This window comes from Aeoliella mucimassa (assembly GCF_007748035.1).
Lineage (GTDB): Bacteria > Planctomycetota > Planctomycetia > Pirellulales > Lacipirellulaceae > Aeoliella > Aeoliella mucimassa.
This window is the reverse complement of sequence record NZ_CP036278.1, coordinates 3921660-3979330: the sequence shown is the minus strand read 5'-3', so window position 1 is coordinate 3979330 and position 57671 is coordinate 3921660. Positions and strand designations below refer to the sequence as shown.

Genomic DNA, 57671 nt, shown 5'->3' with positions numbered 1-57671 from the left:
CGGCACCCGGCAAGATCGCGAAGCAGGACTACGAGTACCGCCGCTGCGGAACCTGCAGCGTGTTCGTGGCGGTCGAGCCGAAGGCGGGCAAGCGATTCGTTCAGGCCAAGCGTCACCGCAAGCGAGCCGACTTCGCCCGGTTCGTCCGCGACCTCTTGAAGCGCTATCCCGACGCAGAGCGGGTTCATCTGGTGATGGACAACCTCAACACGCACAACGAGAAGTCGTTGATCGAAACCTTTGGCGAGGAGGCGGCTCGGCCAATGCTGGAGCGGATTGTGTGGCATTTTACCCCCAAGCATGCCAGTTGGCTCAACATGGCCGAGATCGAAATCTCGGCCATACAGCGACAATGCCTGGGACGTCGGTTGGCTTCGCTCGACAAGGTTCAAAGCGAACTCTCCCACTGTTCACGCGACCGCAATCGGAAGAAAATCAAAATCAATTGGACCTTCCATCGAAAAGACGCCAAACGCGTCTTCCCTGAACTCTATAGGAAATGACTTCCGGGACGACGTACTAGTGCTAATCCGCGCCCCCGTGTGGGGGCGATGTCGTCGCGATATGTGCTGAACACTATCCGCCTAGTTTCAATCCGCGCCCCCGTGTGGGGGCGATGTAACACCTGTCATTCAGCTACCTCATGCACCAGTTTCAATCCGCGCCCCCGTGTGGGGGCGATACTATGTCCAGCGGTTGCGCCGCTCGGGCCATGATGTTTCAATCCGCGCCCCCGTGTGGGGGCGATTCACTTCGTCATCACTTCGTCATCACTTACAGACGTTTCAATCCGCGCCCCCGTGTGGGGGCGATCGACTTCGAAATCCACGTGCGGAACAGCATCTAGGTTTCAATCCGCGCCCCCGTGTGGGGGCGATATCACTTCGTCATCACTTCGTCATCACTTACAGACGTTTCAATCCGCGCCCCCGTGTGGGGGCGATATCTATGGGGCTGCATCGACTCGGCGGGAAACAGTTTCAATCCGCGCCCCCGTGTGGGGGCGATAGTGCTCGTCGCGTTGAATCCGCATGCTTTAAAGTTTCAATCCGCGCCCCCGTGTGGGGGCGATGATTACTTGCGGGGAGCACCCCGTTTAAGTGGCGCGGTTTCAATCCGCGCCCCCGTGTGGGGGCGATGAGCAAGCTACGCGAAAAGAAGCTACTCACAGTTTCAATCCGCGCCCCCGTGTGGGGGCGATGCACAGGAGAGACTGAAAGTCTTTGGTGATCGTGTGTTTCAATCCGCGCCCCCGTGTGGGGGCGATGTTGCGAGCTGAGCCCGATGCCAGTCGTCATCGTTGTTTCAATCCGCGCCCCCGTGTGGGGGCGATGTCTAGCCACAGCTCAACGACTTCGATCGACTCGTTTCAATCCGCGCCCCCGTGTGGGGGCGATCTGGTAGGGCGGACTCTCCAGCACGCAATCGGGGTTTCAATCCGCGCCCCCGTGTGGGGGCGATCCCGCCAACATAACTCGTGTCGCCAGCGGTGTTAAGGTTGCGCGTTCCGCGAGGGGAGGCGACCCGGTGGCTCGGCTTTCGAACGATTTGGAAGGCCTTGGCATAACTGGAGACCATGACACGGTTTACAGCGATCGCGAACCTGCCGAGGGGCGTACGCGCGCTAGGGGTTCGCAGATGTTGCGTAGCACTTATACCGCTGGGATGCTAGACGATCAACGGCCCCTCGATGTCGTACGAACCTTTGGCCCCAAAGTGCTCGACGCGGCGTTGCCAGTTGGTTCCCAGGTAGTAAAACCTGAGCGAGTCGGTTGCTTCGTCCACGATGCTGATCAGCCGGTTCTTGCAGGTGGTCCATTGGGCCGGATCGACTTTCATTTCGAACACCGAGTTCTGTACCCGCTGGCCGTAGTCGAGGCAAGCCTTGGCGACGTGGGACAATCGCTTCTTACCCTCAGGCGTGCTGGTGCTTACATCGTAGGTTACCAGAACATACATCGCACGTCTCCTATTTCCAGATGAACGGGGGGTAGGCATCGAGGTCGCCCCGCAAGTGACGGGCCAGCAACCGGGCCTGAATGTGCGGCAGCAAACCGACGGTCATGCGGTCGCCGGTGTAGGGATGCTTGATTTCTTCCTGCTTGCGCTCTTGCCAGGCAACCAACACACGCTTGCGCGTTTGGTCGTCCATCACCACGCCGCCGGTTTCCTGCGTTTCGAACCCGCTGGCAGTTACCTGCTGACGATTTACCAAGCTAAATACCAGTCGATCCGCCAGGTAGGGGCGAAACTCCTCCATCAGGTCGAGCGCTAGGCTGGGCCGGCCGGGGCGGTCGCGATGCAAGTAGCCCACCACCGAGTCGAGCCCCGTGGCCTCGCAGGCCGAGCGGACATCGTGCAGCAGAAGCGAGTACACAAACGACAACAGGGCGTTGATGGGATCGAGCGGAGGGCGGCGACTGCGTTTGGTGAAGTTGAACGCCTTGGCGGGGCGGGTAAGCAAACTTGGAAAAGCCGCAAAGTACTGCGTGGCGGCCTCTCCTTCCAATCCTCGAAGGATGTCTGTCGTGGTGGCTTGGTTTACCTCGACCAAGCGGCCGGATAGGCGTTTTGCGGTGGCCGTAAGCGTCTCTTTTCGTTCCCCCTCATTGGCATCGCGAGCCGCTCGCAACAGCACCGTGCGGGCATTCATTAGCTTGCCCTGCACAAACGAGCGGGCCAAGGCAAGCGTTTTCTCGGAATCATCGGCACGACGGTACTGTTCGCGCCGCAACAGGACATTGCCCGAGGTGAAGCCGACGATGGCCGCCAGAAACCGCCCATACTCGGTAAGCAGCGAAATCGACACGCCAGCACTAGCCGCCGCGGCCATAAGAGCAGGACTACAACCGACGTGGCCGAACACAACGATGCCATCAAGATTATGCAGTGGCAAACGAAGCTGTGGTTTTTTGTCGACCCGCACGACCACGGCAGCCCCGTCCTTGGCCAGGTAGGCCCCCTGCTTGGTGACGTACAACGTGTTGAGATGTGTTTTCATGGGAGGTCGGACGCGATTGCTGACTTCAATACTCGTTCGATGTACATAGCGGCGCTTTGCTCGCTACTGGTGTTTGGCAGGCAGACCTCCAGCAGCGAACAAGTGTCGCACTTCTTTTCATACATGGCCGTAGGGGTGATGCCAGCAGCCATGAGGGCGTGGAACCGACGGGCGGCCTCCGCGGTGGTGTCGCGGAGCTGCGGGGTGAACTCGACGTCGAATCGTCGCCGTTTAGTGCCATAGAAGAGCTGACCAACCGGCACTTGCACGCCGAGCATCTCCTCCAGGCAGATCGCCTGGGCGCATAGTTGCACGCGATCGCAGTCGTTCTTCTTTGGTCGCCCCCGCTTGTACTCGACGGGCGTGATGGACCACTCGGTCAGCTCGTCGGCCGTGGCGGAGGTGATGGCCTGCCGCAGTGTTTGGCTGCGTGACTGTTGCTGTGGGGGAGGTCGCCACAAGACAATGTCGGCCATCCCAAACAGCCCCAGATGATAGGACCGCAAAGGCAAGCCACGAGTGATTCGCTCGCGGTCGCGAGTCTCGGGCTTGCCTTCGTGGGCCTTTTTGTGCAGGATCTGCCCCTCGGCGGTCCAGCGATTCTCTTCCCACAACCGCTCGACGTGAATCAGCGCGCACTGCCGCTCGCAAAACAGCAAATGCTGCAGCGCGGAAATGGGCAGCAGGTCGTCTTCGTCGTGGGGCATGGAGGGTTACAATCGCCGGGAGATGGTGATGCCAGTTGGCAGTTCAGCTTCGTCTATTCGGAGGTCGTAGTCAGCAAACGACCGGGCAGGGCCCTCCGTGCTTTGGTTGCGTGTTACCGTCACTCGCTGGAACAGCTTATTCGCTGGCGCGTTGCCCAAGGCATCAGCGTGCTCGAAGCAGATCAGGGCCTGCGGAGCCATTTCGCCACGGGCGGCCGAGCGATCGGTCTCGAACATCTGTTCGAGGGCCTTCCAAAACAGTTCGAGATCGTCGGGGCCGAAGCCGGTTTTTGCCGCCAGGTGTGGATTGATAAACCCATGCGCCCGGTACAGGCCGTAGGGAATGGTGAACTTGCGTCCCATGGTGCGGTTGTCGCCTGATTGAGCTTCAGCTTCCTTTTCGGTAGTCACTGCGCAGCGCGTGACGGCGTGCTCTTGCGAAACAATCGGATCCATGCTCGAAGCCAGGGTAAACTGCACCGGCCCGCGGACCTGCCCGCAGTTCACCTTAGTGGTCATCACGGCACCGAATGTCCGTACGTCGAAAAAGTTCTTGCACATCCACTCGGTGAGTTGCTTGTCTTCTTCGGCTTTCTTTTCACCTTTGGACTTCCGCTTCTTCTCATCGACGGGGATGCCCAACGCCTCATAGGCGCGAGCGTGCTGCGAGTTGAGCACCGCTTTTTCTTTCACATAGATTTCAAACGGAGGTTGCTCCTCGCGGACCAGGCCGACGTAGTTGCGGACCTTGCGTTTAAGGCAGACATCGGTTACCAGGCCATGGCCCGTCTCGGGGTCAACCCGCGGCAGGTTGCCGGCGTCGGGGTCACCATTCGGATTGCCATGCTTAACGTCAAACAGATAGATAAAATCGATACGAGGGATCATTGGGAGTGTCCGTAGAGATGTGAGTAGTTGGAGAAGTAGTATCGCGCTATTCGGAGACCTCGGCCGAGGCGTCTTGAGATTTCTTGGTGAACAGGCTTTGCCTTTGATGGTAATAGCCAATGGCAAACAGCCCCTGCTCCTGCAGAGAGAAGTGAGCAGGGAACGAATCGAGCATATCGGCAATTTGTTGAATGCGGCGTTCGTGGTAAACTCGTTTACCTTTTTCCAACTTGCCTAGATGATGCTGATTCATGCGGATGAGCCGTGGGAACACGGTAGCCGGTGTGGAGGATGCCGCTCCGAAGTACCGGTCCTTGATCGTGTCGTTAATCCCAGGCAAGGCATCTTCTTGCGTTTTTTCTAACTCTGCAAATAACCGTCCCAACTGGTAAGCAGGGTCGGAGCGTTCTTCGTCGAGCGACATAGGGATCTCCTGTTCATAGATTCGAATGAGACAAGCTTTCAGCGCCGCCGCTCGGACGTAGCGGACCTCGCGGTCGGCGCGAATTCGCCGCAACAGGGCGGTGTAAAACATTTGGGGATAGGGGCCGCCGGTGAGCAACGCCCGGGCAACGGCTCCTTCCATAACGTCGGGGATGTCTTTGGCATCGCGAACCGTCTCACGCAGTAATCGCCAAAGGGGTGGGTAAGGTAGGTCCTGAGGGCCGCGACAGATTTCCAAATCGGCAAAGTGCTTTCGCAGGTTCTCCACGAACTGGCCAACGGTGCTAACGTGCCAGAAACGGACCGAAATGCGGGCCGCATTAGGGGCGAGCCCCAGGATGTAGAACGGCGTATCGGGCGGGCCAAACTCCGTTGGGTACTTTCCCTTGCTAATAGCATCGAGCACCGATTTGACTTTGCCCAACTCGGTTTCGTCCTCCGCCCGCGGACTGGGATTGAACATTTCGACCACCCAGTCCTCGGCTGGCGACGGCTCAGCGGTCCAGCAGACAACCGAAGTGTCGCCAATAGAAAACCGGCGGCCCATCGCCGGGTCGAGCAAGCGATTGAGGGCCGTGGTGTATTGAAACGCCGCACGCTGGGAAACGGGGCTGTTATAATTACACCGCTTGCCGTACGACTCAGCTGATCGAAATTGCTTGTCAACGGCAACCAAGTACTTCTCTGAGGGCTTGCCGGGCTTGTCTTTTACACCTTTAATCTTTGGGAAATGGCTTTCAGCGATCGGTTCCAGTTTACCTGAGACAAGACAAGTTGACTGTGTTGAACTCTTGGATAACTCTTGTTCCAGCCAACGATCTTTCCACCACTTCTTGATTGTTGACTCTTCGTGGATGTATTGCTGCTCACCACGAAGTCGGAATACTCCGAAATAGGTTCCCAGCTTATTCGTGTCTACGCGCGAGTCGTTCGGCGTTAGATAATTCAGGAATGAACAGAACGCTTCATATGCCGGTGATCTAATCTCATTGAGCAATGAAACGTGAAAGTCACGGAATGCTTCGAATCGTTGCTTAGCCCAATTATCTGATTTGCCCTTCGGGGAAATACCGAAGACGTATGCGGGGTTATCCCAGAGAAAAGAGGGTGGTGCCTTGGATCCACTACGAGCACCTGTTCCAGGAACGAAAACTCTGGCCGGCAACTCATTCTTATCTTCTTGACGAAGTAAGGATTGGACCTCAAATGAGGTAGTGTCAGGGGCAATCACCACGCAAAAAGAAGCTTTCTGCACGCTGAATCCGTACTCCGCCACATCGGCGGTGGGATCGGCGGCCAGACGCTCGTACAGATGGTTGAGGGCTTGCAGGATCATGGCGTTACCTCGGCGGGGGCGTAAAGGTGGCTGGGCACTTCGATCACTCCATCGCGCATGATGGCCCGGAAGAATTGCGGTTCGACCTTCAACGGCCGACGGGTGTGGCTGCAGAAACTGTCGGCCTGCTTCACTTGCTTGTCGCCGAGTGGCGTGTAGGCCATGTCGCCGAGCATCCAGGAGAGGTCCCGCTCGCCGGTGAGAGGCGATTCGGGAATTGGCCCCTCGACCCAGGCGAAGTGGCAGGCAAACTCCCGCGTGCCGAGGTAAGGCCGGTGAAAGCACTGCCCCTTCTCGGCCCGGCGTTTGAACATGTTATAGTGCTTGGCCACCGGGTCGCGATCGTCGAGCAGGTCGAAACGGGCTTCGATAATGTACTCTACGTCGCGCAGAATCGTGGCCGCCCGCTGCTGACGATCTTCGTCGGCGTACAAGGCCAGGGGCTCGGCGAGTGTGCCTTTCATCGCCTTTTGAGCATTGGTGGCCGACGCTTTACTGGCCACTTCGTTGCGGCGCAGGTTGGTGAACTCCGGTTCGCGGTAGACGTGGATGCGCTCGACAATCCACTGTACCTGCGGCTTCCAGTAGATGGCTTCGAGGATGCCCCGCGCGGCCGACGGGGTGATGACGTCGTAGCTGAGCCGCTCGACTTTACATTCCGGCCGGGAAAAGCAGGCATAATCGCCCCACACACGCAGGGCAATTGGGGAACGAGTCATTTTTTGTCACCTTTTTTTCGACGAGTACGTGATCCAACAAGCCCGCGTTTTCGAGCGCTTAGGAGGCATTGCCATGCTTCCGCAGGTTCAATTGGTCCCACCAATCGATTCATTTGGCGATGTAGGTCGTCAAAAGAAGTTGTGTAGGGAAGCCGATCTAGTGGCAGTGGTGATGTACGGGCTAGCCTTGCGGCTACTACGATTTGGTTTGCAGTTGGTTTCCAATTAGCCATTGCAAGTCTCCTGTCGAAAGCTAAGATTTAAGGAGCAATGTTTTGTTCTTACTAACAGGAATCATAGCAGTGGTGCTGGTGGGTTCAATACAGTTGCTCGCAGATAAATTGTCTTTCTTGCGTCAGTATCGCCCCACTTGGGGGTGCGGATTGAAACCTGTTTGTAAGGACACTGTGCCTAATGAGTGTTTGCGGGCGGACCAGCAATGGTCCGTCCGCGATTTTATATTTTTTCTCACTCATGCAATCGTCGCCTCCGGGTCGCGGTAACCAGGGCGGTCGACTCTGAGACCGAGCCTGGACGAGTAAAGGGATTCGTTGGTCAGGATGCTATAGCCCGATTCCAATAGTTCAATGTCGCCTGCCTGCTCGAGCGCGGCGTAGACGTGCTCGCGGACTCCCACGGTGTAGCGTTGCAGTTGCCGCAGAAGGAACCGCGAGGGGGATTCCTGTCGCATTTGTTCGATAAGCCCTTTGCCTTCCGCATGAGGCACGAACAGGGTGGTGGTGTTGTCTTCGATCAACTGGAACCGCTGGTCCGCTTCGCGGAAGTCGTAGGCAAGCTGCCCCCGCTCTTCAGGGAAGCACTCCATAACCCGTTTATCATCCCACCGCGACTCAATTGGTTGTCCCTGCCCATGGTTCCAGTAGTGCAGCTCGAAATACCGCCGGACCGCCTCGGGGTCGAGCAGGTCGTCGTAGTCGATGGCGACTTCACTGGCCGTGGCGGCGGTGGCGGCGAGCAGGCCACGGGGCTGGGGACGCTCGGGATCGAACACGTAGACGCGGCCCAGCGAGGGAAGCTCGCCATGCCGATTGCAGCGGCCAGCCGCCTGGGCAATGGAGTCCAACCCCGCCATCGCGCGGTACACGACCGGAAAACTCAGATCGACTCCTGCCTCGATGAGCTGCGTGCTTACCACCCGACAAGGTTGCCCCATTTGCAATCGCGAGCGTATCTGTTGGATGCAATCGCTACGATGCTGTGCACACATGTTGGTGCTCAGGTGGAACAGCCCGTCGTCTTCACCTGCAGAAGTGTGCAGGCTATTGAACAAGTCTGCTGCATAGCCACGCGTGTTGACGATCGTCAGCCATGATGGCTCGCTGGCCAGTCGGGCGACGAGTTGCTCGTCGGACAGCGTGCCACACCGCTCGACTTCCACGCGTTTCATGGCGGCGGCCAGCTTTTGAGGCTCGGGCATGATCTCGCGGACGCCAGTCAACCCAATGTCAAAGCCCTCGCGGTGGTCGAGCGCGGGCTGCGTCGCCGTGCAGAGCACCACCGAGCAGCTATAGTCGGCTACCAGCTCACGCAACAACGCCAGACAGGGCTTCAGCAGCCCGACTGGAAGTGTTTGGGCTTCGTCTAAGATGATCACGCTGCCAGCCACACGGTGCAGCTTGCGGCAAGGCGAGGTCCGCGAAGCCATGAGAGACTCGAGCAATTGCACATTCGTCGTCACCACCAGCGGGGAGTCCCAATTTTCGACCGCCAGCCGGTTCTGTCGAGTCTCCTTGTGCGGGTCGACATTCGTGTGGTGCTCAACCAGGGCCGACTCGCCAAGCGACTGGAACACCTGGCGATACTGATCGGCGGTTTGTTCGATGATACTGGTATACGGAATCGCCACAATGACGCGACGCTTATCGAATTGTTTGGCGTGGTCCAGTGCAAAAGCCAACGAGGAGAGCGTTTTGCCTCCGCCAGTTGGTACTGAGAGCGAAAATAACCCCGGCGGCAGCGATGACGCGCAACGGCACGCCTGCAATACCTGCTGACGCTGGCTTTGCACAAATGAAGGCCCGGCCTTGTTGGAAAGCTTGTACAGAAACTCATCGAGCAACGGTTTAAGCGAGGCAATCGGCACCGTAGTCCGCAGGGCTGCACGCTGACCGTCGCAGAAGGATTCGGTCGCCAGTCGGTCGGCATCCACCAAGCAGGAGAAGAGCATCCGAGTGAACAACGCCAGTTGAAACGCCCCGCGTTTACCATCGCCATGGCTCAGGGTGAGAGGAGGAGACTCAAGTAATGGCGGCGTTAACAACTCTGATGCAGCGAACGCTTGCCATGGCTCTACATCCTTGATAAGTCGCTCAGTCAGCTTTACGGAATCAGCAAGCCCCGCGTGATGGCCTGCAACGACATAGGCCAATAGTCGTCCAAAACGCTGAACGCTTATGTGTGCATACTGAGCCCCCGCAGTGGAATGATCGACACGTCCTGATGCATGTTCAAGGTGAGCTTCTTCTCCTTGATCTGTGCGAAGGTAGCACTGAAATGCATCTGAATACTTGCCTAGGTCATGCCACTTCCCAACTAGAGCCCCCCATTCCCTAGCACCGATATATGATGCAAAGTTGGACGCCAGTTTAGAAACGTTGTTCAGATGAACTGAGAGTATCTCCCATTCTTCTTCAGGTCGACCTGGCAGTGAATGAGCATATCTGACGTCACTTCTTGGCATGGCCCCACCCCAAATCCGAGCATTGACCTACGTTATCACAATAAGACCACCAATATCAAGCCTAAGCCCTATAGCTTGTGCTAATAGGCTTACAAGGAATGTGGGCTATTTGAGTTAGTGTATCCAATTGATAATCTGTTCATTGAACCGTGGCGGAAAGTTTTGAACTAGATTGACCCTGTTGTTCTAGGGGGGGATTGCGATGCCTCTAATCATATCGTTGCTTTATCCCAACCATATCGGACATAGGCAAAGACTGTTATTGGCAATACTTCCGCTGCTCCCTTAGTTGCTCTTCTGTCGCCTCGATTGGTACAAGTTCCGTATATGCTTTCTTTAGTTTGGCCAGCCCAATACCTTACCACCCGCTGTAATAGTATCACTTGGACAACGCTTGGCTGCTGTAGTCGAGGCTGAGACGGAGCCCATGCTGTAAGGGAATCAATCAAGCGGGCCGCGTACTCGCTGATTACTGTCATCTTGGGATTTACTCCAGATTTCGGCGAAGTCGTACGTCTAGGGACGTCTGCATAGCAGAGATACTGACATAGGCTGCAGTCAAATACGACGGCACATGCAGGCGGACTGGAAGTGAGCTGGCTCTTTGGGGAGCAGCTAGAGTTCTTGCAGCCCGTGTGGCTCGCTAGATAGGTCATCTGCAAGGCTGACGAGCAGTATAGCGAAGCAAATTTATGGGTTTTGGGTGGGTAAACAAGAATGCAACAAACACTTCGCTGGCATTTCCTGGATTGCTTCTGTCTGCCACTACTGGCAGCTTATAGCGTGAAACTAAGGATGGAGCAAGCTTTAGCGTGTTGCGTCGAACAGTAGAGCTGCGGCAATGCTGAAAAGCTAATGGTAAGGCTGGAGGAGCGGAAGAAATCGCGGACTGAATGGGCAGACGTTCAAGGCGAAGTTCAGTAGAATAGCTGGGGAAGTGAAGCAGTCGCTTCAGGGGGGCCAATGAAGTAGTTCAACCCTGTTCAATCTGGACAGGCTGGAATCACTGCTAACTAGGCTGTACCAGAGGGAAGTTCAACTGGGTTGCAAACCAGTTGGACCATCGGCTTGGGGCGAAGCAGGCTTTTCTTTGCCTTTTAGCTTGCACAGCCCCAACCGGCCCTCGAATCAAAGGCAAAAACATAATGGAGCCAACCACGCCATTGTCGTGCGTGTTTTGTGGTCGTCCTCTCGACGATGACGATATAGAGCATGAGCATGGAGCATGCCTTTATTGTCGTTCACCGAAGGGGAAGGTCGCTGATCTGCAGATTGCCATTTGCGCTTCCGGAGACAATCCAGAACGGATTAAGGATTGGCAAGTGTTGCGGTACTTGCTGCGTAAGCGGTTCGGCGAAGATCGAACTGACTTTGATCTGTGGGAAAGATGCACAGGCTGGCTACAAGTAGAAGGTCAGTGGAGACCAAATCAATATCTTGCATGGCCACTAAACTACCTGCAAGTGATTCTCCGGTATGGTATTGCGCGAGGTAGTGGAACTTTAGTAGGAGCTCACAGACAGCAGCAAAGTGAAACCGGTATGAGCAACTTCATTCAGCAAGTTCTTGCTGACAAAAACACAGTCGAGTTGTCACCTCGCGAACTGGCGATGTTTGAAACCCATTTGCTGCAGTCGGATACCTTGGTAATACCTGAGGGGCACAAGCAAGCGATCGGCGAATCTGAACAGGACCCTAATCCGAGTAATCTATCGCTGATACGCAACTTCGACAACAAACTTGAACTGCCAAACTCAGCTGCGGATGAAACTGTGCCAATGAGCCCGCAACCACTTGACGCCCTGGCGGCAAAGGAGGAGTGGGACCGTAGCATCGATTTCCAGCCTGGCTTCCTTGGTGGCGTTGAACTTGCAGAATCACTGGGGATAGCCCCAGAGCGACGGCAAGCATTTCTGCAAAAGCTGATGCGATGGAGAGTCAGCCTGGGAGATGGATCCTGGCACGAAGTCAGGGATCCTCGACCGAATAGCCCTCGCTATCTTTACCGCGCGGACTCGCCCAAGATTCTTGAATTAGCGGCTGCCTACAGAAAGGCAAAGTAGCATTGATTTTTGTTGATCCGTTGTTAATTCGATACTTTTTCATGCTATTTACGGCCGAAAAATGCTGAATTCTGCGGTTCAACATATGATTGTCCATCGTTAATTGGCAACGCATGTTCTCTCCACTCCCTGATACTTCTCTGTGTGCGAGCCACCGGGAACCATCGCGTGATGGTCGGTCGCTAGCGACTTATGGAGTATATGGTAATGCCTCCAGAACCGATTGAATCCTTATCACTACGACCCCGCGAAGCGGCGAGGGCACTCGGGATATCTCCCAGAACGTTATGGGGACTCACCGCCCCTCGTGGACCGATTCCTTGCCTCCGCATTGGCGATGGCAAGCGAAAAACTGTACTGTACCCGGTAGCCGAGCTGCAGGCATGGTTAACTCAGGAAACCAGGATAGCTAAAGGGGGAAAGATGTCTCCCGTTGAGCTTCTGTTGAGTAAGCTTTTAGACTCTAAGAGATCAGGTAATGCGTGGTCTGCACGCTGCCCAGCGCACGAAGACCGGCGAGCGAGTCTTTCGGTGGGCGAAGGAGAAGACGGACGTGCTCTTGTAAGATGCCACGCCGGCTGCGACGTCGAGGCCATTTGTTCCGCGGTCGGCCTGCGTGTCGTGGACTTAATGCCCAAGATTTGTGAACCACACAATCCCAGCAAGGTAAAGAACAACGCCAAGCCACGCATCGTCGCGAAGTATAGCTATCGAGATGAAGCTGGCAAATTACTCTTTCAAGCCCTGAGATACGAGCCAAAGGACTTTCGGCAACGACGACCAGCTGGTAGGGGAAGATGGGAATGGAGTGTTAAAGGGGTACGTGTCGTTCCTTACAATCTACCCGATCTAATTGCCAAGTCTTCAAAGGCAGTTATGGTGGTAGAGGGAGAGAAGGATGTTGACAATCTTGCCCGATTGGGAGTGTTAGCTACCTGTAATTCAGGCGGAGCGGGAAAATGGACAGGGGAACATGCCAAGTTCCTCGCCGGAAGAAAAGTCGTCGTGCTTCCCGACAATGATGAACATGGCCAAAACCACGCACAGCAAGTTGCTCAATCTCTTCAGAGTATCGCGCAGTCGGTTCGAGTTGTTAATTTACCTGGTTTGCAACCAAAAGGTGACGTCAGTGACTGGATAGCGGCCGGGGGTACACGAGAGGAATTGAAGCGGTTGGCTGAAGCCACACCGTTGTGGACGCTTGAAGCACAACCTTGGCCGGAAATCCAACCTTTTGACGTACTTTATCTACCTGAATTCCCGACTGCTATGCTGCCCGAAGTCTTAAGAAACTGGGTAGAAGCTGAGTCTCACGCTACTCAAACACCTGCAGATCTGGCGGCTCTCTTGGCCCTTTCGGTTTGTGCTGTTGGAATCGCTCGGCGAGTGGTAGTGGAGCCGCGACCGGGCTGGCGTGAGCCTGTCAATCTATTTACGGCAGTATTGCTTGAACCTGGCAATCGCAAGTCTGCTGTTTTCTCCGATGCAATCAAACCTTTGCGTGACGTAGAAACAGAGCTAATAGAGGCTAGCATGCCAGAGGTAGCCCGTATGCAATCTGCGAGACGTCAGGATGAAGCCAGGCTCAGGAAGCTAGAGAAGGTATCTGCTGAAAAGGGGGATATTTTGGCTAGGGAAGAGGCAGGGGATTTATCCGTGGGCCTTGCTAATCTTCCCGAGCCGGTTCTACCCCGGTTACTTGTCGATGATGCGACAGCTGAAAAACTTGGAATAATGCTAGCTGAACAAGGCGGACGCATAGCCAGCATGTCCCCCGAAGGAGGAGTGTTCGACCTTATTGCTGGTCTCTATTCCAAAAGTGGTATGCCTCAGTTCGGTGTATACCTGATGGGGCACTCAGGTGATGACCTAATTACAGATCGTGTCAGCCGCAAGAGCGTTTCGGTAGAAAGGCCTGCGTTGACTTGTGCATATGCGATTCAGCCGGCGGTTATTGAGGGGCTGGCAGATAATACGGCATTTCGTGGAAGAGGCCTCTTGGCCCGTTTTCTGTATGCGGCTCCGCGAAGCTGGATCGGTCAGCGAGAAATCGCACCTGCACCGGTATCAGATGTTATACGAGAAGCGTACCGGCAAACTGTTCGTCGATTACTTTCAACCGAGGGAGAAATCACACTGGAACTTGATTCACACGCAGACGCACATTTCCAGGGGTGGGAAGCTGAGATCGAGGAAATGCTAGGCGATGGTGGTTTAATGGAAACCACCAGAGATTGGGGCGCAAAATTGGCCGGCGCAACACTGCGCATTGCAGTTGTACTTCATTGTGTCGAGCATGGTCTTGAAGGACAAATAGAGATGCCGACCATAGTTGCAGCTATAGAGATAGCCGATTACCTAGTTCCCCATGCTGAAGCCGTGCTGACCCTGATGTGTGCCGGAGTGAGTAATGATAACGATGGTTCGCAATATGTTCTACGATGGATAGAGCGACATGGTCTAAGTCACTTCACCAAGCGAGATGCACAACAACACGGTAAGCGGAAATTTCCCAGAGCCGAGGATATTGACCCTGCACTAAAGACACTTGTCTTGCGAGGCTACATCCGCGAACGGCCGATCGAAAAAAAGGGCCCCGGGCGACCGCCGTCGCCAGTATTTGATGTGAACCCACTCGCCTTCGTTGATGCGAAACCCAAAGGCTGCTCGTTTAATTCTCAAAACTCTTTCAACTCTTCAGAGACCAGCGATACTGAGGATAATGAGAACGCTCCTGAGCATATATTAAACAAAAATGGGATGGAGGTGACGATGTGATCAGTACGCGAGGGACTCTTGCTAGCCTACTTAACGATTGTAACACAAGTGATATGGCAGGTGATGATAGAAGTACTTAACTCTCCGAGGCAATGAATTCTTTCATATCTCACCCAGGGACAACCTCTAGAACACGGGGAATTACTACATGGCCAGTATCGAGTATCGTGCACGTTCAACGCGAGTGGTCGCCTACGTCAATAAAGAAAAGAAGACGTTTGCACTGGGGGAAGTTTCAAAGAAGGCTGCAGTGCGGTTCGCAAATAATATAGATACGCTTCTCCACGAGCGGCGCTGTAACCTCCCACTCAGTCGAGACGTCTCAAATTGGCTGGCTGACTGGGACGACGCATTGTTCGAGTTGCTAGCCGAGGAAGGACTTGTTGAGCCGAGAGTGAAAGCAGGGGCTCTGGCATCCTATATCGACAGTTACATCGTTGGGCGATCTGATGTAACCGAGCGCCGCTTAGGGAAGTTCAGGAACGCTAGAGCCAGGTTGATTGAGTTCTTCGGTGATGTGAAAGTTGAAGTTGTAACACCTGGCAGTGCCGATGATTACGCAAGATGGCTGTTAACTCGACTCGCTCCAGCTACGGCGCAAAAAGAGTGCCAAATAGCGGCCCAATTCTTTCGTCATGCGTTCCGCCAAGGCCTCATCGAAAGAAATCCCTTTGATGGTGTGACTGTTGGTAAAGCCACGAATAACGAACGCAGGGTTTTTCTCTCGCGTGACGTAATCGGGCGTGTTTTGGAAAAGTGCCCAAACTGGCAATGGCGACTTGTTCTCTCTCTGGCAAGGTATGGGGGGTTGAGATGTTCATCCGAAATCGCCTTACTAAAGTGGTGTGACATTCACTGGGATGCAGATCGGTTCACGATCACCAGTCCAAAGACGAGGCGGTATGGTAAAGAAACACGTGTCGTTCCGATCTTTCCGGAACTTCGGCCATTTCTTGATGACGCTTATTTCAGTGAGGATGCTGACAAGACTTGGGTCGTTCCAATGTTAGGAGGTAAGGCAGACAAAAATCTTGGAACGACCTTCAGAAAGATCATTCGTCGTGCTGGTACCGAACCGTGGCCCAAGCCCTTCCAGAACTGCCGCTCCAGCCGGCAGACTGAGCTGGAACAGATCTATCCGACATATGTGGTTTGTGCCTGGTTGGGAAACACGCCTACCATCGCTCACAAACACTATCTGATTGTAACCGATGGCCACTTCAAGATGGCAGTCGAAGCTGGGGATAAACTGGGGACGCGAACGCCCGTGTCAACCCGTCACGACTCGCAAAAGAGATTGCAGTCAGTTCATTCCGTTCGGGAAAACACGAGTTTCTCGGAAGTGGTGGGTATTATGGAAAATACCCAAGTAGCGGAGGAGGGATTCGAACCCCCGACACGCGGATTATGATTCCGCTGCTCTAACCGACTGAGCTACTCCGCCAGATGGCTGTTAAACCTCGCAAGATGACGCATCGAGGCATTTCTGTCAACCCGGTGCTAGCCATCCATTAGGACACCAGTTTGCGAGAAAAAGTTCACGCAATGAACCATACATCGGCTCCGCGGGTCCTTGAGATTAACCTGCAGCCGCATTACCAAAAGTGCCGAATAATACAGTCTCGAGCGGGCACTTTTCCTGCAGCTCATTATCTATATAATACTGGATTACCCAATCGGATACCCATGCTCCCTTAGCTCAATCGGCAGAGCAACTGACTCTTAATCAGTAGGTTGTAGGTTCGATTCCTACAGGGAGCACTTGTTTTAAGTGGTTTTTTGTTCTTCGGCAGTCTCTTTGTCTGCGTTGGTACCTAAAGTGGTACCTCGAACGTCCCATAGTTCCGCCGCTGCCACCTGTGCCGACTGTTGGACGTAATAGGTCATAGTGGTTTCGATGCTCGAATGTCGCATCAGGTCCTTTAGAGCCGCTGGCATGACAAGCTTGCTCCACCGCGAGCCGAACGCTCGCCGCAGGTCGTGAGCCGTTGCGGTCTTCTTCTTCGCGGGATCGGTTACCACGCCAGCAGCCTTGCCGATTTTCGATATGGTTTTACCTATCTTGAGTGCATGCCGAGCCATCGGGGTGCCGTTCCTCCGCTGTGGGTTGAACACAAAGCCTGCCTTGCGTTGCAAAGGCTCCAGCAGCTCTACCGCCTCCGGTGCCAGTGGCACATGCTGCACCCGTCCAGACTTCTGCGAGCCAGCATCGAACGCCAGCACGCTTTGCTTGCCATTCAGCACCACGCATAGTCCATCTGGGGTATAGTCCCACCGCAGGTTGACGCACTCGCTCAGCCGCAATCCGCTGGTCCAGAGTCCACGCAACAATAGCTTCCACGACTCTGCAGCATTTTCACCAACCACCCCCGCAGTGGCTTCAATCATCCGCTCGAACTCTTCAAGGGTAATCGGTCGTCCCTTCATTCTCTGAGCCCCGCTCGCCTTGCGTGGCATGTCGAACTTCGGCACCTTGGGAAGTAACTCCTGGTTGTGTGCCCAGCGTGCTACCGCTTTCAGGTGTCGCAGGTGGGAAGTAACGGTTGCTTCCGATACCTTGCGTTCTTCGGTGTCGCCGTCCTTCAACTCGACGGTCTTCGGCTTCCGCAACTCCGCCGCGAACGCCGATACCCTGCCGGTGTTCAGGTCGGCGATGGTAACAATCAAAAGCAGGTCTCTTCTAACTCAAGGCTTTCGCTTCGGGGTGCACTTGGCGAGGTGCAAACCACGGGTACACGGCCGGTATCACAACGCAAGTGAGCAACGAACTGGTGATCAGTCCACCGATAACCACGGTTGCCAGGGGGCGTTGAATTTCAGCGCCGTCGCTGTGCGAGAGAGCCATTGGCAGGAACCCCAAACTTGCTACCATCGCGGTCATCAGCACCGGGCGGAATCGGCTGTTGGCCGCAAGGCCAGAAGCTTCTTTGGCCGGCACTCCTTCCTTTCGCCGTCGCTCCGCGTCGCTGGTCCACACCAGTCCATTGAGCACAGCGACACCAAACAACGCGATGAATCCAACGCCGGCAGCGATACTGAACGGCATCTCACGCATGGCCAGCGCGAAGATGCCGCCGCTAGCAGCGAACGGAACACAGAGGAAGATCAACGAGGCCAGTTGGGCGGAACCAAAACTCGCATGCAGCAGCATGAAGATCAGCAGCAGCACGATCGGTGTGATCAACAGCAATCGCCGGCTCGCTGATTGCAGGTTCTCGAAGTCGCCGCCCCAGTCCAACTCATAGTTGGGGGGCAAGGTGATGTTTTTATCGATACGCTGCTGTGCCTCGTTGACAAAGCTTGCTACGTCGCGTCCCCGCACGTTGGCCGAGACGAACGTGCGACGCCGGCCATTGTCGTGCTCGACGGTAGGAGGTGTCTCTTCGAGACGAATCTCGGCCAACTCGCCTAGCGGCACGGGTTTACCACCCGCTTTGGCGACCGGGAGTTGAGCCAGCAACTCGGTTTCTTCACGCCAGGCTTCCGGCAAGCGAACGCGAATCGGATAACGCGCCCGTCCGTCGAGTAGTTGACCAACATCGCGTCCTCCGATGGCCGCGACCACGTCCATCACTTCGGCCGCGTCCACGCCATAGCGGGCCAGGGCTTCGCGGCGTGGTTCGATGGTAAGCGTAGCAAGAGTCGACTGGATGTCGGCCTTCACGTCGGCGGCGCCTTCGATGCCGCGCAATTCGGACTCGATTTCCTTGGACAGACTGGCCAGCTTTGCGAGATCGTCGCCGTAGAGCAGGATAGCGACATCTGCCTTGACCCCGGCGACGAGTTCGTCGACTCGCATTTCGATGGGCTGGGTGAAACCAAAAGCAACGCCCGGAACGGTTTCGTTAAGCACCAGTTCCATCTCTTCGATTAACTCATCACGGGACTTCTCCATGGGCCACTCTTCAGGACGTTTGAGCATCACCCACACATCGGTTTGATGAACACCCATCACATCGTTGGCAATCTCAGGACGCCCCGTTTTGCAGAACACGGTTTTTACTTCGGGCAGCGTGAGCAGACTTGTTTCAATCAGCTCGGCCATTTGTTCGGCCCCTTCGAGCGAGGCAGTGGGCAAGCGGATCGCCTCGACCAGCAAGTCGCCTTCGTTCAAGCGAGGCATGAACTCCGCGCCTAGATTCAGGGCCACTGGCACGCTGGCTGCCAGGATGGCCAACGCGGCCACAACGGTTATTACCGGTTTAGCGACTGCCAGGCGGACCGTAGGCAGGTAGATCTTCTTCAGCATGCGTATCGGCCACAGCTCGTGATCCTTCACTTCTTTGGGCAGCGAGAGTGAAGCCAAGGCTGGCATCAACGTGAGCGAAAGAATCAGCGAACCAAACAACGCGAACAGCACGGTCATCGCCATGGGGCGAAATAGTTTGCCCTCGGTCCCTTCGAGCATCAGCACTGGCACGTACACCACGGCGATGATTAACTCACCGAACATGGTGGGGCCGCGAACTTCGATGGCCGCGTCGCGAATCACCGCCAGACGGCTTCGGACGTTCCCGCCGGAGAGTCGGCGAACGCAGTTTTCGACCATGATGACCGACGAGTCGACAACCAGGCCAAAATCGATGGCTCCCAAACTCATCAAGCTGGCGGAAACGCCAAGGGCCAGCATCAGGTTCGACGCGAACAGCATCGACAGGGGAATGGCCAGCGCGACGATCAAACCCGCCCGCAGGCTACCGAGAGTCACGAGCAACACGATGGCTACCAGCGCGCCCCCCTCGGCCAGGTTCTTGAGTACCGTGTGCAGAGTTCTGCCGATCAAGTCTTCGCGATCGTAGATGATGTCGATTTCGACATCGGCCGGCAGCGTATCCTGCACCGCAGCGATTCGCTCCTTCACCCGCGACACGACGGTCCGCGAGTTCTCGCCGATTCGCATCATCACCATCCCGGTGACTGCCTCGCCACGGCCGTCGCGACTCACCGCGCCCTGGCGGGCCATAGGGGCGATCACCACTTCGGCGACGTCGCCCAGTAGCAGCGGCGAGCCATTCACCGCGCGGGTGATCACAATGTTGCGGATGTCGTCTTCGCTCTTTAACAACGCTTCGCCGCGGATGAAGCGTTGTTCGTCGTGATGCACGACATAGCCACCGCCGGCGCTGGCGTTACTGGCTTCCACCCGCGAGTAGATCTCCTCCAGCGTCAAATCGTAGGCGTTCAGTAGGTCGGGATCGGCGCGGATTTCATACGTCTTGTAGAACCCGCCCATCGAGTTGACTTCCGTCACTCCGTCCACCTCGCGTAGTCGCGGTGAGATGTCCCAGTCGAGCAGGCTGCGGAGTTCCATCGGCGAGCGACTATCGCTGCGGAGTTCGAATTGCAGAATCTCTCCCAGGGCGGTGGTCATGGGACCGAGTTCTGGCGGGCCGTATTGCGAGGGAATCTGGGTGGACGCCTGCTGCAGTCGCTGGCTGACCTGTTGGGTGGCAAAGTAGATGTCGGTTCCTTCGTTGAAAACGATCGTAATCACCGACAGGCCGAACTTCGAAACGCTTCGCACTTCGTCCACTTCGGCCAGGCCGCCCATCGCCCATTCCACGGGATAGGTGACTTGCCGTTCAACCTCCACCGGTGGTAGCGACCCGGCGCTGGTGATGATGGTGACCTGCGTGTTTGTCAGGTCGGGCACGGCGTCGATCGGTAGCTTGAGCGCGCTCCGCACTCCGGCACCGGCCACCAGCAACGTGGCCACGATCACGAGGAAACGATTCCGTAGTGAAAATTCAATGAGTTTCGTTAACATCGACTTATTCCTCCCCCGCGAGCAGTAACTCGCTTTTTAGGAAGAATGCTCCCGAGGCGACGATCTCGTCTCCTGCCGAAAGCGGCGAAACAATCTCCACCAGGTTGTCGAAGCGACGTCCGATGGTCACTCCCACCGGTTTGAACTCGTCGCCAGCCGGCACAAACACGGTTGGCTGGCCATCCATATCCACCACCGCTTCGCTGGGCGCGACCAAGGCCTCGACCTTCGGCGACGTGGGCGCCTCGATGCGGGCGAACAGCCCGGGACGAAGCTTTCCTTCTGGATTCTCGATCGCTGCTACCAGCGGTGCCGCACCCGAGGTGGGATCGACCTCGCGTCCGATATACACCACGTGAGCTTCCCAGTGAGTTTCTCCGGTAGCCGGCGTGGTGACCCACACTGGGTCTCCCTCACTCACTACCAGAGCCCCCCAGTCGCCGCCGCGGATGTCGGCCTCGACCCATAGTTTTGTGGTATCGGCGATGACAAACAGTTCCTCGCCGGTGGCAACACGCTCGGTGGCCGAGAACTGTCGGCGTTCGATCGTACCGTCGATGGGCGACTTTACTTCCAGAAGGGTGATGTCCTCGGTGGAAGGCACGAGATCAATCTCTGCAGTGCCAGCAGCAGGTAAACCCAATAACGTCTTTAGTTCGTTTCGGGCGACTTCGACTTGACGCTGGGCCTCATCGAGTTCCGACTTGGCGACGTCGCGAGCCAGTTGGGCTTCGAACTTTGCCTGCTCGGCTGCTGCTTCCAGGGCGGCCACCGATTGTTCTGCCTCTGCTCGGCGTTCGCTGACCACTCGCCCCGTAAGTACCGCAGCCCCCCCGGCATCCATGGCCGATTGGGCAAGCTGTTCTGCCAGCAACATGCGACTATAAGCATTCAACAGCGTCGCTCGGTTGTCGCCGACCAGATGGTCGGTCAGTTGACCTTTAATCTGTTCGACTGGTGTGCGTTCATCGACTAACGCGAGTAGTTTCTCTGTCCCTTCGGCAACTCTTGCTTTCCATTCAAACTCTCGTTGAACTAATTCAAGTTGCGACAAACGCATCAACAGTTCACTACGCGCGGAGCCGATCGCTGGGCAGCGTACGAACGCAATTGGTTGACCCACCTGCACGCTCGCGCCCGGCTGGACGAGGACGGATTCGATCACCCCTGCAGCGGCCGCTACCACGGCAACATGCTTGTTGGCGTCGTATACCAGGCGTCCTGGTAAGGTGCGTGTGGTTTGCAGTTCGCGGTGTTCGAGGGGGCGCAGTTCGATGCCGGCTGCTTGCCTTTCAGCAGCATGTAGATGCAGACCCGTTGGTTGGGATAACTCGGCGAGGTTGTGATTCGAGTCATCCAGCCCCGCAGGCTCTCGCCAATGAAACGCATACAAGTAAATCAGCGCTGCAACAACGCAGGCAGCTCCCGTTAGAATCCAAAACTTCTTCATTCTGATAGCCTTATGAACTTGAATTCTCTGCCATGCACGCTGCTGTTTCAGCAGTTGATGCCGATGGATATTGGAGAGAATGGTCGCGCTAGCGCACTCGGAAAGAGTGCATCCGAAAGCAGTAAAGAGGACGTTCGTCGACCGCCTTCAGAGCGATTGGCGAAACGTCAGCGCGCAAAATCACAGCCGCATCACTTGCAGCATCGTTAGAGAATGGTCCAGGCAGGGACTCAAGCAGAAAGCAACTAGCCGGTCGGCGCCGGTAGCTGGTTCTAATGCAAGGCAAGGAAGAGTGGTCGCAATCGTCCATAGCGAATGAGCATGTTGGCAATCCAACACGGACGATTGACCACTGGTGATCATCGCCATCTGTTGATGGCAATCCGCCTCGTCTTCGCAGGGGGTATCACTCGGAATTTCGACGCCAACTTGCTTGCTGAGCGAGACCATCGCTTGATACCAGGTATTCTGCTCCAGGCAGCCACAGGGGCACGCACCCACCAAGTGGAGTACGGCCACGGCAAGTAGCAGGCGAAGAATATGGATGGTACGTGAGCTCAACATGGAAGTGAAATTACCGTAATCAATAGCAACTCACAATAGTTTCGAACCGCAATTATGCTTCGGCAATATGCAGAATGCTACCTGATAAATGCATGGTGGTTGCCAAGAATTTCCGCGGACGATGGCCGACGGCTATCGCTCCGTCCCGATGGATCAGCGCCAGAAAACCACAGGAAATGGGCTATGGTCACCACAAATTGGATGGTCGAGGGAGCGACTAACTCCACTGCTGGCAATCCATCGTGCACCTGTTCGCTAGCTGTTGTGTGGCGTCCAGTAGGTGGAAAGCACTGGGGGTTGCCTCGCGGATTCGCTTGCATGATTCAAGTTTTGCATGGGAATCATCGCTCCTAAAGAAAGGACAGCGGTCATGTGCACTTTTGTCGCTCGCGCAAGAGCCGCCGCGCCCTGGAGCGGACCCACCTGTTCAGGGGATTTTTCTTTCCGATTTTTCGGGCTTCCGCTGGCATTGCTGGATGGATATTCCTATGATGATGAGTGAAACCGCAGCTTTCGGGATGCCGAAAATCCGGCGAGCTGCTTGAACTGCTGATAGCCGACTACTCCTGGGGGGGAATGCCGTGGATGAGATTCGCGCGGTGCTGTGTGTCGTTTGTGACGAAGAGTTCTTGGCGGGGAGCAAGGCTACTAGTACGTCGTCCCGGAAGTCATTTCCTATAGAGTTCAGGGAAGACGCGTTTGGCGTCTTTTCGATGGAAGGTCCAATTGATTTTGATTTTCTTCCGATTGCGGTCGCGTGAACAGTGGGAGAGTTCGCTTTGAACCTTGTCGAGCGAAGCCAACCGACGTCCCAGGCATTGTCGCTGTATGGCCGAGATTTCGATCTCGGCCATGTTGAGCCAACTGGCATGCTTGGGGGTAAAATGCCACACAATCCGCTCCAGCATTGGCCGAGCCGCCTCCTCGCCAAAGGTTTCGATCAACGACTTCTCGTTGTGCGTGTTGAGGTTGTCCATCACCAGATGAACCCGCTCTGCGTCGGGATAGCGCTTCAAGAGGTCGCGGACGAACCGGGCGAAGTCGGCTCGCTTGCGGTGACGCTTGGCCTGAACGAATCGCTTGCCCGCCTTCGGCTCGACCGCCACGAACACGCTGCAGGTTCCGCAGCGGCGGTACTCGTAGTCCTGCTTCGCGATCTTGCCGGGTGCCGCGGGCTCGGGCGGCCGCGCGTCGTCGACCCTCTGATAGGGCTGCTCGTCGAGGCAGACGACCGGCTCGTTCGGGTCGAGCGGCTTCTCGTACTGCTCGAGGACGTCCTCCATCCGCTCACAGAACTCGTCGTTCAGCTTGGGCACGCACCAAGTTTTTTTCGCCACGGCTTCAGGTCGTGTTCCTTGAGCCACAGCGAGACCTCCGTCACGCTGAGCGAATCGACGAAGCCTTCCTTCACCGCGTGCTCGCACAACAATTCCAGCGTCCAGCGAGCCCGTCCCTCGGGCGGCTCGCTGCACGCCAGGGCGATTACCTGTTGCTGCTGCCGCTTGGTGAACTCTGGGGGGCGGCCCGAGCGAGGCGCATCGTACACCGCCCGCTGGACGCCCTCTTCGCAGAACCGCTTTCGGACGGCTCGGACGTTGCGCGTCGTGCAGCCCACATGCTCGGCGATCTCTTCGTCGGTGCATCCCGAGTCCGATTTCAATAATATCTGGCAGCGACGCACCACTTGCGCCGCGCGGGCGCCTGAGCGTGCTAGCTGCTCCAAACCTCCACGGGCCTGGTGGTCCAGGCAAACAATGTGCTTTTTCATTCCGCAGCATATAGCAGCGGAATGGATTTCAGGAAAGACGTACTAGCTTGCTTCAGTGCGACGTTCATGGGGATGAACTCTTGGTTGCACCTCGTGGAAGTTAGTTAGAGATGCGTGTGCGTTTGCGTGTGTGCTGATTTCGGACCAACTTCCAATTCAAATCAATCGAGGATATGGGGATAGAACGATGCAGGTTATACGAGCATGTTGTGTAGCGGTTGCCATCATCGGCTTAGCCGCTAATACCGAAGCGAGCCTTCAACTCAAGGCTCCCACTTGGAATGGGGCTGGCAGCGCCATTACCGCAAATGATGCATTTACGGTTGGCGTCATCGATGACGGAATACCTCCGTCCAACACCGATGACTACATCAACAATCTCATCACGCTGACGACCATTGCCCCTGGCAACGTGATCCTCGTTGGCGATGTTGATGATTTCGACGACGATCAAAGCTACTATCGAAGTGCGAACACTTTCAGCAGTCTCCCTGCCGCAGTCCAGCAGTTGGTACGCACTACAGGGAGTGCCAATCAAACCGTTTCCCAGAGATACGAGTACATCACTGGCAAGTATGGGAACGAAGCCATCATTGTTTGGCGTCTGGATGCTGATGATTGGGCCGCTGCTGAGAACGGCAACGGAGGCTATGACTTTGTGTTGCCTGCCGAGTTCTTAACAAGTTCAAATGGCGGAGGGCTCTCTCACATTCGTGGTTTCAACAGGATCGCTAATGACACCATCCCCGAACCGGCGACCATGCTGGTTTGGACGGGACTTGGCCTGGTTGGGGCTGTCGTGGCTTACCGCCGTAAACGATAGCACCTCACTGCTTTCTGGATTCGATGTCTCAATACCAAAAGGTCCGTGGTTCGCCACGGACCTTTTTTATGCTTGGTCTTAAAGTCGCCAGCTCCGCTACCGCGTTTGTTCAGCCCGCTGCAACGTGGTAGCGACTCGCGATCTCCTGCTTTGGTACCAGGTGAGCACCGCAATCCAGAACATCGCGTGCATCAGCACTCCCGAGGCGAGCTTCAGCAGGTACATCGGGTACCCAGCCGATGGTAATGAGAGTGTCGTGGTGAGCAGGTGCAGCGGGGCGAGCAAGAAGCAGTAGATCTCGAATTCGGGACTTCCCTCTCCGAATAGTTCCCCGAATCGGCCATAGCGCGCCCAAGCGGCGAAGCTCACCAGCAGCCACGTGCATGCTCCCATCGCGAGCCCCTTTCCCCACGCAACGCGCCAGCGCCGTTTCTCTGGCTGGGTACCTGACGTCGATGGGGATTGGTAGGGATTTGCCATTCGCTCGATTCTAATGCATGTTGCCCATCCATGTTCTGTCTAACTCCTGGTTCAGAAAATCTAGCGAGCGTGGTCGCCTTGGAAATGCACTGAAAGTGGCCGAAGTTCGCAAGTTTTTGCTGGGAAATGGCCACTGAGGGTGATCTAATGAACATGTGTGTGTTATCTGTTGTTCGTGGTCAGTCGTTCGTTGTTGGAGAATGGAATGAGCTAGCAGTGTGAGTGTTTTATTGAATGCCAGTATCGACGCGCAGGCGAATGGTTGCCCGCGTGGCCGTTCGCTGCTGCGCGGTTGTTAAAGCTGTAGGCTTTAGGCTGTAAGCAGTAGGCTGGAAGCTTCCCTCGGCATGACATTCCGCATTCAGAACTCCCAACCCCCAACTTCCAACCAAAATAGTTTCCCATGGGTGGGAATCTATTTTGGGCAACTATCGCGGAGGTGTTGATGTAACTCTCTATTGGTAAACGACTTGCGATTGTTTCCCCGCTCGAAAATAGATTCCCACTCGATGCGTTTTTGGGAATGGGAATCTATTCGCAGCCGAAAAGCACTGGTTTTGTAGAGTGCGTGAAGATTCAATTTTCCCATCGGTGGGAAAATTGGGAATCTATCGCGAGCATCGCTTGGTTGGGGGAGGATTTGGCATCGCTGGAAGCTTGCCGAGTCTTCCTCGCTTGCACTGCTAACCAGTCGAGTCATAAACCGGATAGAATTCGGAAAAATGTCCGTTAGATCGCACCTGGCTGCGCCGTCTTCTAGAGAAGCCTACCCGTCGAGGCGGGGGGATCTAACGCAAGTCTCATTCGTAGTCTCTCCAGAGTCACAGTTTGCTAGTGTCTCATCCAAGGAATCCTCGCTCCATGTTGCAAAGAGACGAAGAATTTGTGACCTGCTTGATCGAGATGCAGCCTCGCTTGTATGGGTACATCCTGTCGCTCGTGGCCAACTGCGAAGATGCGGACGATCTGGTGCAGCGAACTAACGTCGTGTTGCTACGCAAACAGTCGCAATTTCAGACAGGCACCGACTTTTGGGCGTGGGCCAAGCAGGTCGCTCAGTTCGAGGTTCGAGGATTCCGCAAGGAGCTCGCCCGGAACCGGGTGATTTTGAGCGATGAGCTGGTCGCCCAGCTAACGCAGGAAGAGAGCGAGTTTGTCCGCGAACCCGACGCGGCCAAGGCCGATTTGCGAAAGTGCTTGGGCAATCTCTCGCGGGCGCGTCGTGAGTTGCTCGAGCGCCGCTACAGTGGAACCGCCGTGGCCAACTTGGCCAAGGAGGTAGGGCGTACCGCGGCTGCACTGTCGCAGGAGCTTTATCGCATGCGTGCGGATTTGGCCAAGTGCATTCGGTATCGCTTGTCGCAAGATCGTACGTGAGAAAGGACGCCGAGATGGACAAGCCGAACGGGCCCAAACAGCAATTGCAGGCTTTGTTGATCGACCTGCTCGGCAGCGGACTCCGCCCCGACCAGGTGGCAGAACTCAACGAACTGCTGCTGGAGCATCGCGAGTTGCGGCAGTTCTATAGCGACTATCTCGCCACGCACAGCTGTTGCGACACGAGCTGAGTGGACGGAGTCTGCCGGAGTCGATTGCTGATGAAATCGCACTCGACCTGGAAGAGCCGGAAGAGATCGAAGGCAAACTCGATGGTCGCCTGGCGGGCATCGCCGACCTGCTGGAGGAAGATCAGGAGATCGAAGCAAGAAAACGAGCGGAGCAACGGCGCCGCGATGCCGAAGTAGCAATGGCTGAAGAGGAACGTCGCCGGCGCATGGAGAAAATCGCGAAGCGTCGCGTCAACCGCCGGCCCGAGCCGATTGAGATTCCGCGAAGCCTGGCCTATGCAGTAGCGGCGGCTTTGGTGATCGCGGCTTACCTCGGCGTCTCGCAGTTCATGGCGAATCAAGAGTCGCCTGTAAATCCTGGGCCTGTCGCCGAAGAGTCGGCAGTGCCAGCACCGACATACCTGGCGTGGATCACCGACTCGGTCGACGCGAAGTGGGAGATACCTGATGCCATGTTGCCAGTTGGCGATCCGCTTCCGGAAGGTCCATTGAAGCTCTCCGCAGGAGTCGTGGAGCTTGAGACGCAAAGTGGTGCACAACTAGTGGTGGAAGCCCCCGCCAGGTTTCGGGTGATGAGTGGAGATCGGTTGCGGTTCGATTCCGGGCGAGTCGTGGGGCGGATGCCTTACGCCGAGGCGAATCTTACCATCGAAACCCTCGGTGGAACCGTGCGGGACTTGGGCACCGAGTTTGGTGTGGTTTGCGACGTACGCGATCAAGCATTGTCGGTCCACGTGTTTGAAGGTGAGATTGAGTTAACCAGCTCAGGCGAGCAGTCCTCCGATGCAGACGAGCTACACGCCTCGAACTTAATCGCAGGCGACTCCGCAGAGTGCAGTAGCCGTGGCGGGGTGCAGCTGATCGACAACCTGAATGAAGAACGCTTTGTCCGCAGTGTCGCGGAAACGGCAAAAATCCACTATCCCAACGGCCCATATCCCGATCGGTTCCCGCCGGTGACCGACGACTTGGTGCTGTGGCTCGCGGCCGATGGCATCGTGGGCAAAGACCAAGACGATCGCGTGTGGGCGTGGGGCGATTTGCGAGTCGGCGACAACTCGATGGCCGACGACGCCTGGCAGCCAGAACAAGCTAAACAACCGCTTTGGATTGCCGATGCCATTGGTGGTAAGCCCGCGCTGCGATTCGACGGCAAAACAACGGAGATGGCGACCAATCCCTTCACCACCGCCGACAACCAAAGCGTGTTTGTGGTGACTCAAATCGATTTCGTCAAAGCCCAGCCGTTAGCAAAAGCCAGCACGCAGTTTGGATTGCATCTGTTGAACTATCATGGGCCGCCACACATCGTGCTGGAGTGCACCGAGAACCAAACGCTTCGGGGGCGAGTGTTTTCAGGCTCGGGGGATGGTAACGGGGTGGATGTTGCCGCTGAGAGCCGTGTATTTATGGGAAGTGCTGCGGTGGTGCTAGCGTATGTGTACGACCATAGCCAAGGGGAAGCACGGATGTACCAAAATGGAGAGTTGGTCAGTACCGGCGAAGCCTCGGTGTCGGTTGGGATTCGATCGTCCAAGACAATTGGATGCCATTACAACTCGAAGGCTTATTTTGTCGGCGACATTGCCGAGATTGCCATCTACAACACCGCACTCAGCGACAGCGACACACGTGATGTGGCCGTTTACTTAGGCAAAAAATACGCGGTGGATGTGCTGACTCCGTGAAACCCTAGGTATCAGGTAACCCAATAAGAATAATTTTACAGATTGTGCGTTGAATCCGTCGCGTTCGCGCCGTTTATGAGTGCGCAGATGCACGTCTTGTCAGTGGGGCCTGCTTTTCATCTTTGATTTTCAGCTATTTGCAACTGAGGAGTCGACCAATGAACTTGAGAAAGATCAGTTACTTCGTGCTTGGCCTGATGTTCCTGGTAAGCAGCGAGCCGGCGAACGCCGGAAAAATCCTGTTTACTTCCGACTTCGATGGCAACTCTGGAGCCGCGGTGCTGCCTGATAACACCGACAACACGACCGGAAGCAGCACGGTAACGATCAACGATTGGTCACTCGACTCGACGGTGTCCACTATATCGGACCTCACAGCCATCAGCACTGGCGACAGCGGAACCCTCGGCGGCTTTGCTCAACTCGGCGGTGGAGATCGTCCCTACGCAAACCCTGACAATCTGTATCTTTCTCGCAATCACAACACCGACTCCGACCGCAGCACCTCGCAGCGCGGCTACAGCCTGGATTTCACGCTGGATTCCGATCAAGAGCTGATCGAACTCACCGTAGTGTCTGGGCATACGAACAACACAGCATTGCAGGATCAAGCGTTTGCGTCGGATCTCGTGTTCGAACTCTCCGGCGGATCCTTGGCTAGCTCGATTACCGGAGTGTCGACGGAAGACTATGGCACACTGCCCGATTACCACGAGGTGACGTTCGACCTGTCGGGCGTGGCCTTGGGGGCCGGCACTTATACGCTGGATGTCTATCAAACCAACATGCCCGGCGGTGGTGCCTACGCCATGTACAACGGCATCACCCTCGAAGCAGTCCCCGAGCCTGGAACGCTGTGCTTGGCAGTGGGACTCGTGGTCTGCGGCATTGGGCTCGTAAAGCGTCGGTAGCAGGAGCTGCCACGCGATGGATGAATCATGGCGCGGACGCTCGATGGAGAGTCCGCGGCCGAAGCTTCGATTCGACGGAGAGTGCAGGGTAGGTATCCTGCGCAGCTTTTCAGTTATTCTTTTGCGACGATCAGAACAGCGCGGACCCGATATGCTATCCCTAATTAGTCGTCTCGTCGTCATGCTACTCCTCGTGGTGGGATCAGCGTGCGCGACCAACGCCCAACAGCCAAACATTGTGCTGTTTCTCGTCGACGACATGGGATGGCAAGACACGTCGGTTGAGTTTCATAGCAGCCGCACTGTGTGGAACGACCTGTACAACACGCCCAACATGGAGCGGCTCGCCGCCCAGGGCATGAAATTCACCAACGCCTACGCAGCCAGTCCGGTCTGCAGTCCGACGCGCACGAGTCTCATGACCGGCCAGAACCCCGCGCGGTCGCGGATTAGCGATTGGATCGGGCATGGCATCTCGCAGAACTCCGTGTTGCGATCGCCCGATTGGAATACCGTCGGGCTGCAACCTCGCGATGGCAATGCGACGCTACCAACCATTCTAAGCAATGCCGGGTATCGCACTGCCCATGTGGGGAAGGCCCACTTCGGCGCGGCTGGCACGTCCGGCTCCGATCCAACGACGCTGGGCTTCGAGATTAACCGCGGCGGAAGCCAAATCGGCACGCCCGATGGCCAAGGGAGCGGCGGGCGGTACTTTGGGCCATTCCCTGCGTCGACCATGCCAAACCTCGGCGCGTACGGCGAAGGCGACTACATCACCACCGCACTAACGGCCGAAGCCAACGCGGTAATCGATCAGGCGGTCGACGATCAGGTTCCGTTCTTTATCAACATGGCCCACTACGCCATCCATGCACCGATTGGAGGGCAGGGCGATCCGACCATCGTCGGCGACTACCAAAGCATCGGCCGGCCGAATCCCGAAGACGACTACGCGGCGATGATTGCCTCGATGGATAAAAGTCTCGGCGACATCCTCGACAATCTCGAAGCCGAAGGCGTGGCCGACAACACGCTGGTGTTATTCATGTCCGACAACGGCGGCTTGTCCTATAGTTCGCGAAACACCAGTGGGGTGCAAACCGTCGAGACCCTCGCAGGCGAGAATGTCTCGGTCGACTACAGTGCGAACAACCATAATCGTCCCGTCCGCAGCGGCAAAGGCACCGCCTACGAAGGAGGCACCCGCGTGCCGATGATCGTCGCCTGGGCTGGCCAGCAGGCGGGCGCGGAGCCGTTGCATGCTTCGTTGCCGATTGCACCGGGCTCGACGAGTGACACTCCCGTCATTAGCGACGACTTCTTTCCCACACTGCTGTCGGTCGCCGGAGTGCCGAACTCGCAGCAGTATGTCGTGGACAATCTAGGGAATCGCCTGATCGATGGCAACGATCTAACGCCGCTCCTCAGCGGCGCGGAGACCTTCGAACGCGAAGGCGAGATCGTATTCCACTACCCGCACCAATGGACCAGTTTTAGTACTCCCGCTGGGGTCGAGCCGTTTACAGCAATTCGCAAAGGGGACTATCGCCTGACTTATTTCTACGGCGACGGTCAACTCGACGGCCAAGGTCCCGATCCTCGGCTGGAACTCTACGACCTCACGAACGACCTCGGCGAAACAACGAACCTGGCCGAGACGCATCCCAATACGCTTCGCGACCTTTGTAACGCGATGGTCGCTTATCTCGACGAGGTCGACGCTCAGCTGCCAATCGTTCGTGCGACGGGTGAATTGGCCGAGCTGCCGAGCGTGATTCACCACGTGCTCGGCGATTTGAACAACGACGACCAGATTACCATCGACGACTGGTTGCTGTTTCGACCTGCGATGAATCAATCGATCATCGCCAGTAACCGCATCGAGGCCGAAGACCAGGGCGACTTGAACTTCGATCTGGTGATCGACCGCTACGACTTTTTGCTTTTCAAATCGGCCTACAACGAAGCGAACGGAGCCAACGCTTTTGCAGCGGATTCGGCGCGCGTGCCAGAGCCGAGCACTGCCGTACTTTTCACCTTGGGAACAGCGGGCATCGCTTGTTGGACGCATCGGCGTTCCAGTGGTTCAGAGCTTGCAACCCCTACCGTAAGTCGCAGCAAGCCAGCCCTCTCTGTTTCTCCAACGTCACCTTGGTAAGGATCGACATCATGACTGCTTTCGCAAGACACGCTGGTGCCATCTTGTGTGGATGTGCCGCTGCCATTCTCGGGGGTGCATCCTCGCAGGCGATCACCGTGAGCATCAATCTGCATCAAACCACAGCGGCCGATCAGGAGAACTACACGGTCGATGCTGCGGATGCGGCGGGCATTGTGCCGGCTACCAATTGGAACAACATCGGTTTTGAGTTCGGCAACCTGGCCGATGCGACCACGGGGGCGATTTCGGTGAACGACAGTTCCGGGGCAGCCGCGGCGACGTTTACCTCGTCCTTGGGGACTGCCTACGTGGGGAACAACTTTGCGGTCACCGGCATACTGGCTCCCAAGTCGCCCAATCGCGACTTCATGCACTCATATTTGAGCTTCGACGGGGCCGATGGCGATGGTCCCGAAGACGTCGGCAACTTGACCATCAGTGGACTCGGCTCGGCGTTTACGAACACCGGTTACAACGTGATTGTCTACTCGGATGCCGACCAGATTAATCGTCGTTTTCTGATCACCGTTGGCGGCACCACCAAGTCGATCGACGACGGAGGAACCTTCGACGGATTGTTTGTCGAAGGGAACGACGTGGAGTTCAGTCCCGCCACCGGCAGCCAAGAAAACTATGTGGTCTTCAGTGGACTCACCTCCTCGACCTTTACACTCGATATGTTTTCGTCTCCAGGGCGGGGAGCCGTGAATGCGATTCAAATCACAACCGATCCGGTTCCTGTTCCGCACCCAGTACTTCAGATCGACCGAACGACAGGCACCATCGACCTGGTGAACATGACGGAATCGCCGGTTGCCATTAAAGGGTACTCGATCACATCCGCGGTGGGGGCCCTCGATCAATCGGCCTGGCAGACCGTGTCGGACAACTACGACCAGAGCGGCGACGAATCGATCGACGCTAACGAAGAGTGGTTCGTTTTGTCCGATCCTGGTAGCACCACCGATTTTTCCGAAGCCAGCATCAACGGCGGAAACCTCAACAACCCGGGCACCCTTCGCCTGGGCGAAGCTGGCGCCTGGATCGGCAACCCCAGCGAAGACCTGCAAATCGAGCTGCTCTTGGCCGATGGTTCGTTGTTGCCGACCATCGTATCGTTCGTCGGCAACGACGGTGCAGCAATCGACGCGGCCGACCTGAATGCCGATGGCACCGTCGACGCGGCCGACTGGCTGGTGCTGCGGGGCAATCTCAATAGCGGAATGCTCTCGCCCACCTCTTCGGTCGCACAGCTTTTCCAGGCTGGCGACAGCGACAGCGATTTCGATGTCGACCGGCTCGATTTCCTTGCTTTCAAAGATGCGTACATCGCCGCCAACGGGGCCGCGGCATTTGCGGCCTTGTCGCAGCCGGTGCCGGAGCCTGCTACCTGGCTCACGATGCTCCTCGGCGGCGCACTGCTGATGGTTGCCTGCCGCTCGAACCTTTGGGTTACACCTCGCGCTCGGTTGAATATCAGAAAGAATGCCATGAGTTTGCCAAATCCACTAACCATGATCGCAGCCGTAGCCGCGGTGGTTGCCACCACGCTCAGTGCGGTTGCTCAAGATGAAGTCGTGTTCAGCTCGGCCTTCGATGCCAACACCGGGGCGTTCATCTTCTCGGGCAATACCGACAACACCAACGGTAGTAGCACACTCAACATCAACGACTGGAGTACCGCCGCGTCGGTCTCCTCGATCTCTGGGCTCACAGCCATCAGCACCGGCGACAGCGGCACTCTAGGTGGGTTCGCCCAAACCCAAAATGGTGCAGGTGCTTATGCGAATCCTGATGTGGTCTATCTCAGCCGCAACCATAACGTTGACTCCGATCGCACCACTTCGAAGCGAGGGTATAGTTTCGACTTCTCGCTGAGTTCGGGGTGGGATCTGACGACGTTGACCGTCGCGTCGGGACACACCAATAACACCGGTCAGCAGGACCAGTCGTTCACTTCGGATCTGATTTTCGAGCTGAGCGGCGGAAGCCTTGCCAGTCCAGTGACGGGCACCGCGGCCGAAGACTACGGAGTCGCCCCCGCGTATCACTCCGTAGAGTTTGATGTGAGCGCGGTTTCGCTCGGCGCGGGCAACTACACGGTGAGTGTCTACCAGACCAACATGCCCGGCGGCGGTGCCTACGCAACGTACGACGGAATCACGCTCGAAGGTTTCCTCGACGATGGATTGCCTAACCAATTGGAGTTGGTAGTCGACAGCACTACCGGTGCGGTTCGCCTGCAGAACAACACCGGCGCACCCGTGGCGATCGACTACTACGAAATCCGCAGCCCCGAGGGGGACTTGGTGGTGGGGTCCGCTGCACCTGGCGATTACAACAGCGATGGAACCACGAACCTGGCCGACTACACCGTGTGGCGCGACAACCTCGGTAGCAACGGGCCCGCAGGCGATGGCACCGGCGACGACATGAGTGGTACCCCCGACGGCGACGTCGATCAATTCGACTACGAGTACTGGAAAGCCAACTTCGGAGCCACTTCCGGCGACGGTGGTTGGTTCAGCCTGCAAGATCAGGACGTTGACGGTAGTGGACCTGCTGGCGATGGTCTTGGTTGGGAGGAGGGCGACAGCGTGTCGTCGTCGATTCTATTTGAAGCCGTGCTGGCGGAGAACGGGTTTGAGATGCCGGTGGATGCCGACTACAGCCTGGGCAATGCTTTCTCTCCTGGTGGAGCTGCCAACTTGATCTTCGAGTACCACCTGGTCGGCGGCGGAGCAAACTTCGTACAAGGCGGAGTGAATTACACCGCGTCGGGCTCGCTCGACACCAGCGCAGTTCCAGAACCCCACGCAGGAGTTCTGATGATGCTTGCCAGCGGAGTTGTGTTGTTGTTCAAGCGAGCGAAATCGTCTCGCTTCTCGATCATTGCATCCGTACTGTTAGTCAGTGGGATCGTCGCTTGGGCGTTTGCGGGCAGCGACGCCCAGGCGGCGGTTACCAACGACCGCTTCTATCAGCTTGGCGACGATAGCCTGGAGAATCCTAACTCTGGTGTCGAGATGGGGACCAACAATTCCGCGCCGCTTCCCAGTGGCGACACGGCCGACACCATCGGCAACGGCACCGGAACGTATGCCGATCTCGATGTGTTTGGCCCGACCTATCAGAACGTCGGAGCGATCGGCGTCGGACGCTCTGGCTGGGGCGCCCGATTCGATGGCGTCGACGACCGCCTGCAGGGGGTGTCGCTCAACTTTCCGGAAACTTCGAACACGCCTGACAACTACACCGGCATTCTTGGACATGGGAGTCAAGGCTGGGTTTATCCGGAGAAATTGACCGGTTCGTATCAGCAGATCATGTACGACACAATCCTCACCGGCGGCGTTGCTATTAACTCCGCAGGGCAGTGGACCCAAACCAACTCGCAGCACGGAAACGGCGACGATGGCATTGCCCCCGTGCCGGCAACGGTAAGCGTGCCGGCCGCGAACACCTGGTATCACTACATGCACCAGAACTATCCCTCTAGTGACGAAGGCACCCCCACGGTCGTGCCAGGCACCGGAACGATTCGTAACACTTACAGCGTGGTTTACATCGATGGTATCGCAGTGTCGGCGAACAACGATACCATTGTCGACTTCTCTGCGAGCGGAATCACCACCTCCTCCAATTCACTGGTTATCGGAGCCTCTGAGATTCCCGACGCGACTCCTCCCGTGTATGGCAACTTCTTCCAAGGCGTGATCGACGACGTGGAAATGTACGTGTATGGCGATAATTCGAGCCAGGGGGGACAAGACTACGGGACGTTTGATCTGTTCTCCGACAACGAATGGATTGCTAGTCAGATTGCTGCGGGTCCGCTCAATGGCACCCTGCTCGCTGGCGACGTGAACCGCGATGGCGTCGTCAACGGCAATGGCCTCGGCCCGGCCAGCAGCGACGACGTCTCTGCCTTTGTTGATGGTTGGCTACGCGAGAAAGTTCTGCAGGGAACTCACAATAGCGTACGCGTCGGCGATTGGGAGACCTGGGGCTGGGGCGATTTCGATCACGACGGTCGCGTATCGCTGACCGACTGGGAGTTACTCTCCCGGAATCATCCTAATAGCGAGAACTTATCCCTCGGCGCGTTGCTGGCGGCCAGTAACGTTCCTGAACCGTCCTCCATTCTGACCATCGGACTTCTGACAACCTGCGGCTTGATCGTTGGCTACCGCACCCGGCGGTAGTTTGTTTGCTTGCAGAGTGTCAGCGAGAGCAAAACCTGAAGGAGTCATTGCTATGTTTCGACGCGAAGCTTCTGATCGACCAGCGGCATTTACGCTCGTCGAACTATTGGTCGTCATTGCCATTATCGGCATCTTGGTTGCTCTGTTACTGCCAGCAGTGCAGTCCGCCCGCGAAGCGGCCCGCCGGACTCAATGCAAGAATAACTTAAAGCAGATTGCTTTGGCCTCGTTGAGCCATGAGGACACGCATGGTTTTCTGCCGAGCGCGGGATGGCATTGGAACTGGGTTGGCGATCCCGACCTGGGATATGGCGCAAGTCAACCTGGAGGATGGATCTACAGTATTCTTCCATACATCGAAGCGGGCAATGTTCGCGACATTGGTGCTGGTTTAACCGGTCAGCAGAAACGCGACGCTGCAGCGCAAGTCTGTCAGACCATCATCGATGGATTCAATTGCCCTAGCCGCCGACCTCCCAGCCTGTTGAAACCATGGCAAACGCCGCTGACGACGATCATCAATGCCAGCCAGGCCGACGTGGTGATGCGCTCCGACTACGCGATCAATGGTGGTTCTCGCTTTGGGAGTCTGGCCGCTCCTTCGTCGCTGGCTCAGGCGGAGAATTTCAACTGGCCCGAACCATCGCAGTACACCGGCGTTGGCTTCAAGCGGAGCGAAGTCGCCCTGCGATCGATTACCGATGGTCTCACCCACACCTACCTGGTGGGCGAGAAGTACATCCAACCGCAGAACTATCAACTCAACGATCCACCCGGCGACAATCTGTCGATGTACGTCGGCTACGACACCGATACGGTGCGGTGGGTCAGTTCCAACAACACGAACCTCGACCAGGTGATTCCTCCGCAGCAGGATCGCGAAAACTGGCAGAATGTCGAAGGCTTCGGCAGTCCTCATCCTGCCGGCATGCACATGGCTCTCTGCGACGGGTCGGTGACGCTCATTGCCTACGACATCACCAGGGCAGCCTACCTGAACGGCGGCGAACGGGCTGATGGACGTATCGGCGACGAGGGACCACCTACGATCGGCGGGGGCCCTGTCCGGTAATTCGGTGTTCGCTTCAGCTGTTGCCGTTTCACGTTCTGACTTATTCGACCGTAAGAATAGCCATGCAACTACATCGTTACTTTCTCTGCCTGGGCGTGCTGTTGGGTGTCGCTGCGGGGTGTCTCGATCGTCCGCCGGCGGTGTCGAAACCCGACTGGGACCCTGCGGACTCCGCCCAGCAGGCGGTGAGCGATGCCGATGTGGATGGCGACCAAAAGCTCTCCGCCAAAGAGCTAAAGGCCTATCCCGCCCTCTCCGGTATGGTCGGTGAGTTAGACAAAGATGGCGATGGGGCTTTGACCGTTGCCGAGATCGAACCCGAGTTCGAGCTGTGGGCCGACCGCGGCGCAGGGCTCCGTTCCCTTAGTTGCAGCGTGATGTACAAAGGGCGTCCGCTAAATGGCGCGACCGTGGAGTTCGAACCCGAGTCGTTCATGGGCGGAAGCATCCAGCCTTGCACTGGTGTAACCGACGAATCGGGTCGGGCACGGATGAGCATCGACAAGCAGTATCTGCCCGACGACATGCAAGACCTGCCGGCCGTGCATCTGGGGTTCTATAAGGTGCGAATCACCCATCCAAGCATCGATCTCGAAGCGAAGTACAACGATTCCACCACCCTCGGCGCGGCAGTCAGTCCGACGGTCAGGGAAGTAGTGCTCAAACTATAGCAGCGTCCAATTCACAGAAGCGAGGTCAAACATAAGACACTCATTAGTAGATGATCATGGAGAGATAATGTCTGCGAGCTTCACCCGCTGAAAGGTCATGTGTGCCTGACTTCCTTCGTAGAGGATGCCAATCGTGTCGCGATCGATTATCGACAAGCAAGAGTAGCCGGCCGAGGGATTCTCGTCGAGAAGCACTTGGTGAGCAGGATCCCAAGTAACGCCAGCATCGTTGCTCGCTTTGATCGTCATCCGTCGGCGACTGGTGAGATGATTGGGATTGGAGAAGAACAGCCAGCCAGCCGCTGAATCTTGTTTTATGCTATTACCCTGCAGCAGACTCGCCATGCAGGCACGTGGTTCGATCAGCGTGGAACGCGACGACGAATGCTCGTGCCAGGTTTGGCCCAGGTCGGTTGAGATCGCGACCACCCGCCGAGGCTCCCGGTTGTAGCGACAGTTCAGCATCAACACGCCCGGCTCTACTTCGACCACCTGGGCTTCGGTGGTGTCGTCGAACGCACCGGTTCCGATATTCCAGCTATCGCCATGGTCGCGGCTGTACAGAATCGTCGACCGCGGCAGCCGGCGATTCGCGTTTGTGTCTTGAAACTGAGCCGCGAACACCAGGGTACCATCTTGCATCGTGATGCCCTTGCCAGGACCTTGCAGCAGCAGGCACCACTCGGGCAGCTTGACCTGTTCGGTGATGTTGATCGGTTCCGACCAGCTGCGGCCATCGTCGTCGCTGCGGACAAGCATCAGCTGCCCGGTTTGCTGTGGATCAACGCCTGGTTGCGAACCATGCCAGGCGCGGTTGCCGTGACTCCACAGTGCAGCGACCCATATCGTGTTGGTAGTACGATCGACTAATACTGCGGGGTCGCCTATACCGTCGTACAGCCACTTCGGCGCGTCGCCCATGTCCATGATCACCTTCATCGGCTCCCACGTCTGACCACCGTCGGTGCTCCGCGACATGCCGACGTCGATGTCGCCAGGCAAGTCGCGCCCGCTACGCCGACGAATGTCGTAGACACCGATGAACGTCCCCTGGTTGGTAGTCGCCAAGCCGGGAATGCGGTAGGTGTGCACCCCATCGTCACCACGTCGGCGCACCGCCACGCCCATTCGCTGACCAGTAAGTGTAGCGGGAGAGTTTGGAGTCAGACTCGCACCATCGGACAGTTGAGCCTTGGTGAGCACGGAGTTCACTCGATGGTCGATGTTTGCCGTTTCATCTAACTGGTAGGCAACCCAAAAATAGTTGGCTCCCGAAGTAAGCGGTTGCTCGCCTTGGATAGTGACTAACTCAGCAGGCTGGTGTTCCTCGCCGAACGGGGTAGCTGCTGCGAAGGCGTTAGGATTGCCGCTAGCGGAGACTGAGGAGTCATTACCGGTATAGAAGACCTGTACTTTGGCGATATCCCCAAGATCAGTCGTACCAGCGGCAGAGAGTTGCAGGCTGGTAAGCGACGGAGCTAGTTCCTGAGTGCCATCCACGTTGACGCAGATGCGAGTGATCGCACTCCACTGCGCTCTGCATAACGCCGGCAGCGTCGGTTGATCGACGGTGATGCCGGTTGCCACCATCGGCTTTACGTCCACAAGATCGACATCGTCGATCAGTAGTCCGGTCGAGTCAGGGGTCGTTAGCAACATGCGAACCACAATCCGCTCGGCTTGACGCAGGGGGACCTCGACGTGAGTGAGGAATCCACCGACTCGGATCTTGTTGTCGCCCTTGTAGATCTCTATCCACTCGCCTTGCAGTTGCTGCTCGATGCGAAACCGGAAGGGATTGCGGGCCGTCCACCGCTCCGCCCAGAAACTGAGAATCTTGGGGGACTTGGTTTCCGATGTAGCTTCCAACTGGATACTTCGATTGTTCCCTCCAAGTATTCTCAAGCTTCGTTCGCCGGTACGCACATGCTCGGAGATGATTGCGGCATTCCCCGCATCGCAGCTCCAGAGGCCGGTCGGTGTCCTCCATCCCTGGACCTCTCCAAGCGGCAAGCCTTCGAACCTCTCGTCGCCCGCGATCTCTTTGGTTGTCGTATGTGCTTCACTACGAGGTGTTTCGGTGGCGATACTGCTGCGAACCGCCATGGCAAGCCCCAACAACAGCGTGAGCGTGATGAGAGCCTTTGCAAAGGTGCGCATGATGATCTCGTCGGGATAATGGATTAGGGACGCTTGCTGTCGAGCACTTTGGTGGTTTCGTTGTGTGCTGAATCCTCGAGTAGCTTCCAGCAGGTTAGCAGCATACGTGGCAGGTGAAACGGACCTTTCCAGAGGTTGCCTTTGAGCGGCACGCTCAGTCGCCCATCTCGGTGTAAGTAACCAAACCATTCGCCATGCTGTGGATCGGGGAAGTGCCGGTACGACCAGTCATGGACGAGCTGATGCCACTGCGCGTACTTTTCGTCGCCGGTCAGCAGGTAGGCGGCCAAGGTGGCAATGATTGTTTCGTTGTGCGGCCACCAGAATTTCATGTCGTGCCAGTATTCCTGAACCGGTAGGTGATAGACATCGGTGAAATAAAGCATTCCGCCATATTCGTTGTCCCAGCCACGTTGCCACATCCAGTCGAGCATGGTGCATCCCAACTCCACGAGTCGTGAGTCGTGGCGATGACGCCCTTCGAGCATGATGAACCAGGCGCCCTCGATGGCATGCCCAGGATTCAGCGTGCGACCGTCGAAGTGATTGATGATCTCACCGGTGTCGCTGACAGTTTCCATCACGCATTGAATGTCTGCTTTCAGGTGATACCGCTCGATGTCTTCGATGCTGCGATCAATCCACTCGTTGGCGACCTCCAAGCCGATGGAATCTCTCAGCTGCTGCGCCGTGTTGATCGTGATCATTGGGAAACCGAGCGATCGGGTCGGACGCACCTGGGTGTACTTCGCCTGATCGGCCGGCGGGGTCAGCGAGTGGGTGATGAACCGCTGGAAAGCCTGCGTTGCCTTAGCTGCATACTCATCGGAGTGGAGCGTTTGGGCTAGCTCGCCATAGGCAATCGCAGCAAAGCTCTCGGAGAACGCGTAGCGGCGCTTGCGGATCGGCTGCCCGTTGCGAGTGACGTGGAACCACATTCGGCCATCTGCCGGATCGAAGCAATGTTTGGTGAGGAAATCGGCCCCGTGCCTTGCAAGCTCAAGCCATATGTCCCGTGAGGGATTGTCTCGCAGTAGCTCGCAATTGGTCAGCTCGCCCAACAGCCAGGTGAAGCGGGCTTGTTGCCAAACCCCTTTGTCGGTGTCGATAACGGTTCCGTCTCGATCGAGGGCTGTGAGGAAGCCTCCCGATTCATGATCGACCGCGTGGGTGGTCCAGAAGGGAAGCACGTCTTCCAGCAGACCGTCGCGGTAGATTCGTGTCAGGTGTTGTTGGTGGGCGGTGTTCATCTGGAGGCGTGCTCGAGCAACGACGCTTGTGGGGGGGTGTGAGGGGCAGGCGTGCGGTCGTACACGGTCAAGCCGGTAGGCATGGTCTGCCTAGCCCCTCCGGTGAGGCGGCTTACCACGTAACCTACTAGGAATGTGGTGATGGTGCCAATCCCGGCGTAGAGGAACCGGTTGATAGCGAGCGACTCATCGAGCATGATCCACAGCACCACCGCGAAGCCGGCCAACGCACCGACGAGTCCCCCCACGGCGTTGCCTTGGTGGGTGAGCATGCCGAGCATGAACAGTCCACACACAGCTCCACCGAAGAGCCCGATGATCGAGATGAACGCGTCGATCGCCATGGCGCTGCCGACCATGGTTAGCCAGCAAGCGGTCAAGGTGCCGGCAATGCCGATCGAAGCGGTGACGACGCGGGCCAGTCGCAAATAGCCGGAATCGGTGCGACAGATATGCAGCGGCATGCAAAAGTCGGTCACGATGGCGGTTGCGGTGCTGTTCATGCTGGTGGAAATCGTCGACTGGGCGGCGGCAAATACGCCTGCGACTACTAAACCGGCAATGCCAGCGGGCAGTTGATTGGCGATAAACAGCGGAAGTACCGAGTCGTTTCGCATGCCGACGTCGAGCAGCGCTGGATGGGCCTTGTAGAACACGTACAAGGCAGAACCCATCGCAAAAAACAGGCTGCTACCAAATACGCCCATCCAGGCAGTGGTCCACATCGCCTTGCGGGCGTCGGCTTCGTCTTTGGTGGTCAGGTAGCGCTGCACGACCGCTTGATCGGCCGTGTAAGAGTAAAGGGAACCGAAAAACTGGCCAAGCAGCACCACCCAAACCGTAGTTGTCGCCCAGCTACCCCAGGAGAAATCGAGATCGGCCAGATGGAGCTTTCCATCTCGTACCGCAGTATCGACCGTGGTCGAAAGACCTCCCTCGACATTGAACACGACGATGCCCAATGCGACAAGCAAACCGCCGAGCAGCACGAGTGTCTGAATGGCATCGGTCCAAACCACCGCTTCCACACCGCCAAGCGTGCAATAGATCACGCTCAAGACACCCATCAAGATCACACACTCCAAAATCGAAAGCGGGGTGATCGCCGCCAGCGCCAACGCGGGCAGGTACATGACGATCGCCATGCGGGCCAGCTGAAACAAGATGAATTGCAGGCTGGCAAGCATCCGCACCGGCTTACTGAAGCGGCGTTCCAGATACTCGTAGGCACTCGTGGCATCGATGCCGCGGAAGAAGGGTATCACCAAGTAGACCACGATCAGAGCGATGGGCAAAATCGTGAGCTGGGCAAGGTAGTACTTCCAATCGGTCGCGTAGGCCTTCGCAGGCAAGGCGATAAACGTAATGGAACTTAGCATCGTGGCAAAGATGCTGAGCCCGGCGACCCAGAAGGGAACTCGCTGGCCGCCGCGAAAGTAATCGTCGGTGGTCTTCATGCGAGTGGCAAAAAAGCCACCTACCGCGAGCATGCCGAGCAAATAAACGCCAAGCACCGAGTAGTTGAGCATTCCAAAGCTGGCGGTGGAGCTCTCGATCGCAAAAGCCTGCACCTTATTGGTTCGCACACCCGGTTTAATTTCGCCACTGGGGATCACGAAGCGATCGCCCCAGCGAGTGATACCGGTAGTGACTACCCCCAATGGCATCGGCTCGGCGACCGACCATGTATCGGTGATCGTGTGATAAGCGAGTACCGTATTGGGAAACGCCGGCCGCTCGTCGAGAGGAAGTGTAATGTACCTGCCGGTCGACCCGCTCAGCACGAGCAGATGACTCTGGCCAATTCCCACTCCCACGCCTGCAGCGACTGGCCAGCGAGATTGGGCGAACGGAGAAGCATCCACGGTTTTTCGTGGGTCCGGAACCACCGGCAAATCGGCGATACGAAACCACTGGTTCGCAAGCGGATCGTAACGATACGCGTCGGTGAAGTGTTCAAAATGCTCGAGGTCGGGCGAACCATCGGGTTGAAAGCGAGGATTCGAACCGCTGATGACAAACAGGTTTTCCTGTCCGGAACCGAGTTGCTGTACTGCGACCACGCACTTGTGTCGCGCTGAACCTGGGTAGGCTGGCAAGTCTTTGTTCCAGGTGGGGGCGGGAGAATCGTCGGCGTGATCAAGGTTGAGCGACCAGAAGACTTTTTTGTCGAGCCGATCTGAACCGTCCGAACGTACCGCACCGGCGACGAACACTGTCGAGCCGATCAATCCACCCGACAAGTAGCTTACCGGTTCAGGCAGCGGTGGAAGCGACTCGACCTGCACCTGCTGAGCAACTGGGGTCCAGGTCAATCGGTAGACGTCTCGAATTGGGGTGCCATCTTCTTCGCCGCCGACGAGGAGCAGTCCGCTGGGACAACTCACAGCGGCACCATAGGCAATGCGTTTGGGCAATTGTCCACCCACGAGCCATGCATCGGCCGGTTGGCCTTCGGCGGTGTGGGTGAGCACGAAGATCGTGTCGTGCCATTGCTTGGGGTCACCGGCCCAAGGTGGTCCGTCCGGGAAGTTTGCCCCGCCGGCGACGATCAAGGCATCGTTGTGCACACCCACCGCAGGCCCGCCGAAACCATGATCGTCGGGTAAAGGTGGCAACTGTTGCCAGACGATATCGGCGGAACCATGACTCATGAATCCAAAGAGAACGCTGGCAAGCATGCATCTGGTCGCCACACGACAACACCAGAGGAGAGTAAGATGCGAGTTCACCATGGTCCATCGATGGAAAGATGTATGCTGCTATTGCCGGTGCGACTGTCGTGTGGATCTTCTACGAGGACGCCTGAGTCTTGGAGTTGGCGCCGTCGCGATTCCAGTGCGTAGCCGGAACGGGAGCTTTGTGATTGTTCGATGGCTCGTACGAAGTGGTATCGTCGAATGGAAATCCAATATCGACCAGGCGTTGAATGATCTCGCCCTTTTGATTCGGATGCAACTTCTGAAGCGGCTCGCGGACTCCTCCGCAGTCGATATCGAACAGCTGCATCACGGCCTTGGCGGCGACCAGGTATCCGTACTCTGAGAGGATGTTGACGACTTCCACGGTTTTCAGTTGCAAAGCGCGGGCCAGCGCGATGTTCCCCTCGTCGAAGGCTTGCACAATGCGATGGGCGTGGGGAGCCATGTAGTTGTAGGTGCTGCCAATCGCGCTGGGGGCACCCAAGGCGTAGCCAGCGAGCAGCGAATCGTCGTTGCCATAAAATAGGTCGAATCGCCCTTGGTCTACGTGCAAACATTCTTGCAGCTGCGCCAGATTGGGATTGGTGTACTTGACGCCTGCCAACGAAGGAATGCGCGCGGGGGCGGTTTCCAGGAACTGGGTGGTCGGCAGGTCGACGCCGGTCAGCTGGGGGATATCGTAGTAGTAGAATGGAGTATTGGGAGCCGCGCCGGCCACCGGGGCGAAGAAACCAATGAGTTCAGAGACCGACTTCGGCCGGAAATAGCAGGGTGCATGGGCCGAGATGGCATCGAGACCAAGCGACCCCGCATGGGCAGCAAGGTCGATGGCATCGCGTTGGCTGTTCGCGCCGACCTGAGCGATGGTCCTTAAGCCATGGTTGGGGGCGGCTTCGGCCCATGCTTCGGTGATTTCCATCCGCTCGCGAACCGAAAGCGACATGCCTTCGCCGGTGGATCCACACACAAACACCCCCGACACACCCGATCGACTCAGGTGGGCGGCAAGCTTGTCGAGCTGTCGCAGGTCGATCTGACCTTGGTCGTTGAACAGCGTGGGGGGCGGAGCGATTAAAGAAACTGGCATGAATCAACCTATCAAAACGGTAATATTCCGCTGCTGTAAAACAGCGAATTGAGTGTCGCATCGATTCGATGGAAAGGTGTCTGTTTGATCGTGTGGATACGCCGAGGGTACGTAAGCCAGTGAAGGCTTACTTCTCGAGGTTAAAGTCTTCGGTGGTCTGACTGCTGTCTCCCGTGATTTCCACGGTCAGCTCGCTCGTGCGATGGTACTTGTCTGGCAGGTAGTTAACGCGTGCGCCGGTTCTTCCGCCGGCGACCATCTCGCTACTTCCGCCATTGCCAGTGGTGTCGTAGGCCTCGATTTGCACTGAGTGTTTTCCCACGGGCACGCCACCTTTCGCGACCGCACGATAGTGGCCATCGACGATCGGAGCCCCCGACACCGGACCTTCGGTTCCTTCGATGGGATGGAAGCGAATCTCGCCATTCTGCACTGGGTTGCCATCGTAGGTTACATCGCCTTCGACGACGACTTTGTCGAGTCCGCCCGATTTTCCACATCCGGTAGAGAACGCTAGCGCCAGGCAAGCTGCTCCAAGCAGTCGGTAAACAGAGGTCATCGGAAGGTCGTTGTTAGAATGCATGGCATCGAACGTGTGAAAGTGCAGGGCGGTATCACTGTTAGCGAGTAGCGGCCGTGGAGATTAGCGAACAGGAGGCCCAACTACATCTGGGCCGATGATGCCGATCGCCGTGTCGTCGGAGATGGCTTCGCCGTCGGCCCGCGTGGCGAACGCGTGCAACACGTCTTGATTGATGTCTTCGTCCAGGAACCGAACACTTCCGTCGGTGAACAGAAAGTGGCATCCGCCTGGATGGAAACTTGAGAATCCCACCTCGGTGTAGTACTCTTGGTGGCGATTGCCTCCATCACCATCAAACGGATCCAAGCCATCGTCGCGCCCGCCGGGGAGCGAACCAAAGGGGTTGATACCGCGACTCACGTCTTGCAGGTTCCAGCCAACCCAGGTGTGGCCAATCCACGCTTCGCCAAACGAAGGGTGTCGCCCCTTACCACCGGTGACCTCACCAACGATCAAGGTGCTGCTGGTACCATCGGTGCAGTCTTTCACTTTAAGGGCACGCTTGTTGATTAGCATGCCGCGGGCGTTCTTGCGACACTTCGAGATCGTGCCATCTTCGATCCACAGAAACGCCCCTGCCACGCCAGCCATGTTACTGCGGCGGCAGTCGTCGTTGGGCCCTGGCCCCACGTTGTAGCCACTGGAGACCTCCACCCACTTGGTGTCGGAAGGATCACTCGGGCACAAAAAGGCTTCGATGAGTAGCCCGCCGATTTCTCGCATGCCGGGATCGATGACGTTGCCTTTCGCCCCATCGGCAAAACCATCGAAGGCGTTCGTTTGCTCGATGTAAGGGAGCAGTTTCGCTCCCCATCCTGGAGCATGATAGTAGGTCGGCGTGAGTTCGTTGATCTGTCCTTCGGGGAACTCGCCATGGGTTGCATGGTAATTGTGCAGAGCGACGCCAATCTGGTGGAAGTTGTTCTGACACTGGCTGCGTCGAGCGGCTTCTCGGGCCGACTGAACTGCCGGTAGCAGCAAGGCAACCAGGATGCCGATGATGGCGATCACTACCAGCAACTCCACCAGCGTGAATGCGTTGCGGACCGTTGTCTTCAAGCGAGAGCGAAATCGTTTCATAGCGAACGTCCCTATAACAGGAAACCCTTGAAGTCGAGAAAATGGATAGGCTGCACGTCCAAGTAGGCCAATCGAGTCGAGCTGCGACAATGTCCGAAGCGTTGAAGTAGCATTCATCAAAGTGAGCGGAGTGACGCCAATCATGACGAAGCTGCTCGCAACGGAAAGTAGTTTGCCAAACGGGCGAAAAGAATGCTTGAGAATCGACGCAAATATTGTCATAATTTGCGCAATGCCTGAAGCTTGCTGTGTATGGTGTAGGTTTTCTGGTCGTATTCCTCGGTGAAGAACCAACATGCCCGCTGATTCCACTCTGCAACGACCAGTGTTTCGAGTCGGCCTGATTTTGCAGACCGGGCAGGAGTTCATGCGCGGCATCACGCGTGGCGTGTACCGATTTCTCCGCGTGAATCGTCATTGGCGTATCCAGGGCGAGGGGCAGTATCCCCTGTTGCAGTGGGAAGAAGTCGCCAACTGGAAAGGCGACGGCTTGATCGCTGTGATTAATAGTCAAGAGCACCTGAAGATTCTGCTGAACGCAGGCGTACCGGTGGTCAATGCTGGCTCTCGCATCATCGATCACCGGTTTGCAACGGTTGCGTGCGACAATCTGGCCATCGGTTCGCTCGCCGCCGAGCACTTGATGCAATGTGGTCTGAAGCAGTTTCTGTTTGTCGGTGAACTTCGCTGGCATAGCGAACAGCAGCGGTCCGAAGCCTTCATGAAGGCGGTAACCGAAGCAGGGCATCATTGCCAGTTGCTGAAGATCGCAGTCCACGAGGTGGTCGCTGCCGATTCTTCGGGGCACTACCGCCCCGATCTGAAAGCGATTGCCAACGCCTTGCAGAAGGCAAAGAAACCGTTGGGAGTCTGTACGCCGAACTCGGCGCTCTCCAGGCTTGTTGCGGAAGTGGCTCTCGAGAGCGGTTTCGAGGTTCCCGACGAGATTGCCGTGATGGGGGTGAATGACGACCCCTTGATTTGCGAGTCGACGGTCCCTCACTTATCGGCGGTTGTGCAACCCGCGGAGCGCATTGGGTACGAAGCGGCTTTGCGACTCGACGCAGCGATGTCGGGCAGACCGGTGGAGTCGATGGTCACCTTTTTTCCGCCGGTCGGTGTCGCGGTTCGGCAGTCGACTGATGTGCTCGCGGTGGATGATGAGGACGTGCGCGAGGCGCTCAAGTACATTCGCGAGAACGCGCACTTGCCGATCGAAGTAAGCGATATCTCAGAGCACATCGCGATATCTCGACGTACTTTGGAAACTCGGTTTCGCACCATGGTGGGCCGAACACCGGCCTTGGAATTGCGACGGGTGCGGCTCGAACTAGCCAAGAAACTGCTGGCCGAGACCACCGACTCGATCACTAGTGTGGTGTTTGCTTGCGGCTTCAATAGCAGGCAAGTCTTCAGCAGTTTGTTTCGCAAAGAAGTTGGCGTTACCCCCAGCGAATATCGACATCAATTCCAAATGGATGTGCTTCCCGGGCCCCAATGAGGTCGCACCAATGCGGTGTCGCGTAGGCTTGCATATCAAGGGTGTTCCACTCGTTTGCGCAAATCCTGACAATTATTGCGCCATTTCCTAAGCTTCTTTTTGGGGCTAACCACATAATACGCCCGTGAATTGACGGTCGAGGGACGACTGTTGCTTCGCGTTGCCGGATTTCTCTTCTCTCACGTACAGGCTCATGAGTTCTCCCTGGAGGTGCGTCTAATGATTGTGAATCTCAAGCGGTATGTTGTTCTGTTTCTCACGACCCTAGCGATGGCTAGCAGTGTTGCGGTCGGAACTGCGTCGGCTGCAACGATTTTCTTTGAAGACTTCGAGTCGGATCCCGCGGCCGATCCCGCGGTCATGGCCAACTGGGTGCACAATGGCAACGGCAGTGGCTCGAACGCCAGCCGATTGTTCGATACGGGTAACTATGGTGGCACTAGACTCTGGATCGCGAGTTCCGCGAACGCTGCGGCCGGAACCGGCATCGATAGCACCGCCACGATTGAACTCGATCCGAGCACGACTTACGAGTTTTCGGCAGCGCTCGTGACCGAAACCTTCAGTGGCAATCGAACAGCAACCGGTACTTACGACCTGTTGATCGAAGGTGCCAGCCTTATCGGTGGTCCCCAATCATTCGTCGCTCGCGGCGACGATGCCGACGGAGCGACTCCCAATGATAGCAACTCGTACGAAGATCAATTAACGACTCAGTACTTTGACTCTGGCGTAGGGGGCAACTTGACGATCTCGATTGCCTTCAGTGGCACCGATAGTTCCTCAGCCTTTGTCGGGATCGACAACGTGTCGATTTCAACCATTCCGGAGCCTTCCGCCTTGCTGCTTCTCGGCGCCGCACTCACTGGTGTTGTGGTCGTAGTGCGTCGTCGCGTTTAGGCGAGCGGTGGAGGCACTGGCTAAAGAATGTGTGGGCAAGTGGAGCTTCTTGCCGTCGCGTTCGGGCAGCAACGCGACGGCAAGGCTCGCAGGCCATCGAGTAGTAGCTATGGGGTGTTCTGGCATGGCAGTGTGCAGGCGAGTGACGTTGCGCTGCCCGCCAAGCAATCGATGATGTGCCGAAGGTAGTCAGCACTTAATTGGATTGAAGCTTATTTCATCACGAGGAGATGACTCAGATGTTGGTTAGTCGAATTCGAGTAATGACAGCGGCACTTGTATTGCCTTTCGCAATGTCAGGAAGTGTCTCGCTCTGGGCTGCCTTCGATGGCTTCAATGTGCTGTCGAGTGCTTTTGACAATCAGTACACCGGCGATCAGATCTTTGATGGCACTGCTGCCATCAACGGTTGGGCAACGGCCGGCGGCGCTGAGGATGACGATCTCTTGCTCAATGGTTCGAACGTAACCTTGACCTACGACGACACGAACGGCTGGCTTCAGCAAGACACTGGCTCTACCCCTTGGGAGCTTGGCAGCGGAAGCTGGACCGTCGAGGTTCGCGCTAAGGTCGGTTCCACTGGTACTGGCAACGGTGGGTTTGTGATTTGGGCCGCTTTGAATGGGAATCGCGACATACTCACGATTCGCGAGAATGCGGTGATGAGTTTTGCGGGAACCGTTTATGAATCGAGTAGCAACACCGATGCCTTTCATGATTTCCGTCTAGTCTACGATGCCAGTGCGAACGCCTATCATTACTTTCGCGACGCGGTACAGTTAACTCCCCTAGTGGGAGTGGCTCCACAGGCCACCACCGGCAGTACGCGACTGATCTTTGGCGACTGTTGCACGAGTGTCGCGGGAAGCACTTTTGGTGGATTTGGGGAGAGTTTCGACATCGAGTACGTCCGCTACGACATGACCGGCGCGTACTCGCCCACTTCGGATCAGGGAGCTACGGTCGTTACCATCGATCGCAGCACAGGCAACATTACGCTTACCAATACCACCGGCACCCCCGTCGCGAACATTGTTGGCTACTCGCTTCTTAGCGAAGCGGGCGGGCTCACGCAGACTGGGTGGATTCAGCAGGCCTCCGGATCGCAACTAGCTAACGACAACGATAATTGGACGGTCACCACGGCCGCAGGTGTTACTACCGACCTTTCCGAAGCGGTCTTCACGACTTCCGGTTCCGGCGACGGCGGCGACTTACTCGCGGGAACCGGTTCGTGGAACTTTGGTAACGTCTGGACCCAAAGTCCGTTCGAGGACGTCCAGCTGGAGTTATTGCTCGACGATGGGACCGTTCTAAACAGTGGAACCGACTTTCAACTGGTCTATACCGGAAACGACGATCAAGCGTTCGCTTTCGGCGACCTGGCGGGGGCGAGTGTCAACGATGGCCCGGATGGGGACATCGATCTCGTCGACTGGCAAAAGTTTAAGTCCGTTTACGGAAGCGACGTGACAGGATTTACCCAAGTGTCGGCCTACTTGGCAGGCGACCTGAATGGCGATGGGGCCTCCGATTTTGGCGACTTCAACGCGTTTCGTACCCTTTACGATGCAGCGAACGGTCCCGGGGCCTTCGCCGCGGCGGTATCCGGTGCGGCTGTTCCGGAACCAGCGACTTGGCTCTCAGCCGTGGTGGGAGTGGTGGGCTTTGCCATGCGACGCCGGGCGGTGTGCCTGCTGGGCCTGACTCTCGCGTGTGGTGCTATGCTGGCCACCAATGCTACCGCTCAGGTGCCGGTTGCCATCTTCTCAGACGACTTCCAAGCTTACCCGCTGACCGATCCTTCCGATTTCTCCCCCACCGGCAACTGGACCCATAACGGCAACGGTACCGCGCCGAATGCCGATCGCATTTTCGATACCCCCAACTACGGTGGTACACGGTTGTGGATCGCCAGCGCGGCGAACGCTGCCGCTGGTAGTGGTCTCGATAGTCGTGGCATCACGCAAGCCGAAGGATTCTTGAGCAACACCGATTACACGTTCAGTGCGGCTTTCGTTACCGAAACGTTCAACGCCACCCGGACGGCCACCGGCACGTACGATTTGCTGGTCGGCCAGTCGTTCGCCTCGGCCACCAGCGTGGTTGGTGGACCTCAGGCCTTCACCGCTCAAGGCGACTTCGATGCCAGCATTGAGGGAACCATCGACGACTCCTACGACGATCAGCGAACGACTCTCGCGTTCAATAGTGGAACCGTGAACGCGGGCGATCAACTCTTTATCACGTTCGCTTACGACGGAGTCGATGCCTCCAACGCTTTCGTGGCGGTGGACGAAGTGGAGATTCTCGCGCAGGCGGACATTGGAGCGCGGGTCAACACCACCACCGGTAACATTACCCTGTTTGGCGACGACCTGTTCGATTTCGATATCACCGGCTACTCACTCACCAGTGCGCTGGGGCAATTGATCCCCGAGAACTTGACGAGTCTCGAAAGCCAAGGCATCGGCGACGCATCGATGACAGCCGATGATGGCATCGGCTTTGAGGTCCTGGGGACCCCGAGCACCACCGAGGTCGCCGAAGGGCATTTGACCACCTTCACTACGTTCACGGAATCTACCAATCTCTCGCTCGGCAACCTGTTCGATACCACCACGCCAGAAGGCGAGCGCGATCTTGCCTTGACGTTGAGCACCGTATCGGGCGAAGAGCTTTCGGCCGTGATCGAGTACGTGACCTCCGTGAACGTGCAAGGCGACTTCAATGGCGATGGTGTCGTGAACCTTGGCGACTACACCGTGTGGCGCGACAATCTCGGTGCGGGAGACGAGTCGGCAATCAACAACAATGGTGACGGAGGAGGAGTAACCATGTCGGATTACACCTACTGGAAAGAGCGATTTGGCAACAGTGCGAGCGGGGCCATCACTGCTCAATCAGTTGCAGTCCCCGAACCAACCGCCGCGTTGTTGCTGGTAGTCGGCATGGCACTGCTGTCTTGCCGCCGAGCGTCGCGGGCGATAGCTTTCGCCGCGTGTGTGTGCTTGGTTTGCGTATCCACATCCTCTTACGCGGTGCAGATTGATCGTCAGTACGACTTCGGCGACGATCCCGACGAATCGGCTTCGCACGGCACATCGATGAGCGGTGCCACCTACGATAGCGCTGGAACCCTGGGGGCGGGGGACCTACAGGACCTGGAAGTCAACGGTTCGCCGACCTACGTGAGCGTCAGTAGCCGCCCTGGTGCGTTGTCGTCGGATCTCGGCGCGCAGTTCAACGGTACTTCCGACGCACTTAGCACCGCCATCAGCCTGAATGCTCCCTCGCAGATGTGGGATAACAGCACGTTTTTCCCCGGCCCCGCTCCGTATGTGTTTCCACACAACTACGAGGGGATCTTTACGCATGGCATCCAGTTGTGGGCACAGCCGAACCAAGCCGCCCTGGGAACCGCCAGTCAAACGTTGATTAGCGATGCCAATCAGCATGGCATCGGAATTTCGGCCGAAGGTAACTGGGAACTGATCTATCGCGGGGCGCGGTTTGACACCGAGGTACCGGTCGCCGACACGCTCGACGAGAATGGTTGGGCCCATGTGATGGAGATCACTCGCCCATCCGGTGGAGCCAGCGGCGGTACGTTAATCATCAACGGAACCGCGGTCTTCACGAATGCCGCCTCTTACTTTGCCGATGCAGGACCCCTTGTCGTCGGAGCCAGCGGCGACGGAAGTGGAGGATTCACCAACCACTACAACGGGACCCTCGACGACGTCAGGCTCTTTCTGTGGGGCGACAATAGCAACCAACTGGGAGCCGACAACGCAGTGGGAGGCACCAACTCCGGCGGCCCCGATCCCACGCCGATCGTGCTGAATGCCGACGGGCAAGACTGGGGAGGGCTCGATCTGGGGACCACCAGCGATTGGATCGCCCAGCAGCTAACAACGCTAGGCATCACGGACCCAGGCGATGTCGACTTGAGTGGCGGCTTGGCCGATGCCGCCGACGAAGCTGCGTTCGTCAGCTTCTGGCGGCAGCAGCAGACATTCAACGGTGTCCGCATCGGCGACTGGAATAGCCGCCAAGAGGGCGACCTGAACTACGATGGCATCGTCGACCTCCGCGACGCGTTCATCCTGCACGAAAGCCTCACCGCGTCGGGAGCCGGCGGATTCAATTTTGCCCTGCTCAACGGCGCAGCGGTTCCCGAACCGAAGGCCATGACGCTCACGCTCTGTCTGCTGCTCGGTTTCGTCGCCTGGGCCCGATCTGCCCGCCATCGTGCGACGATGTCGGTGTAATCCAAACCATTCGTAAGGAATGAAAGTGAGCTCCAACCGCAGTAGCTATTACTGGCTAGTGCTGTGGTGCGTGGTTCCGTTGGAATAGAGGAGAGGCAATCGTGTTTCAAGTTCGTTGGGCAGTGGCTCTGCTCACGCTGCATGCACTACTGTGTGGCGACAAGCCTGCGATAGCCGAAATCCTGCTGCAGAGAAATGTGCTGACTGCAGGCGTGGAAGGCTTTAGTGTTTATCGGATCCCGGGTTTTACCGTCGCGCCGGATGGTTCGCTGCTATTGTTTGCCGAAGGGCGTCCCGGCGGGGCCGACCCCGGTGCGCCTGGCGATATCGAGATGGTGTTCAAGCGCAGCACCGATGGCGGCCTAACGTGGTCCGACCTTCAAGTGCTGCACGCGACCTCCGGCTTCGATTACTCCGATCCCCGAGTCGTCGTCGATAGTGACTCCGGCACCATTCACTTGCAATACGCGCAATGGCCTACCTTGTGTGGCCAAGCGTGCGTGCCTGCTGGTCTGGGAGACAACTCGTCGGTGATCTTTCACCAAACGAGCACCGACAACGGGCTTACGTGGTCGGGCCCGATGAATATCAATGCTCAGGTGAAAGAGCGAAACTGGAGCTCCCTCAACACTGGCCCGGGGGTTGGCATTCAGTTGCAATGGCAAGACTCTGCCCCGGAGCGCAACGGACGACTGTTGATGCCCGGGCATGTGCGACCACCTTCCTATCGCGGCGTGTCGATTTACAGCGACGACGGTGGGCTCACCTGGACCCACGGCAGTGGCTTCACGCCGAATTACGCCGACGAATCGGAAGTGGTGGAGCTTACCAATGGCGATCTGCTGTGGGATGCGCGTCGCAGTGGATCGGGGCGTAATCGTTCGATCAGCCACGACGGAGGCGATACCTGGGTTGATGCCTTCGCTGGCGAGATTCCGGTCACCGCGGTCGACAGCGGGTTGATTCGATACTCCGCTCAACGGGCGGGGGAGGATCGCGATCGTATCCTCTTCTCCGCTCCATTGGGCGATCCCGCAGGCAGCGGCAACAGTCGTTCCAACATCGGAGTCTGGACAAGCTACGACGAAGGCAACACCTTCATCAACCCGGTGCAAATCGAAAGCGGCTCCGCCGCCTATTCGGTAATCAATCGGATGCCCGATGGAACTATCGGGCTGGTTTACGAAGTCAATCACAACACTATCCGCTACGTGCATTTCGACCTGGCTGAGTTAGAGAAAGCTGATCATCCCACGGGGATGTCGCACTACGACGGATTCGGCAACCAGATCGATCCCTTTCGGGGCGGCGTCGGGTGGAGCGGGGCGTGGACGCACTCGGGGGCGGCTGTGGTGCCAGGCGTGTTGGAGTTTCCCGGTTTTCTCACCGAGGACGACGGGCAGCACGTTCGTCTCCGCGATGCGGCGATGTCGCGATCGCTCGGCACTGGTTCGATCGACCTCAACCAACATGGCGGTCACTATTTCTCGCTGTTCGTTCAGCACGACAGCAGGGATGGTGATAATGGGGGCAGCGAGTACCTCGATATCCTCTTGCAAGATAGCGCCGGTGTGACAAAGGCCGCGTTCGGGGTCGGCAGCAGCGAGAATTTCTTTATCAACCATGTCGGTGGAACGGTCAGTTCCCCCAGCAACACGCTGGCGCTCGATTCCACCTACCTGCTGCTAGCCAAGCTGGCAACGAATGATGACACCCAGAACCAGCACTTCGATCAACTCTTTCTCGCTTGGTACGACGACCCGAAGGAAGTGCCAGCCAGCGAAGCCGAGATCGAGTGGCAACTGGTCGGCGACATCACCGCCAACATCGATGGTACGATTCAGCAGCTTGCCATTCGTACCGGCAGCAACGCCGATTGGCTGCTTGATGGTCTGCGAATGGGCACCACGTTCGATGCGGTGGTGCACGACACTGGTATCGGCCTGCCGCCAGTGCTCGGCGACCTCAACCGCGACGGAGTGCTTGACCTGGCCGATTGGGTGGAACTCAAAAACAACTTTCGGTTCGACACTTCCGCGTTAGCCGAAGACGAGCAGTTGCAGCTCGGCGATTTCGATCAGAGTGGCCAAGTTGGTTTCGAAGATTTCCTGGCGTTTCGGGAACTGTTTGAATCGGTCCACGGCCAAGGATCGCTCTCTGGTGCGGTTGTTCCGGAACCGGAGTCGCTAGTGCTCGTGGGAGGAGCCTTGCTGCTGCTGCGGGGGCGTGCGATGGGATTTCGGCGCTGAACGAGAGGCGCTTCACACGTCGCATGGGCATCCATTCTGGAAAAAGGGCCGTGAATCCCGCGGTTGCCGATTATCCACAGTTTATGCTGGGAAATGGCCACTGAATGTGATCTAATGAACAGGTGTGTGAGGCTATCGGCTGTTGGCTTTTTAGTGATTGGAGGATTGCGAGATGTGATGCTTGTTTTGGACTCGAACGACTAGCGACGCGCAGGCGAAGGGGTGCTGGCGTGGGCGTTGGCTGCTGCGCGCGTGGTAAAGCGATGGTGGGGCTGCATCGCTGGAAGCTTCTGGTCCCACCCTACGACCTCTTCCAACGTCCAACTCCTAACTCCCAACCAAAATACTTTCCCATGCGTGGGAATCTATTTTGGGCACTTTCAACGGAGGTGTTGATGTAAATGCATACAGGCAAACGACTTGCGATTGATTCCCACTGCGAAAATAGATTCCCAGCCGATGCGTTTTGGGAAATGGGAATCTATTCGGGCGCGAAAACCACTGGTTTTATAGAGTGGGCGTAGTTTCAATTTTTCCATCGGTGGGAAAATTGGGAATCTATCCTCAGCTGCTGATCTCGAACGCCTGGTCTTTCGCGTCGAGCGTGGGCTCGATGGGGGTCGACTGGTCGAGTGGAGACTCGCTGGTCCGCCTAGTCGGCCGGTGCGATTCGGCCTGATCGGTCGCTAGCTGGTAGATAGCGTCGTCGAACACCTGCTTGGCCGAACGGAAGTTGGCTTTCGCCGAGTCGTCGACAACCGGGCGACGTTCGACCTCCCGCAATGCGCGAGTCCGCTGCGCCCAGAACGCCACTGGTGGGCGTTGCGGTTGGTCGCTCCAGTCGACCAGCGCCGAATCGGTGGCCGCCGAACTATCGGAGATGGCACTCGCGTTCGTTGGTTGTTCGACTGCAGCGGTTGCGGTCTTCGCAGTGATCGCTGGCGAAGCGGTTTCGCTGGAGCTGGAGCTGGAGCTTTCGACCGTAGCAGTCGAGGTTGTTGGTGCTGTCGAGTTGGTAGTGGTGGTTGTCGATGCCGAATCGCTAGGTGCCACCACCGCAGCAACTGGCAGCGACGCGCCGAGGTTGTCGCGCCAGATGGTGTAGTCGCCGAGGTTGACGATGCCATCCGCATTGCCGTCGGCGCCGGTGCCGATCGTGACCGATTGACCAAAGGAGGATTTCCAAACGTGATAATCGTCGAGATCAACCACGTTGTCGGAGTTGTAATCGCCAGCCAGCTGCGGGGTGGTGCCATCGCTGCCGGGCGAGCCATCGGCGGTGCTCGATGCCATCCAGTTCGCGCCGTCGCTGTAGTCGCCGGCCGTGTCGAGCACTACCAGCGAAGGGCCATCGCCATCCGCTGCGGTCGGCCAGGCTTCCTCGCCGGGGTCGTTGCCATCCTGATAGGCGAACGATTGGATGGTGCCGCCTTGGGCGTCGCGCAAGGTGAGTGTCTCGCCGCCATTGGAGAGGTTTCCATCGAACGTCCCGGCGATGGGGATGCTGGTGCCGTATCGCTGCTGAAATGCTGCGAGGTTTTTGACGAGCACCGCGTACTCGCCCGGTTGCAAGGTTTGCAAACCAAACTCAAACGAGATGCCCTCGAGACTATTACCGACCGGCGTTTGCACGAAACGGACCCCATCGAGCGAGATGGTCTCGTTCGAGATGTTTTGCAGTTCAATGAACTCGAACTGGTCGCCATCTTCGAAACCGAGCGCCAGTTCGGTGCTCGTGGGACCGACTGGGTTGTAATGGATTTCAGTCACCCGCAAGTTGGTGTTGTCGGCCGGTGCGTCGGCGAGGGTGAAATCGGCCTGGATCATGGCCGACCATTCCCCATCGCGGTACAGTCGCGCAGTCACGGTGCTATTACTCGCAAGCGACAGCGAGCGGACGTATTCCTGCGCGTTCTCATTCACTCCACCCCCTGGCAATCGTGGGTCGGAGCCATCGAGGGTGTAGTAAATGGTGCCAGAAGCTTCGCTGTTGCTAATCGACAGCGTCTCTTCGGCCGAGAGGATTCCACCAAACTGGCTGAACGAGGGGGCGTCGTGATTGGTGTCGGGCAGCCAGCCTTGGCTGCGGAACTGCTGCAGGACAATGTTGCCGCGCT

Annotated in this window: 38 protein-coding genes, 2 tRNA genes and 1 CRISPR repeat array (2 of these 41 cut by a window edge); of the genes, 18 read left to right on the top strand and 22 right to left on the bottom strand. The window is 57.1% G+C overall.

The window, feature by feature from the left end:
* Window positions 1-503 carry the 3' portion of an IS630 family transposase gene (locus tag Pan181_RS15480; protein ID WP_145244957.1) on the top strand. The gene continues 145 nt to the left of window position 1, outside the view, so only the last 503 of its 648 coding nucleotides appear in the window; the start codon falls outside the window, past its left edge; the stop codon is at window positions 501-503.
* 19 nt (window positions 504-522) lie between these two features.
* Window positions 523-1461: direct repeats of the CRISPR family, unit length 31 nt; unit sequence GTTTCAATCCGCGCCCCCGTGTGGGGGCGAT.
* Between the two features lie 207 nt (window positions 1462-1668).
* Here the strand turns inward: Pan181_RS15480 and cas2 are convergent.
* The 7 genes from cas2 to cas3 all read right to left on the bottom strand — a co-directional run bounded on the left by cas2 (window position 1669) and on the right by cas3 (window position 9796).
* The gene (gene cas2 / locus Pan181_RS15475) at window positions 1669-1959 is read right to left on the bottom strand and encodes a CRISPR-associated endonuclease Cas2 (protein ID WP_145247895.1); all 291 of its coding nucleotides are present in this window, start codon (window positions 1957-1959) and stop codon (window positions 1669-1671) included.
* A 10-nt stretch (window positions 1960-1969) separates the two neighbouring features.
* Complete coding sequence (gene cas1c / locus Pan181_RS15470) at window positions 1970-3001, bottom strand: type I-C CRISPR-associated endonuclease Cas1c (RefSeq protein WP_145247893.1); 1032 nt, start codon at window positions 2999-3001, stop codon at window positions 1970-1972.
* Window positions 2998-3708 (bottom strand): CRISPR-associated protein Cas4, encoded by a 711-nt coding sequence (cas4, locus tag Pan181_RS15465; RefSeq protein ID WP_145247891.1) that lies wholly within the window; start codon window positions 3706-3708, stop codon window positions 2998-3000. Before cas4 ends, cas1c begins: the two co-directional genes overlap by 4 nt.
* 6 nt (window positions 3709-3714) lie before the next feature.
* Window positions 3715-4596, bottom strand: a complete 882-nt coding sequence (gene cas7c / locus Pan181_RS15460) for a type I-C CRISPR-associated protein Cas7/Csd2 (RefSeq protein ID WP_145247889.1) — start codon at window positions 4594-4596, stop codon at window positions 3715-3717.
* Between the two features lie 46 nt (window positions 4597-4642).
* Window positions 4643-6376, bottom strand: coding sequence for a type I-C CRISPR-associated protein Cas8c/Csd1 (cas8c, locus tag Pan181_RS15455; protein WP_145247887.1), 1734 nt, complete (start codon window positions 6374-6376; stop codon window positions 4643-4645).
* Window positions 6373-7095: a type I-C CRISPR-associated protein Cas5c gene (gene cas5c / locus Pan181_RS15450; RefSeq protein ID WP_145247884.1), complete on the bottom strand. Its 723-nt coding sequence runs from the start codon at window positions 7093-7095 to the stop codon at window positions 6373-6375. The genes cas8c and cas5c overlap by 4 nt, the downstream gene beginning before the upstream one ends.
* Window positions 7096-7567: 472 nt before the next feature.
* The gene (gene cas3 / locus Pan181_RS15445; protein WP_145247882.1) at window positions 7568-9796 is read right to left on the bottom strand and encodes a CRISPR-associated helicase Cas3'; all 2229 of its coding nucleotides are present in this window, start codon (window positions 9794-9796) and stop codon (window positions 7568-7570) included.
* 1541 nt (window positions 9797-11337) lie between these two features.
* Between cas3 and Pan181_RS15440 the strand changes: the two genes are divergently transcribed.
* The 3 genes from Pan181_RS15440 (at window position 11338) to Pan181_RS27055 (ending at window position 16048) form a co-directional block, all read left to right on the top strand.
* The gene (locus Pan181_RS15440) at window positions 11338-11859 is read left to right on the top strand and encodes a hypothetical protein (RefSeq protein ID WP_145247880.1); all 522 of its coding nucleotides are present in this window, start codon (window positions 11338-11340) and stop codon (window positions 11857-11859) included.
* Window positions 11860-12390: 531 nt separating this feature from the next.
* Window positions 12391-14637 (top strand): DUF3987 domain-containing protein, encoded by a 2247-nt coding sequence (locus tag Pan181_RS15435; RefSeq protein WP_145247878.1) that lies wholly within the window; start codon window positions 12391-12393, stop codon window positions 14635-14637.
* Window positions 14638-14785: 148 nt separating this feature from the next.
* Entirely contained in the window at window positions 14786-16048 is a 1263-nt protein-coding gene (locus Pan181_RS27055) for a tyrosine-type recombinase/integrase (RefSeq protein ID WP_197529288.1), read from the top strand.
* On the opposite strand, the gene Pan181_RS15430 is transcribed toward Pan181_RS27055, so the two are convergent.
* Window positions 16008-16081, bottom strand: a tRNA-Met gene (locus tag Pan181_RS15430). The two genes, Pan181_RS27055 and Pan181_RS15430, sit on opposite strands and share 41 nt — an antisense overlap.
* A gap of 244 nt (window positions 16082-16325) precedes the next feature.
* On the opposite strand from Pan181_RS15430, the gene Pan181_RS15425 reads away from it, so the two are divergent.
* Window positions 16326-16398: transfer RNA gene (locus Pan181_RS15425), tRNA-Lys, on the top strand.
* A gap of 6 nt (window positions 16399-16404) precedes the next feature.
* Here the strand turns inward: Pan181_RS15425 and Pan181_RS15420 are convergent.
* From Pan181_RS15420 to Pan181_RS15395, 6 genes are all read right to left on the bottom strand, one after another.
* The gene (locus tag Pan181_RS15420; protein WP_145247876.1) at window positions 16405-17304 is read right to left on the bottom strand and encodes a tyrosine-type recombinase/integrase; all 900 of its coding nucleotides are present in this window, start codon (window positions 17302-17304) and stop codon (window positions 16405-16407) included.
* A gap of 13 nt (window positions 17305-17317) precedes the next feature.
* Window positions 17318-20404, bottom strand: coding sequence for an efflux RND transporter permease subunit (locus Pan181_RS15415; RefSeq protein WP_145247874.1), 3087 nt, complete (start codon window positions 20402-20404; stop codon window positions 17318-17320).
* 4 nt (window positions 20405-20408) lie between these two features.
* Complete coding sequence (locus Pan181_RS15410) at window positions 20409-21854, bottom strand: efflux RND transporter periplasmic adaptor subunit (RefSeq protein WP_145247872.1); 1446 nt, start codon at window positions 21852-21854, stop codon at window positions 20409-20411.
* Between the two features lie 180 nt (window positions 21855-22034).
* Window positions 22035-22418 (bottom strand): hypothetical protein, encoded by a 384-nt coding sequence (locus tag Pan181_RS15405; RefSeq protein ID WP_145247870.1) that lies wholly within the window; start codon window positions 22416-22418, stop codon window positions 22035-22037.
* Window positions 22419-23086: 668 nt separating this feature from the next.
* A complete protein-coding gene (locus tag Pan181_RS15400; protein ID WP_145244957.1) occupies window positions 23087-23734 on the bottom strand; it encodes an IS630 family transposase in 648 nt (215 codons plus the stop codon).
* Window positions 23722-24186, bottom strand: coding sequence for a helix-turn-helix domain-containing protein (locus Pan181_RS15395; protein WP_145244956.1), 465 nt, complete (start codon window positions 24184-24186; stop codon window positions 23722-23724). Before Pan181_RS15395 ends, Pan181_RS15400 begins: the two co-directional genes overlap by 13 nt.
* A 187-nt stretch (window positions 24187-24373) precedes the next feature.
* Between Pan181_RS15395 and Pan181_RS15390 the strand changes: the two genes are divergently transcribed.
* Window positions 24374-25009: a PEP-CTERM sorting domain-containing protein gene (locus Pan181_RS15390; RefSeq protein WP_145247868.1), complete on the top strand. Its 636-nt coding sequence runs from the start codon at window positions 24374-24376 to the stop codon at window positions 25007-25009.
* 96 nt (window positions 25010-25105) lie between these two features.
* Here the strand turns inward: Pan181_RS15390 and Pan181_RS15385 are convergent, their stop codons facing one another.
* Entirely contained in the window at window positions 25106-25402 is a 297-nt protein-coding gene (locus Pan181_RS15385) for a hypothetical protein (protein ID WP_145247867.1), read from the bottom strand.
* A 948-nt stretch (window positions 25403-26350) separates the two neighbouring features.
* On the opposite strand from Pan181_RS15385, the gene Pan181_RS15380 reads away from it, so the two are divergent.
* The 8 genes from Pan181_RS15380 to Pan181_RS15350 all read left to right on the top strand — a co-directional run bounded on the left by Pan181_RS15380 (window position 26351) and on the right by Pan181_RS15350 (window position 37768).
* Window positions 26351-26866 carry a sigma-70 family RNA polymerase sigma factor gene (locus tag Pan181_RS15380; protein ID WP_145247865.1) on the top strand — a complete coding sequence of 172 codons (516 nt, stop codon included), beginning with the start codon at window positions 26351-26353 and terminating at the stop codon, window positions 26864-26866.
* Window positions 26867-26880: 14 nt separating this feature from the next.
* Window positions 26881-27057, top strand: coding sequence for a hypothetical protein (locus Pan181_RS26170; protein WP_197528395.1), 177 nt, complete (start codon window positions 26881-26883; stop codon window positions 27055-27057).
* Entirely contained in the window at window positions 27042-28745 is a 1704-nt protein-coding gene (locus Pan181_RS15375; RefSeq protein WP_145247863.1) for a LamG-like jellyroll fold domain-containing protein, read from the top strand. The genes Pan181_RS26170 and Pan181_RS15375 overlap by 16 nt, the downstream gene beginning before the upstream one ends.
* Before the next feature lie 158 nt (window positions 28746-28903).
* Window positions 28904-29656 (top strand): PEP-CTERM sorting domain-containing protein, encoded by a 753-nt coding sequence (locus Pan181_RS15370; protein WP_145247861.1) that lies wholly within the window; start codon window positions 28904-28906, stop codon window positions 29654-29656.
* Between the two features lie 181 nt (window positions 29657-29837).
* Window positions 29838-31817 (top strand): sulfatase-like hydrolase/transferase, encoded by a 1980-nt coding sequence (locus Pan181_RS15365; protein WP_197528394.1) that lies wholly within the window; start codon window positions 29838-29840, stop codon window positions 31815-31817.
* An 11-nt stretch (window positions 31818-31828) separates the two neighbouring features.
* The gene (locus tag Pan181_RS15360) at window positions 31829-36025 is read left to right on the top strand and encodes a hypothetical protein (protein WP_145247856.1); all 4197 of its coding nucleotides are present in this window, start codon (window positions 31829-31831) and stop codon (window positions 36023-36025) included.
* Window positions 36026-36077: 52 nt separating this feature from the next.
* The gene (locus tag Pan181_RS15355) at window positions 36078-37097 is read left to right on the top strand and encodes a DUF1559 family PulG-like putative transporter (RefSeq protein WP_145247854.1); all 1020 of its coding nucleotides are present in this window, start codon (window positions 36078-36080) and stop codon (window positions 37095-37097) included.
* A 62-nt stretch (window positions 37098-37159) separates the two neighbouring features.
* The gene (locus Pan181_RS15350) at window positions 37160-37768 is read left to right on the top strand and encodes an EF-hand domain-containing protein (RefSeq protein ID WP_145247852.1); all 609 of its coding nucleotides are present in this window, start codon (window positions 37160-37162) and stop codon (window positions 37766-37768) included.
* A gap of 54 nt (window positions 37769-37822) precedes the next feature.
* Here Pan181_RS15350 and Pan181_RS15345 read toward each other — a convergent pair whose 3' ends face one another.
* The 6 genes from Pan181_RS15345 to Pan181_RS15320 form a co-directional block, all read right to left on the bottom strand.
* Complete coding sequence (locus Pan181_RS15345) at window positions 37823-39928, bottom strand: sialidase family protein (RefSeq protein WP_197528393.1); 2106 nt, start codon at window positions 39926-39928, stop codon at window positions 37823-37825.
* Between the two features lie 23 nt (window positions 39929-39951).
* Entirely contained in the window at window positions 39952-41178 is a 1227-nt protein-coding gene (locus Pan181_RS15340; RefSeq protein ID WP_145247848.1) for an AGE family epimerase/isomerase, read from the bottom strand.
* Window positions 41175-43832 carry a sodium:solute symporter family transporter gene (locus tag Pan181_RS15335; RefSeq protein WP_197528392.1) on the bottom strand — a complete coding sequence of 886 codons (2658 nt, stop codon included), beginning with the start codon at window positions 43830-43832 and terminating at the stop codon, window positions 41175-41177. The genes Pan181_RS15340 and Pan181_RS15335 overlap by 4 nt, the downstream gene beginning before the upstream one ends.
* 139 nt (window positions 43833-43971) lie before the next feature.
* Entirely contained in the window at window positions 43972-44967 is a 996-nt protein-coding gene (locus Pan181_RS15330; RefSeq protein ID WP_145247844.1) for a dihydrodipicolinate synthase family protein, read from the bottom strand.
* Between the two features lie 127 nt (window positions 44968-45094).
* Window positions 45095-45526, bottom strand: a complete 432-nt coding sequence (locus Pan181_RS15325; protein WP_145247842.1) for a hypothetical protein — start codon at window positions 45524-45526, stop codon at window positions 45095-45097.
* A gap of 84 nt (window positions 45527-45610) precedes the next feature.
* Window positions 45611-46630, bottom strand: coding sequence for a DUF1559 domain-containing protein (locus Pan181_RS15320; RefSeq protein WP_197528391.1), 1020 nt, complete (start codon window positions 46628-46630; stop codon window positions 45611-45613).
* Window positions 46631-46925: 295 nt separating this feature from the next.
* Between Pan181_RS15320 and Pan181_RS15315 the strand changes: the two genes are divergently transcribed.
* From Pan181_RS15315 to Pan181_RS15300, 4 genes are all read left to right on the top strand, one after another.
* Window positions 46926-48131 (top strand): AraC family transcriptional regulator, encoded by a 1206-nt coding sequence (locus Pan181_RS15315; RefSeq protein WP_145247838.1) that lies wholly within the window; start codon window positions 46926-46928, stop codon window positions 48129-48131.
* Window positions 48132-48401: 270 nt separating this feature from the next.
* A complete protein-coding gene (locus Pan181_RS15310) occupies window positions 48402-49031 on the top strand; it encodes a PEP-CTERM sorting domain-containing protein (protein WP_231943609.1) in 630 nt (209 codons plus the stop codon).
* A gap of 293 nt (window positions 49032-49324) precedes the next feature.
* Window positions 49325-53305: a PEP-CTERM sorting domain-containing protein gene (locus tag Pan181_RS15305; protein WP_145247834.1), complete on the top strand. Its 3981-nt coding sequence runs from the start codon at window positions 49325-49327 to the stop codon at window positions 53303-53305.
* 101 nt (window positions 53306-53406) lie between these two features.
* The gene (locus Pan181_RS15300) at window positions 53407-55554 is read left to right on the top strand and encodes an exo-alpha-sialidase (protein ID WP_197528390.1); all 2148 of its coding nucleotides are present in this window, start codon (window positions 53407-53409) and stop codon (window positions 55552-55554) included.
* 564 nt (window positions 55555-56118) lie between these two features.
* On the opposite strand, the gene Pan181_RS15295 is transcribed toward Pan181_RS15300, so the two are convergent.
* On the bottom strand, window positions 56119-57671 hold the 3' portion of the coding sequence (locus Pan181_RS15295) for a lamin tail domain-containing protein (RefSeq protein WP_145247830.1). It continues 2725 nt past the right edge of the window; the window shows 1553 of its 4278 coding nt (coding positions 2726-4278); its start codon lies beyond the right edge, outside the window — the gene reads right to left on this strand; the stop codon is at window positions 56119-56121.

Bases quoted from the DNA above. Each gene is read 5' to 3' on its own strand.
- cas2 (WP_145247895.1), bottom strand. From the start codon at position 1,959: ATGTATGTTCTGGTAACCTACGATGTAAGCACCAGCACGCCTGAGGGT.
- cas1c (WP_145247893.1), bottom strand. From the start codon at position 3,001: ATGAAAACACATCTCAACACGTTGTACGTCACCAAGCAGGGGGCCTAC.
- cas4 (WP_145247891.1), bottom strand. From the start codon at position 3,708: ATGCCCCACGACGAAGACGACCTGCTGCCCATTTCCGCGCTGCAGCAT.
- cas7c (WP_145247889.1), bottom strand. From the start codon at position 4,596: ATGATCCCTCGTATCGATTTTATCTATCTGTTTGACGTTAAGCATGGC.
- cas8c (WP_145247887.1), bottom strand. From the start codon at position 6,376: ATGATCCTGCAAGCCCTCAACCATCTGTACGAGCGTCTGGCCGCCGAT.
- cas5c (WP_145247884.1), bottom strand. From the start codon at position 7,095: ATGACTCGTTCCCCAATTGCCCTGCGTGTGTGGGGCGATTATGCCTGC.
- cas3 (WP_145247882.1), bottom strand. From the start codon at position 9,796: ATGCCAAGAAGTGACGTCAGATATGCTCATTCACTGCCAGGTCGACCT.
- Pan181_RS15440 (WP_145247880.1), top strand. From the start codon at position 11,338: ATGAGCAACTTCATTCAGCAAGTTCTTGCTGACAAAAACACAGTCGAG.
- Pan181_RS27055 (WP_197529288.1), top strand. From the start codon at position 14,786: ATGGCCAGTATCGAGTATCGTGCACGTTCAACGCGAGTGGTCGCCTAC.
- Pan181_RS15415 (WP_145247874.1), bottom strand. From the start codon at position 20,404: ATGTTAACGAAACTCATTGAATTTTCACTACGGAATCGTTTCCTCGTG.
- Pan181_RS15410 (WP_145247872.1), bottom strand. From the start codon at position 21,854: ATGAAGAAGTTTTGGATTCTAACGGGAGCTGCCTGCGTTGTTGCAGCG.
- Pan181_RS15405 (WP_145247870.1), bottom strand. From the start codon at position 22,418: ATGTTGAGCTCACGTACCATCCATATTCTTCGCCTGCTACTTGCCGTG.
- Pan181_RS15395 (WP_145244956.1), bottom strand. From the start codon at position 24,186: ATGAAAAAGCACATTGTTTGCCTGGACCACCAGGCCCGTGGAGGTTTG.
- Pan181_RS15390 (WP_145247868.1), top strand. From the start codon at position 24,374: ATGCAGGTTATACGAGCATGTTGTGTAGCGGTTGCCATCATCGGCTTA.
- Pan181_RS15385 (WP_145247867.1), bottom strand. From the start codon at position 25,402: ATGGGAGCATGCACGTGGCTGCTGGTGAGCTTCGCCGCTTGGGCGCGC.
- Pan181_RS15380 (WP_145247865.1), top strand. From the start codon at position 26,351: ATGTTGCAAAGAGACGAAGAATTTGTGACCTGCTTGATCGAGATGCAG.
- Pan181_RS26170 (WP_197528395.1), top strand. From the start codon at position 26,881: ATGGACAAGCCGAACGGGCCCAAACAGCAATTGCAGGCTTTGTTGATC.
- Pan181_RS15370 (WP_145247861.1), top strand. From the start codon at position 28,904: ATGAACTTGAGAAAGATCAGTTACTTCGTGCTTGGCCTGATGTTCCTG.
- Pan181_RS15365 (WP_197528394.1), top strand. From the start codon at position 29,838: ATGCTACTCCTCGTGGTGGGATCAGCGTGCGCGACCAACGCCCAACAG.
- Pan181_RS15360 (WP_145247856.1), top strand. From the start codon at position 31,829: ATGACTGCTTTCGCAAGACACGCTGGTGCCATCTTGTGTGGATGTGCC.
- Pan181_RS15355 (WP_145247854.1), top strand. From the start codon at position 36,078: ATGTTTCGACGCGAAGCTTCTGATCGACCAGCGGCATTTACGCTCGTC.
- Pan181_RS15350 (WP_145247852.1), top strand. From the start codon at position 37,160: ATGCAACTACATCGTTACTTTCTCTGCCTGGGCGTGCTGTTGGGTGTC.
- Pan181_RS15345 (WP_197528393.1), bottom strand. From the start codon at position 39,928: ATGCGCACCTTTGCAAAGGCTCTCATCACGCTCACGCTGTTGTTGGGG.
- Pan181_RS15340 (WP_145247848.1), bottom strand. From the start codon at position 41,178: ATGAACACCGCCCACCAACAACACCTGACACGAATCTACCGCGACGGT.
- Pan181_RS15335 (WP_197528392.1), bottom strand. From the start codon at position 43,832: ATGAGTCATGGTTCCGCCGATATCGTCTGGCAACAGTTGCCACCTTTA.
- Pan181_RS15330 (WP_145247844.1), bottom strand. From the start codon at position 44,967: ATGCCAGTTTCTTTAATCGCTCCGCCCCCCACGCTGTTCAACGACCAA.
- Pan181_RS15325 (WP_145247842.1), bottom strand. From the start codon at position 45,526: ATGACCTCTGTTTACCGACTGCTTGGAGCAGCTTGCCTGGCGCTAGCG.
- Pan181_RS15320 (WP_197528391.1), bottom strand. From the start codon at position 46,630: ATGAAACGATTTCGCTCTCGCTTGAAGACAACGGTCCGCAACGCATTC.
- Pan181_RS15315 (WP_145247838.1), top strand. From the start codon at position 46,926: ATGCCCGCTGATTCCACTCTGCAACGACCAGTGTTTCGAGTCGGCCTG.
- Pan181_RS15310 (WP_231943609.1), top strand. From the start codon at position 48,402: ATGGCTAGCAGTGTTGCGGTCGGAACTGCGTCGGCTGCAACGATTTTC.
- Pan181_RS15305 (WP_145247834.1), top strand. From the start codon at position 49,325: ATGTCAGGAAGTGTCTCGCTCTGGGCTGCCTTCGATGGCTTCAATGTG.